The organism is Limnohabitans sp. 2KL-1 (assembly GCF_003063435.1).
GTDB lineage: Bacteria > Pseudomonadota > Gammaproteobacteria > Burkholderiales > Burkholderiaceae_C > Limnohabitans_A.
The window spans coordinates 1-54,528 of record NZ_NESL01000012.1 but is presented as its reverse complement, the minus strand read 5'-3'; the positions used below and the strand labels follow the sequence as shown (position 1 = coordinate 54,528).

Annotated in this window: 56 protein-coding genes and 1 tRNA gene (1 of these 57 only partly in view); 29 read left to right on the top strand and 28 right to left on the bottom strand. The window is 62.9% G+C overall.

Translation table 11 applies throughout. The features are described 5' to 3' along the window. The 4 genes in view from B9Z47_RS16490 to bchF are tightly spaced (at most 16 nt apart) and all read right to left on the bottom strand, a layout consistent with a single transcriptional unit that may run on beyond the window. Window positions 1-86, bottom strand: partial view of a magnesium chelatase subunit H gene (locus tag B9Z47_RS16490; protein WP_108332311.1) — the 5' end (the start) only. It extends 3,742 nt beyond the left edge of the window; the window shows 86 of its 3,828 coding nt (coding positions 1-86); its start codon is at window positions 84-86; its stop codon lies off the left edge, out of view. Then, on the bottom strand, window positions 61-1,734 hold the full coding sequence (bchB, locus tag B9Z47_RS16485) for a ferredoxin:protochlorophyllide reductase (ATP-dependent) subunit B (RefSeq protein WP_108332310.1): 1,674 nt from the start codon (window positions 1,732-1,734) through the stop codon (window positions 61-63). The genes B9Z47_RS16490 and bchB overlap by 26 nt, the downstream gene beginning before the upstream one ends. A 16-nt stretch (window positions 1,735-1,750) precedes the next feature. Next, window positions 1,751-3,031 carry a ferredoxin:protochlorophyllide reductase (ATP-dependent) subunit N gene (locus tag B9Z47_RS16480; RefSeq protein WP_108332309.1) on the bottom strand — a complete coding sequence of 427 codons (1,281 nt, stop codon included), beginning with the start codon at window positions 3,029-3,031 and terminating at the stop codon, window positions 1,751-1,753. Further along, on the bottom strand, window positions 3,028-3,531 hold the full coding sequence (bchF, locus tag B9Z47_RS16475; RefSeq protein WP_108332308.1) for a 2-vinyl bacteriochlorophyllide hydratase: 504 nt from the start codon (window positions 3,529-3,531) through the stop codon (window positions 3,028-3,030). Before bchF ends, B9Z47_RS16480 begins: the two co-directional genes overlap by 4 nt. Window positions 3,532-3,845: 314 nt before the next feature. Between bchF and B9Z47_RS16470 the strand changes: the two genes are divergently transcribed. The 8 genes from B9Z47_RS16470 (at window position 3,846) to B9Z47_RS16440 (ending at window position 11,490) form a co-directional block, all read left to right on the top strand. Continuing rightward, window positions 3,846-4,589 (top strand): B12-binding domain-containing protein, encoded by a 744-nt coding sequence (locus tag B9Z47_RS16470; RefSeq protein ID WP_233253850.1) that lies wholly within the window; start codon window positions 3,846-3,848, stop codon window positions 4,587-4,589. Window positions 4,590-4,720: 131 nt separating this feature from the next. Next, window positions 4,721-6,109, top strand: a complete 1,389-nt coding sequence (gene ppsR, locus B9Z47_RS16465) for a transcriptional regulator PpsR (RefSeq protein WP_108332307.1) — start codon at window positions 4,721-4,723, stop codon at window positions 6,107-6,109. A 73-nt stretch (window positions 6,110-6,182) separates the two neighbouring features. After that, the gene (gene chlG, locus B9Z47_RS16460; protein ID WP_108332306.1) at window positions 6,183-7,106 is read left to right on the top strand and encodes a chlorophyll synthase ChlG; all 924 of its coding nucleotides are present in this window, start codon (window positions 6,183-6,185) and stop codon (window positions 7,104-7,106) included. Then, on the top strand, window positions 7,103-8,470 hold the full coding sequence (locus tag B9Z47_RS16455) for a BCD family MFS transporter (protein ID WP_108332305.1): 1,368 nt from the start codon (window positions 7,103-7,105) through the stop codon (window positions 8,468-8,470). The genes chlG and B9Z47_RS16455 overlap by 4 nt, the downstream gene beginning before the upstream one ends. After that, window positions 8,467-9,675: a geranylgeranyl diphosphate reductase gene (locus tag B9Z47_RS16450; protein WP_108332304.1), complete on the top strand. Its 1,209-nt coding sequence runs from the start codon at window positions 8,467-8,469 to the stop codon at window positions 9,673-9,675. The genes B9Z47_RS16455 and B9Z47_RS16450 overlap by 4 nt, the downstream gene beginning before the upstream one ends. 58 nt (window positions 9,676-9,733) lie before the next feature. After that, window positions 9,734-10,225, top strand: coding sequence for a TspO/MBR family protein (locus B9Z47_RS16445; protein ID WP_233253849.1), 492 nt, complete (start codon window positions 9,734-9,736; stop codon window positions 10,223-10,225). A 28-nt stretch (window positions 10,226-10,253) separates the two neighbouring features. Then, the gene (locus B9Z47_RS18490; protein WP_146185821.1) at window positions 10,254-10,433 is read left to right on the top strand and encodes a hypothetical protein; all 180 of its coding nucleotides are present in this window, start codon (window positions 10,254-10,256) and stop codon (window positions 10,431-10,433) included. 34 nt (window positions 10,434-10,467) lie between these two features. Next, complete coding sequence (locus tag B9Z47_RS16440) at window positions 10,468-11,490, top strand: alpha/beta fold hydrolase (RefSeq protein WP_233253848.1); 1,023 nt, start codon at window positions 10,468-10,470, stop codon at window positions 11,488-11,490. Window positions 11,491-11,518: 28 nt separating this feature from the next. Here the strand turns inward: B9Z47_RS16440 and B9Z47_RS16435 are convergent, their stop codons facing one another. The 6 genes from B9Z47_RS16435 to B9Z47_RS16410 all read right to left on the bottom strand — a co-directional run bounded on the left by B9Z47_RS16435 (window position 11,519) and on the right by B9Z47_RS16410 (window position 19,145). Next, window positions 11,519-12,997 carry a potassium/proton antiporter gene (locus tag B9Z47_RS16435; protein ID WP_108332302.1) on the bottom strand — a complete coding sequence of 493 codons (1,479 nt, stop codon included), beginning with the start codon at window positions 12,995-12,997 and terminating at the stop codon, window positions 11,519-11,521. 50 nt (window positions 12,998-13,047) lie between these two features. After that, a complete protein-coding gene (bchO, locus tag B9Z47_RS16430; RefSeq protein ID WP_108332301.1) occupies window positions 13,048-13,941 on the bottom strand; it encodes an alpha/beta fold hydrolase BchO in 894 nt (297 codons plus the stop codon). 6 nt (window positions 13,942-13,947) lie between these two features. Next, window positions 13,948-15,954, bottom strand: coding sequence for a magnesium chelatase subunit D (locus tag B9Z47_RS16425; protein WP_108332300.1), 2,007 nt, complete (start codon window positions 15,952-15,954; stop codon window positions 13,948-13,950). A gap of 134 nt (window positions 15,955-16,088) precedes the next feature. Further along, on the bottom strand, window positions 16,089-17,114 hold the full coding sequence (gene bchI / locus B9Z47_RS16420) for a magnesium chelatase ATPase subunit I (protein ID WP_108332299.1): 1,026 nt from the start codon (window positions 17,112-17,114) through the stop codon (window positions 16,089-16,091). Window positions 17,115-17,179: 65 nt separating this feature from the next. Continuing rightward, window positions 17,180-18,541: a Coenzyme F420 hydrogenase/dehydrogenase, beta subunit C-terminal domain gene (locus tag B9Z47_RS16415; RefSeq protein WP_233253847.1), complete on the bottom strand. Its 1,362-nt coding sequence runs from the start codon at window positions 18,539-18,541 to the stop codon at window positions 17,180-17,182. 13 nt (window positions 18,542-18,554) lie between these two features. Beyond that, window positions 18,555-19,145, bottom strand: a complete 591-nt coding sequence (locus tag B9Z47_RS16410; protein WP_108332298.1) for an NnrU family protein — start codon at window positions 19,143-19,145, stop codon at window positions 18,555-18,557. Between the two features lie 208 nt (window positions 19,146-19,353). On the opposite strand from B9Z47_RS16410, the gene B9Z47_RS16405 reads away from it, so the two are divergent. The 10 genes from B9Z47_RS16405 to ccmI all read left to right on the top strand — a co-directional run bounded on the left by B9Z47_RS16405 (window position 19,354) and on the right by ccmI (window position 27,291). Continuing rightward, on the top strand, window positions 19,354-19,680 hold the full coding sequence (locus B9Z47_RS16405; RefSeq protein ID WP_199226452.1) for a high-potential iron-sulfur protein: 327 nt from the start codon (window positions 19,354-19,356) through the stop codon (window positions 19,678-19,680). A gap of 347 nt (window positions 19,681-20,027) precedes the next feature. Continuing rightward, complete coding sequence (gene ccmA, locus B9Z47_RS16400) at window positions 20,028-20,684, top strand: cytochrome c biogenesis heme-transporting ATPase CcmA (RefSeq protein ID WP_108332296.1); 657 nt, start codon at window positions 20,028-20,030, stop codon at window positions 20,682-20,684. Next, the gene (gene ccmB, locus B9Z47_RS16395; RefSeq protein ID WP_108332295.1) at window positions 20,681-21,385 is read left to right on the top strand and encodes a heme exporter protein CcmB; all 705 of its coding nucleotides are present in this window, start codon (window positions 20,681-20,683) and stop codon (window positions 21,383-21,385) included. Before ccmA ends, ccmB begins: the two co-directional genes overlap by 4 nt. A gap of 10 nt (window positions 21,386-21,395) precedes the next feature. Beyond that, window positions 21,396-22,154: a heme ABC transporter permease CcmC gene (ccmC, locus tag B9Z47_RS16390; protein WP_233253846.1), complete on the top strand. Its 759-nt coding sequence runs from the start codon at window positions 21,396-21,398 to the stop codon at window positions 22,152-22,154. Next, on the top strand, window positions 22,151-22,348 hold the full coding sequence (ccmD, locus tag B9Z47_RS16385; protein ID WP_108332293.1) for a heme exporter protein CcmD: 198 nt from the start codon (window positions 22,151-22,153) through the stop codon (window positions 22,346-22,348). The genes ccmC and ccmD overlap by 4 nt, the downstream gene beginning before the upstream one ends. Beyond that, window positions 22,345-22,791 carry a cytochrome c maturation protein CcmE gene (gene ccmE, locus B9Z47_RS16380; protein WP_108332292.1) on the top strand — a complete coding sequence of 149 codons (447 nt, stop codon included), beginning with the start codon at window positions 22,345-22,347 and terminating at the stop codon, window positions 22,789-22,791. The genes ccmD and ccmE overlap by 4 nt, the downstream gene beginning before the upstream one ends. A gap of 30 nt (window positions 22,792-22,821) precedes the next feature. Further along, complete coding sequence (locus B9Z47_RS16375) at window positions 22,822-24,879, top strand: heme lyase CcmF/NrfE family subunit (RefSeq protein ID WP_108332291.1); 2,058 nt, start codon at window positions 22,822-22,824, stop codon at window positions 24,877-24,879. Next, entirely contained in the window at window positions 24,876-25,499 is a 624-nt protein-coding gene (locus B9Z47_RS16370; RefSeq protein WP_233253845.1) for a redoxin family protein, read from the top strand. The genes B9Z47_RS16375 and B9Z47_RS16370 overlap by 4 nt, the downstream gene beginning before the upstream one ends. Continuing rightward, window positions 25,496-26,047, top strand: a complete 552-nt coding sequence (locus B9Z47_RS16365) for a cytochrome c-type biogenesis protein (protein ID WP_233253844.1) — start codon at window positions 25,496-25,498, stop codon at window positions 26,045-26,047. Before B9Z47_RS16370 ends, B9Z47_RS16365 begins: the two co-directional genes overlap by 4 nt. After that, window positions 26,047-27,291: a c-type cytochrome biogenesis protein CcmI gene (ccmI, locus tag B9Z47_RS16360; protein WP_108332289.1), complete on the top strand. Its 1,245-nt coding sequence runs from the start codon at window positions 26,047-26,049 to the stop codon at window positions 27,289-27,291. Before B9Z47_RS16365 ends, ccmI begins: the two co-directional genes overlap by 1 nt. A gap of 117 nt (window positions 27,292-27,408) precedes the next feature. On the opposite strand, the gene hemE is transcribed toward ccmI, so the two are convergent. From hemE to B9Z47_RS16335, 5 genes are all read right to left on the bottom strand, one after another. Then, entirely contained in the window at window positions 27,409-28,527 is a 1,119-nt protein-coding gene (gene hemE / locus B9Z47_RS16355; RefSeq protein ID WP_108332288.1) for a uroporphyrinogen decarboxylase, read from the bottom strand. 96 nt (window positions 28,528-28,623) lie between these two features. Then, on the bottom strand, window positions 28,624-29,370 hold the full coding sequence (locus B9Z47_RS19235; protein WP_158271704.1) for a DUF411 domain-containing protein: 747 nt from the start codon (window positions 29,368-29,370) through the stop codon (window positions 28,624-28,626). A 13-nt stretch (window positions 29,371-29,383) separates the two neighbouring features. Further along, a complete protein-coding gene (locus B9Z47_RS16345; RefSeq protein ID WP_108332287.1) occupies window positions 29,384-29,893 on the bottom strand; it encodes a plastocyanin/azurin family copper-binding protein in 510 nt (169 codons plus the stop codon). Window positions 29,894-29,959: 66 nt separating this feature from the next. Further along, window positions 29,960-31,372, bottom strand: a complete 1,413-nt coding sequence (locus B9Z47_RS16340; RefSeq protein ID WP_108332286.1) for a multicopper oxidase family protein — start codon at window positions 31,370-31,372, stop codon at window positions 29,960-29,962. Between the two features lie 2 nt (window positions 31,373-31,374). After that, window positions 31,375-32,802, bottom strand: coding sequence for a TolC family protein (locus tag B9Z47_RS16335; protein WP_146185820.1), 1,428 nt, complete (start codon window positions 32,800-32,802; stop codon window positions 31,375-31,377). Window positions 32,803-33,092: 290 nt separating this feature from the next. Between B9Z47_RS16335 and B9Z47_RS19055 the strand changes: the two genes are divergently transcribed. Next, window positions 33,093-33,287 carry a hypothetical protein gene (locus B9Z47_RS19055; protein ID WP_146185819.1) on the top strand — a complete coding sequence of 65 codons (195 nt, stop codon included), beginning with the start codon at window positions 33,093-33,095 and terminating at the stop codon, window positions 33,285-33,287. 185 nt (window positions 33,288-33,472) lie between these two features. On the opposite strand, the gene B9Z47_RS16325 is transcribed toward B9Z47_RS19055, so the two are convergent. Next, window positions 33,473-34,279 carry an acyl-CoA thioesterase II gene (locus tag B9Z47_RS16325; protein WP_108332283.1) on the bottom strand — a complete coding sequence of 269 codons (807 nt, stop codon included), beginning with the start codon at window positions 34,277-34,279 and terminating at the stop codon, window positions 33,473-33,475. A 119-nt stretch (window positions 34,280-34,398) separates the two neighbouring features. Here B9Z47_RS16325 and rfbA point away from each other — a divergent pair, with 119 nt between their 5' ends. Together rfbA and rfbC are read left to right on the top strand one after the other, a co-directional pair. Beyond that, window positions 34,399-35,268, top strand: a complete 870-nt coding sequence (gene rfbA / locus B9Z47_RS16320; protein WP_108332331.1) for a glucose-1-phosphate thymidylyltransferase RfbA — start codon at window positions 34,399-34,401, stop codon at window positions 35,266-35,268. Window positions 35,269-35,299: 31 nt separating this feature from the next. Beyond that, window positions 35,300-35,851 carry a dTDP-4-dehydrorhamnose 3,5-epimerase gene (gene rfbC, locus B9Z47_RS16315; protein WP_108332282.1) on the top strand — a complete coding sequence of 184 codons (552 nt, stop codon included), beginning with the start codon at window positions 35,300-35,302 and terminating at the stop codon, window positions 35,849-35,851. Between the two features lie 54 nt (window positions 35,852-35,905). On the opposite strand, the gene galE is transcribed toward rfbC, so the two are convergent. The 4 genes from galE to radC are packed head-to-tail and all read right to left on the bottom strand — an operon-like array spanning window position 35,906 to window position 39,770. Beyond that, entirely contained in the window at window positions 35,906-36,916 is a 1,011-nt protein-coding gene (gene galE, locus B9Z47_RS16310) for a UDP-glucose 4-epimerase GalE (RefSeq protein ID WP_108332281.1), read from the bottom strand. A gap of 4 nt (window positions 36,917-36,920) precedes the next feature. Further along, a complete protein-coding gene (gene purT / locus B9Z47_RS16305; RefSeq protein ID WP_108332280.1) occupies window positions 36,921-38,057 on the bottom strand; it encodes a formate-dependent phosphoribosylglycinamide formyltransferase in 1,137 nt (378 codons plus the stop codon). A gap of 2 nt (window positions 38,058-38,059) precedes the next feature. Beyond that, window positions 38,060-39,058 carry an adenosine kinase gene (locus tag B9Z47_RS16300; protein ID WP_108332279.1) on the bottom strand — a complete coding sequence of 333 codons (999 nt, stop codon included), beginning with the start codon at window positions 39,056-39,058 and terminating at the stop codon, window positions 38,060-38,062. 40 nt (window positions 39,059-39,098) lie between these two features. Further along, window positions 39,099-39,770, bottom strand: coding sequence for a DNA repair protein RadC (radC, locus tag B9Z47_RS16295; protein WP_108332278.1), 672 nt, complete (start codon window positions 39,768-39,770; stop codon window positions 39,099-39,101). Between the two features lie 130 nt (window positions 39,771-39,900). On the opposite strand from radC, the gene B9Z47_RS16290 reads away from it, so the two are divergent. The 5 genes from B9Z47_RS16290 (at window position 39,901) to B9Z47_RS18770 (ending at window position 43,239) form a co-directional block, all read left to right on the top strand. Continuing rightward, window positions 39,901-40,344, top strand: a complete 444-nt coding sequence (locus B9Z47_RS16290; RefSeq protein WP_108332277.1) for a peptidylprolyl isomerase — start codon at window positions 39,901-39,903, stop codon at window positions 40,342-40,344. Between the two features lie 35 nt (window positions 40,345-40,379). Then, on the top strand, window positions 40,380-41,366 hold the full coding sequence (gene ispH, locus B9Z47_RS16285) for a 4-hydroxy-3-methylbut-2-enyl diphosphate reductase (protein WP_108332330.1): 987 nt from the start codon (window positions 40,380-40,382) through the stop codon (window positions 41,364-41,366). A 152-nt stretch (window positions 41,367-41,518) separates the two neighbouring features. Next, entirely contained in the window at window positions 41,519-42,826 is a 1,308-nt protein-coding gene (serS, locus tag B9Z47_RS16280) for a serine--tRNA ligase (protein ID WP_108332276.1), read from the top strand. 34 nt (window positions 42,827-42,860) lie between these two features. Then, a tRNA-Ser gene (locus tag B9Z47_RS16275) sits at window positions 42,861-42,950 on the top strand. Window positions 42,951-43,065: 115 nt separating this feature from the next. Next, window positions 43,066-43,239: a hypothetical protein gene (locus B9Z47_RS18770; protein ID WP_199226450.1), complete on the top strand. Its 174-nt coding sequence runs from the start codon at window positions 43,066-43,068 to the stop codon at window positions 43,237-43,239. 33 nt (window positions 43,240-43,272) lie between these two features. On the opposite strand, the gene B9Z47_RS16270 is transcribed toward B9Z47_RS18770, so the two are convergent. The 7 genes from B9Z47_RS16270 to B9Z47_RS16240 form a co-directional block, all read right to left on the bottom strand. Next, entirely contained in the window at window positions 43,273-43,830 is a 558-nt protein-coding gene (locus B9Z47_RS16270) for a DUF4440 domain-containing protein (protein WP_108332275.1), read from the bottom strand. Window positions 43,831-43,852: 22 nt separating this feature from the next. Then, window positions 43,853-44,458, bottom strand: a complete 606-nt coding sequence (locus tag B9Z47_RS16265; RefSeq protein ID WP_108332274.1) for a response regulator transcription factor — start codon at window positions 44,456-44,458, stop codon at window positions 43,853-43,855. Between the two features lie 112 nt (window positions 44,459-44,570). Continuing rightward, entirely contained in the window at window positions 44,571-45,863 is a 1,293-nt protein-coding gene (locus tag B9Z47_RS16260) for a tryptophan--tRNA ligase (protein ID WP_108332273.1), read from the bottom strand. Window positions 45,864-45,900: 37 nt separating this feature from the next. Further along, a complete protein-coding gene (locus B9Z47_RS16255; protein WP_108332329.1) occupies window positions 45,901-46,563 on the bottom strand; it encodes a site-2 protease family protein in 663 nt (220 codons plus the stop codon). Window positions 46,564-46,650: 87 nt separating this feature from the next. After that, on the bottom strand, window positions 46,651-47,862 hold the full coding sequence (locus B9Z47_RS16250) for a M20 aminoacylase family protein (RefSeq protein WP_108332272.1): 1,212 nt from the start codon (window positions 47,860-47,862) through the stop codon (window positions 46,651-46,653). 27 nt (window positions 47,863-47,889) lie between these two features. After that, entirely contained in the window at window positions 47,890-48,867 is a 978-nt protein-coding gene (locus tag B9Z47_RS16245) for a tripartite tricarboxylate transporter substrate binding protein (protein ID WP_108332271.1), read from the bottom strand. 113 nt (window positions 48,868-48,980) lie between these two features. Further along, window positions 48,981-49,973, bottom strand: coding sequence for a tripartite tricarboxylate transporter substrate binding protein (locus B9Z47_RS16240; RefSeq protein WP_108332270.1), 993 nt, complete (start codon window positions 49,971-49,973; stop codon window positions 48,981-48,983). Between the two features lie 114 nt (window positions 49,974-50,087). Here B9Z47_RS16240 and B9Z47_RS16235 point away from each other — a divergent pair, with 114 nt between their 5' ends. Then, the gene (locus B9Z47_RS16235) at window positions 50,088-50,993 is read left to right on the top strand and encodes a LysR family transcriptional regulator (protein ID WP_108332269.1); all 906 of its coding nucleotides are present in this window, start codon (window positions 50,088-50,090) and stop codon (window positions 50,991-50,993) included. Window positions 50,994-51,011: 18 nt separating this feature from the next. Then, window positions 51,012-51,743, top strand: coding sequence for a sulfite exporter TauE/SafE family protein (locus tag B9Z47_RS16230; RefSeq protein ID WP_108332268.1), 732 nt, complete (start codon window positions 51,012-51,014; stop codon window positions 51,741-51,743). A 211-nt stretch (window positions 51,744-51,954) separates the two neighbouring features. Here the strand turns inward: B9Z47_RS16230 and B9Z47_RS16225 are convergent, their stop codons facing one another. Further along, window positions 51,955-52,932 (bottom strand): GMP reductase, encoded by a 978-nt coding sequence (locus tag B9Z47_RS16225; RefSeq protein WP_108332267.1) that lies wholly within the window; start codon window positions 52,930-52,932, stop codon window positions 51,955-51,957. A gap of 522 nt (window positions 52,933-53,454) precedes the next feature. Between B9Z47_RS16225 and B9Z47_RS16220 the strand changes: the two genes are divergently transcribed. Next, window positions 53,455-54,087 (top strand): LysE family translocator, encoded by a 633-nt coding sequence (locus B9Z47_RS16220; protein WP_108332266.1) that lies wholly within the window; start codon window positions 53,455-53,457, stop codon window positions 54,085-54,087. The last annotated feature ends 441 nt before the right edge of the window (window positions 54,088-54,528 follow it).

The following is a 54,528-nucleotide window of genomic DNA, read 5'->3' as shown; positions in this document are numbered from 1 at the left end:
GCCAGGTGGCTGTCCATGGTCAACAGCACCACGCTCATGCGCGGTGTTGAGGTGGCCTGTTTACCGGCTGTAATGGGCTTTGGCATCGTAGAGCGTCTCCACGGTGATCGTCGCCACGCCCAGGTCTTGGGCAAATCGCTCGGTGTTGCGGCGCGCTTTGCCCCGCACAAAGAACGGGATCTTGCCCAGCTCCTTTTCGGCTTCGGGGCTCCAGGTGGCCTGGTTCGAAGCGGCTTGGGCGGGGGCGGCGACGGCTTTGACACCGTCGCTTGTCAAGCCTTTGGCTTGGATGCCGTCGGTAGAAAGTGTGGGGGCGGCGGTGCTGACCGGTGCCTGCGCAACGGCTGTGGGCGCTGGGGTTGCGGCAGCAGGTTCAGTTCTGACGGGTGCCACGTTCTCTGCCGCAGGCCGCGTGCTGCCCAAATGCGAGGGCGCAGCACCGGCGTGGAACTCGAAGTCTTCGCGGAACATGCCGATCAGGTGCTCTTCCAAGCCCATCATCAGCGGGTGCACCCAGGTGTCGAACAGCACGTTCGCGCCTTCAAAACCCATCTGCGGCGCATAGCGGGCGGGGAAGTCCTGCACATGCACCGGGGCCGAAATCACCGCGCACGGAATGCCCTGGCGCTTGGCGATGTGGCGCTCCATCTGCGTGCCCAAGATCAGCTCGGGCTGCAGCGCGTTGATCTGGGTTTCGACTTCCAGGTAGTCGTCGGTGATCAGGGCTTCGACGCCGTAGCGTTTGGCGCAGTCGCGCACTTCGCGTGCAAATTCACGGCTGTAAGTGCCCAGGCCCACCACCTCAAAACCCATCTCTTGGCTGGCGATGCGGGCCGCGGCCACCACATGCGTGGCGTCGCCAAAAATATAGACCCGCTTGCCGGTCAGGTAGGTCGAGTCGACCGACTTGGCGTACCAGTGGGCGTGGGCGTTGCTCGGGTCTTGTGCGGGCTGGGGCAGGCCAGTCAGCGTGCAGACTTCGGCGATGAAGTCGCGTGTGGCGTGGCTGCCCAAGGGCACGGTCTTGGTGTAGGGCTGGTCGAACTGGCGTTGCAACCACTGCGCGGCGGCCATGCCAATTTCGGGGTAGAGCACCACGTTGAAGTCGGCTTCGGCCAGCTTTTGCACGTCGGCCACGCTGGCGCTCAAAGGTGCGACCACCGCGACATCGACACCGAGTTGGTTCAGCAGTTGCGTGATTTCCTTGACGTCGTCGCGGTGGCGAAAGCCCAGGGCGCTGGGGCCCAAGATGTTGCAAGTGGGTCTGACCTTCGCGGGCTTATCGGCGGCGGGTTTGTGCATCAGGTGGCGGCACAGTTGGTAAAAGGTTTCGCTCGCGCCCCAGTTTTCCTTGCGCTGGTAAGAGGGCAACTCCAAGGCTACCACGGGGATGGTCAGTTGCAGGGCTTGGGCCAAACCGCCCGGGTCATCCTGAATCAACTCCGCCGTGCAGGACGAGCCCACCAACATGGCAGCGGGGTTGAAGCGCGCCATGGCTTGGCGGGCAGCGTCTTTGAACAGCTCGGCCGTGTCGCCGCCCAGATCGCGCGCCTGGAAGGTGGTGTAGGTGACGGGTGGGCGGCGCGGCAGGCGCTCGATCATGGTGAACAGCAGGTCGGCGTAGGTGTCGCCTTGGGGGGCGTGCAGCACGTAGTGCACGTCCGTCATGGCGGTGGCCACGCGCATCGCGCCCACATGGGGCGGTCCTTCGTAAGTCCAGAGCGTCAGTTGCATGGGGTGTTCCTGCGCCTTATGCCGCCAGCTTCAGGCGGCGTTTGAGGGGGCGGCTGAACAGTCCGGCCAAATCGGCCGCTTGTTCGTAGCCTTGAATGGGTGTGAAGACCAACTCAATCGCCCACTTGGTGGTGATGCCCTGGGCTTCGAGCGGGTTGGCCAAACCGAGCCCGCAGACCACGAGGTCGGGCGCATCGGCGATGCAGCGGTCGAGCTGCAGGTCCACGTCCTGGCCTTCGCTGATGCGTGTGCCTGCGGGCATGAGCGCGAGTTCGGCGGCCATGTGCTGACGATGCAAATAGGGCGTGCCCACTTCCACCAAATCCATGCCCAGTTCGCGGTGCACAAAACGCGCCAGCGGAATTTCGAGCTGCGAGTCGGGGAAGAAAAAGATGCGCTGGCCTTGCAGCATTTGGCGTTGCACGGCCAGGGCTTTTTCGGCGCGCTGGCGTGGGGCAGCGGTGGCTTGCTCAAACACCTCGGGGGCCACACCGAACTCGGTCGCGGCCGCTTGCAGCCAGGCGGTCGTGCCTTCTACGCCCAGCGGGAAGGGCGCTGGCAAATGCTGCGCACCGCGTGACTGCAGGGCGCGTGCCGTGTCGGCCAAAAAAGGCTGGGCCAACAAATAGCGGGTGTTCGGGCCAACCACCGGCATGGCCTGGCTGTTGCGCGGTGGGAAGAAGCTGACTTGCAAACCCATGCGATCGAACAGGCTGCGCATCTGGTCTTCCACCACATCGGCCAGGGTGCCGACCACCATCAGGGCGGGGGCGGTTTCAGCGCTTGTCGGCAAACCAGGGACCATGGCGGCAAGACAAGCGTCTTCGCCTTGGGTGAAGGTGGTTTCGATGCCGCTGCCCGAGTAGTTGAGCACGCGCACGGCGGGGTGGTGGATCTGGTTTTGGCGCTCGGCGGCGCGCGACAGATCGAGCTTGATGACTTCTGATGGGCAAGAGCCCACCAAGAACAGCAAGCGGATGTCGGGGCGGCGGGCCAGCAACTGGCCGACCACGCGGTCGAGTTCTTCGTGCACATCGGCCAGGCCCGCGAGGTCGCGCTCGTCGATGATGGCGGTGCCAAAGCGGGGTTCGGCAAAGATCATCACGCCCGCGGCCGACTGGATCAGGTGTGCGCAGGTGCGTGAGCCCACCACCAGAAAAAAGGCGTCTTGAATCTTGCGGTGTAGCCAGATGATGCCGGTCAAGCCGCAAAACACCTCGCGCTGGCCGCGTTCGACCAAAGGTACGACGTCGGTGCAACCAGAAGTTTCTGCGCGGATCGGGATGACAGTGCTCATGTGCTGGCCTGTGCGCCCGTGTCGGGCAGTGATAGGGAGGGTTTTTGCAGCCGCGCCATGCGCAGCTTGCGGATGTATTGCGCGGCGTTGATGGCGTAGCTGCCGTACGCGGCCAGGGCCAGAAGCAACAAGTCGTTGGCGCTCCAGACGCCTTGCCACCAAGCCCAGACATAGGCGGTGTGCAGGGCCATCACCCCCATGCTGACCACGTCTTCCCAATAGAAGGCGGGAGCGAACAGGTACTGGCCGAAGACCACTTTTTCCCAGATCGCGCCGGTGACCATGATGGCGTAGAGCACCACGGTTTTCAGCACCACCGAGGCCAGGGCCCAGTCGGTGTGCTCGCCGGTGTGCAGGCTGTTGAGCACCAAATACAGGCTGATGCCAAAAATCAGGAACTGCACCGGGGCCAGGATGCCTTGCACCAGCGTCCAGGCGGTCGCGTCACGCCGGGCGCGTTGCGCTGGCGTGTACAAAACCTGGGGGGAGGAAGCGGGCATGGAGGACCTGATTGGGTGGGTGGGTGGGCTTGTGATGAATGTAAGTCTGGACATACAGTGTGTCAACATAAATTGACAATATTTGCGAATGCTAGGGTTTACACTAAATACAAGTACTCCCGACACACTCACACTCAAGCCTGTGTTGTGCAGGGGCATTCCGGTGCCCGGCCCAACGCAACTCTTGCGACGAGCACTCCGATCCCCAGGAGCCTGCCGCTGGTGTATCCCTCTGATGATCGGTGCTTGTCATGGCTCAATACAGTTTTGAAAATTCGCAGTCACCGCCGTTGGAGTCGGGACTGGCGAGTCACATGCCTGAAGCGCTCAGGCGCGGTGCGCCCGTTGGCCCACGTCTGGTGGGTGGTACCTCGTTCACCGGCAAGTCCGCGCTGGACACGGCGCAGGTTCAGATCCTGGCGCAGGCCTGTCTGCAAGGGCTGGACGCGGCGCGGCAGGTGGTCTTTGGTTGGCAACGCCAGGGGCAGTCGCTCGAAGACATCTATATCCAAGGCATCACACCTTGTGCCCGTTTGCTGGGTGAGTGGTGGAGCGCCGACCGCCTCGATTTCGCGATGACCACCATCGCCTCCACGCATTTGCAGCAGTTGCTGCACGACTTCAGCGCCGAATTTTTGCAAGAAGCGCCACAGGCTCGCAACGGCTGGAGCCTGCTTTTGCTGACCGAGCCCGGGGCCCAGCACAGCATGGGTTTGTTCATGCTCAGCGAATTCTTCAAGCGTGCGGGCTGGATGGTGACCTTGGGTGTGCCGCAGGACGTGGCCGAATTCAAGCGACTGTTCCAGTCGGACTGGTTTGATGCGGTCGGCATCTCGGTGAGCACCGACCGGCACCTGGACACCTTGGCCAACTTGTTGCCGCAGCTCAAGGCGGGCGCGGATAACCTGAGTTTGCGCCTGTTTCTGGGGGGGGCGATGGCCCTGCGCGAACCTGCCTGCCTGAAAGGCATCGCTGCCCAAGTGGTGGCCGAGGACGCCCCGGCCACGGTGGCCTGGGTCCAACAATGCATGCCTTTGGGGCACACCAGAGCCTCATGACATGCTGCCCATGTGCGTTTCATTACATTCAAAATGCAAGGGCATAGGCCTGAGCACTGTCTATAAGACTATACTTGTATGACAAATTCAAGTGTCAACTTCCTGATGCTCAAACCCGTTTGGTTTACAACATGAAGCTTCCCTCTCTGGACCCATCCACCTTCTCCCAGTTGCTGGGGGTGGTGTCGGATGTGACCTTGGTCATGGACCCGCTGGGGGTGATCGAGGACGTCTCTACCGGGCGTGACACCCTGGCGGCTTTGGGTTGCCAGGCCTGGATGGGCCGCCGTTGGATCGATACCGTCACCAGCGAGAGCCGCATAAAGATCCAGGAAATGCTGCAGTCCCAAGGGGCCCCCGAGTTGATGCGTTGGCGGCATGTCAACCACACCTCGCCCATGGGCAATGAGGTGGCCTTGCAATATGTGGTGTTGCCCCTGGGTGGCGGCAAACTGCTGGCCATGGGCCGTGACCTGGAAAGCCTGGCCGAGTTGCAGCGCCGCCTAGTGGAAACCCAGCAGTCCATGGAGCGCGATTATTTGCGCCTGCGCCACATCGAGGCGCGCTACCGCGTGCTGTTTGACACCTCGTCCGAGGCGGTGTTGATGGTGGACGCCAACACCCAGCGCGTGCTGGAGGCCAATGTGGGCGCGCAGTCCCTGCTGAAAGATGCGGGCAAGCGCCTGGTGGGCCGCGATGTGCGCGAATGTTTTGAAGCCGACAGCCAGGGCGAGGTGCAGTCGCTGCTGCGCATGGCGCTGGCCACGGGCCGCATCGAGATGTGCTCGGCCCGGGTGGCCGGTTTGCCATCGGCCTGGACCGTGTCGGCCACGGTGTTCCGTCAGGAGGGCGGGGCGCAGTTTCTGGTGCGCCTGGTGACCCGCGAGACCGCGGCTGAGCCACGCCACGACCCCCATTCTTCCTTGGTGCTCAGTGAGGCCATGGCGCATTTCCCGGACGGCTGGTTGCTGACCGATACCTCGGGTGTCATCAAAAGTGTCAACGAAGAAGGCATGGCCTTGCTGGGCCTGACGGCCTCTTCGCAGGTGGTGGGCCAGAACATGGAGCGCTGGCTGTTGCGCGGCGCAGTCGACTGGGGCGTGCTGAACACCAGCTTGCGCCAGCAGCTGCCGGTGCGCAATTTCGCCACCGAAGTGCGCACCCTGTCGGGCATGACCTTGCCGGTCGAGGTGTCGGCGGTGTGCCTGGCCCGGCCCGAGCCGATGTACGCCTTTTTTGTGCGCGACATGGACCGCAGGCTGCAAGGCGGTGCGTCCCTGGCGCAAAGTCAGGTGAACCCGTTTGCCGAGTTGTCGCAACTGGTCGGGCGTCGCCCGATCAAGGACATCGTGGGCGAGACGGTGGACACCATTGAGCGCCTGTGCATCGAAGCGGCGCTGGAGCTGACCCACAACAACCGCGCTTCGGCGGCGGAAATGCTGGGTTTGTCGCGGCAAAGCCTGTACGTCAAACTGCGCCGCTTTGGCATGGTGGCCGAAGCCGAGGTCGACAGCCACTGAGGTTTGTCTGATTTGATTGACACTAAGTGTCAATCCCGGTTGACATTTTAAAAACGCTCTCCACAATGGGGGCATGGACACGCCGCCCCTCGCCCTGACACCGCCTCGCACCCGGCCTGCGCTGGGCACGGTGGCGGAGCTCCTCAAACCCATCACCTGGTTCCCACCCATGTGGGCTTTTGCCTGCGGGGTGGTGGCTTCGGGCCAGGACTTGGGCGCGAATTGGGCTTTGTTGCTGCTGGGCCTGGTGCTCACGGGTCCGCTGGTGTGTGCCAGCAGCCAGGCCGTGAACGACTGGTTTGACCGGCATGTGGACGCCATCAACGAACCGAACCGACCCATTCCTTCGGGGCGCATGCCCGGTCGCTGGGGTTTGGGCATTGCCATCGCCTGGACAGGGCTGTCGCTGGTCTGGGCCACGCTCATGGGGCCCTGGGGCTTTGCGGCCTGCGGCCTGGCGATTGCGCTGTCGTGGGCGTACAGCGCACCCCCTGTGCGCCTGAAAAACAACGGCTGGTGGGGCAATGCCGCCTGCGCCCTGAGCTACGAAGGGCTGGCCTGGCTGACCGGCACCGCTGTCATGTTGGGCGGTGCCTGGCCGGGGCCGCATTCGCTGACGCTGGCGCTGCTGTACAGCGTGGGGGCGCACGGCATCATGACGCTCAACGATTTCAAGGCCATCGAAGGCGACCGCCGCATGGGCGTGGCCTCACTGCCGGTGCAACTGGGTGCTTTGGGCGCGGCGCGCGCCGCCTGCCTGTTCATGTTTTTGCCGCAAGTGGCGGTGGCGGCTTTGCTACTGAATTGGCAACTGCCCTGGCACGCTGCGGCGGTGCTGGCGTTGGGCTTGGCACAGTGGCCCCTGATGGCCCGATTTTTACGGCAGCCGGTCGAGCGTGCCTTGCACGTCAGCGCCTTTGGCGTGCCGCTGTTTGTCAGCGGCATGATGGTCAGCGCCTGGGGCCTGCGCCAATTGCATCTACAGGGGTTGGCATGAGCACACCGTTGAATACGTCCATGTTTGGCTGGTTCCAAATCATCCGTCTGGGTTTGATCCAGGCCTGCCTGGGGGCGGTGGTGGTGGTGACCACGTCCACCCTCAACCGCATCATGGTGGTCGAGCTGGCGCTGCCCGCCTTGCTGCCGGGCTTTTTGGTGGCCTGGCATTACGCGGTGCAAATGGTGCGTCCGCGCATGGGTTTCGGGTCTGACAAGGGGCGGCGCAGCACGCCCTGGATGATGGGCGGCATGCTGGTGCTGGGCGTGGGGGGCGTGATGGCAGCCTCAGCCACGGTGTGGATGGCGACCGAGCCTGTCTATGGCGCTTTGCTGGCTTGGCTGTCTTTCAGCCTGATCGGTTTGGGCGTGAGCGCTTGCGGCACCTCGCTCCTGGCCCTGATGGCCAAGCGCGTGCCCGACGAGCGGCGGGCACCTGCGGCCACCACCGTGTGGCTGATGATGATCGTGGGTTTTGCCGTCACGGCCGGTGTGGTGGGCAAACTGATCGACCCCTACAGCCCGCAGGTCTTGCTGCAGGTTTCGGCGGGCCTGAGTGTGATCACGGCGCTCATCACGGCGCTGTGTTTGTGGGGCCTTGAAAAACCGGTGGATGCTGGTGCCATGCCTGTTCAAAACGCCGCCAGCGAACACCTGCAAAAACAGAACTTCAAAGAGGCTTTTCAAGAGGTCTGGACCGAACCTGCCGCGCGCACCTTCACCGTGTTCGTGTTCATGTCCATGCTGGCCTACAGCGCGCAGGATTTGATTTTGGAGCCCTTTGCGGGCGCGGTGCACGGCTTCACGCCGGGGCAGACCACACAACTCTCGGGCTGGCACCACATGGGCGTGCTGATCGGCATGCTGGCGGTGGCGGGCGCAGGGTCTCGCTGGGTGGCCGGACGCCTGGGTTCGGTACAGGCCTGGATGGTGGGCGGCTGCCTGGTGTCGGCGCTGGCCACGCTGGGCTTGGTCAGCTCGGCCATGGCCGAGGTCTGGCCGCTCAAGGCCAATGTGGTGTTTTTGGGTGTGGCCAATGGCGCGTTTTCCATCGCCGCCATTGCCACCATGATGCGCCTGGCCGGTGAAGGCGGGCCGGGCCGTGAAGGCACGCGCATGGGTTTGTGGGGCGCGGCGCAAGCGGCGGCCTTTGGTCTGGGTGGTTTGCTGGGCACGGCTGCCAGCGACCTGGCCCATGCCCTGTTGGGTGAACAACGCACGGCCTATGCGGCCGTGTTTGGCATGCAAGCGCTCATGTTTGCGGTGTCGGCAGCGGTGGCTTCGCGCCTGCGCGCCGGGCCTGCACAGCGTCAGCGCTTGCGTTTTGAGGGTCCCGTATTGCTGAAAGGTGGGTCAAGCTCATGAACCAGACCGATTACGACGTGGTCGTGGTGGGGGGCGGGCCTTCCGGGGCCACCGCCGCACACGATTTGGTGCGCCAGGGATGGCGCGTGTTGTTGCTCGACCGCCAGGGCCGCACCAAGCCCTGCGGGGGCGCGATCCCGCCGCGCCTGATCCAGGACTTCGACATCCCTGACCACCTGCTGGTGGCCAAGGTGCGTTGCGCCCGAATGATTTCGCCGTCCGACAACAAGGTGGACATCCCCATCGACAACGGCTTTGTCGGCATGGTGGACCGCGATGAATTTGACGAATATTTGCGCGAACGTGCTGCCGGGTCGGGCGCGGTGCGCTGCCAAGCCGTTTTTGACAAGCTGCAGCACGACGACAGCGGTCAGTTGTGGGTGCACTACACCCCGGTCACACCCAAAGAGCACGCGGCCGCCGAGCACGCACTGCCCGTCAAAGTGTCCACCCGCATGGTGGTGGGGGCTGACGGTGCACGCTCGGAAGTGGCGCGCCAGGCCATTCCCAACGCGCACAAGACCAAATACGTCTTCGCGTACCACGAGATCATCGCGTCGCCCGTGGGCCAGCCGGGTTATGACGCAGCGCGCTGCGACGTCTACTACCAGGGCGAGGTCTCGCCCGACTTTTACGGCTGGGTCTTCCCGCACGGCAAGACCATGAGCGTGGGCATGGGCAGCGCCGACAAGGGTTACTCGTTGCGCAGCGCCACGGCGCGCTTGCGTGAAATTGCGGGTCTGACCCATGCGCCCACTTTGCGCCGCGAAGGCGCGCCGATTCCGCTCAAACCCTTGCCACAATGGGACAACGGCCGAGACGTGGTGGTGATTGGCGACGCCGCTGGTGTGGTGGCCCCGTCGTCGGGTGAAGGCATTTACTACGCCATGGACTGCGCCCGGCGCGTGGCGCAGGCCACCCATCAAGCCCTCAAAACCGGCGACAGCGCCTGCCTGAAACAGGGCCGCAAGAGTTTCATGAAGCAGCACGGTCGGGTGTTCTGGATCTTGGGCGTGATGCAGTACTTCTGGTACCAGAGCGACCGCCGCCGCGAGAAATTCGTCAAGATCTGCGAAGACCGTGATGTGCAGCGCCTGACGTTTGAGTCCTACATGAACAAGGAGCTGGCGCGCAAGGACCCGATGGCCCATGTGCGCATCTTCCTCAAGGACATGGCCCACCTGCTGGGTCTGGCGCGAACGTGATGCCTGGGGTGCGCTGGGACACAGGGCCTGCGGCTTGGGTCCGATGACAATGCTGCCCATGAACAAACAAGCTTTCACCCGTTTGGCGGTGGCCTTTGCGCTGAGCTATGCCACGGCGGGCATTGGCGGTGCCCTGACCGATCTGGGGCCGTGGTACTTCGCGCTCAAGCACCCGACCTGGAAACCACCTGACGCCGCGTTTGGTGTGATCTGGACCACGATTTTCACCTTGTGCGCCATCAGCGGTTGGCTGGCCTGGCAGGCGGCCGACACCCCCGCTTTGCGTCGGCGCGTGGCGTGGCTGTTTGGTGCGAATGCGCTGCTCAACATCTTGTGGAGCGCGCTGTACTTCAAGCTGCAGCGCCCCGATTGGGCGCTGTTTGAGGTGGTGTTTCTGTGGCTGTCCATCCTGGCCCTGATTTTGGGCCTGTGGCGGCTGTCGCGCTGGGCCAGTTTGCTGCTCATCACCTATTGGGTCTGGGTCAGCATCGCCACCGTGCTGAACGTGCAAACCGTGATGCTCAATGGGCCTTTCGGCGCGCAGCCCTAAAGCGCCCAACCCCACCAGGAGAGTCCCCATGCCCGCCTCCCTCATGGCCACGATTTTTTTGTTGATGACCGGTCTGTGCGGCGCAGCCTACTGGTGGCTGGACCGCCGGATGCAGCGCCTGTCGGACACTTTGCGTGACACCTACAAACTGGGTCTGATGATCATCTACGGCCTGCAGATGGTGCTGCTGCTCATGTTCGCCATCTAGCCATGGCCGATTTCACGCGAGCGGCTTGCGCCGCATGCACACGCGCGGCCTGCGCCGCATGAAGAGGCCCGGGCTCGTGCTGGCGCTGACCGCTTTGACGCTGCTGTCCCTGTGGTTGTGGACACCCGATGTGCCGCGCGCCACGTTGGAAGCGCGCTACCTCGCGGCCCCTGCCGACATCCACCAGGTGGGGCTGTGGCAGCTCCATGTGCGCGACAGCGGCCCGCCCGGTGCCCAGCAAAGGACTGCGCAAAGAACCGCCCAAAGTGCTCCATCTGGTGCCCCATCTGATGTCCCACCGGATGCCTCACCGGATGCCCCAGCGGTGGTTTTGTTGCACGGCTTTGGTTCGAGTTTGCAGACCTGGGACGCCTGGGCCGAGGGTCTGGCCGCCACGCACCGAGTGGTGCGCATCGACTTGCCCGGCAGCGGCCTGAGCCCGCCCGACCCGGCGCACGACTACCGCGACGAGCGCAGCTTGCAACTGCTGATCGCCTTGCTGGACGACTTGGGTCTGCCCCGTGCCAGCCTGGTGGGCCACTCCATGGGTGGGCGCATCGCCTGGACCTTTGCGGCCAAGTTCCCCGAGCGCACCGACAAACTGGTGCTGGTGGCCCCGGATGGTTTTGCCAGTTTTGGCTTTGAATACGGCCAACCCATGGCCGTGCCCGCCACGCTGGGCCTGATGCGCCATGTGCTGCCCAAGCCTTTGTTACGCATGAACTTGCAAGCGGCCTATGCCCAGCCCGAGTCGCTCAGCGATGCCTTGACCACGCGCTACCACGACTTGATTTTGGCCCCCGGGGCGCGCCAGGCCATGCTCGACCGTTTGGCGCAAACCGTGCTGCAAGAGCCCGGGCCACTGCTGCGCCAAATCCGAGCGCCCACCTTGCTGGTCTGGGGCGAGGCCGATGCCATGATCCCCGTGAGCAATGCCAGCGATTACCTGCAAGCCATCACCGGCAGCCGTTTGGTGTCCTGGCCCAAAGTCGGTCATTTGCCGCAGGAAGAAGCGGCACAGCTGTCGTTGAAGGCGGTGGCCGAGTTTCTGCGCTGAACGGCAGACCGGACGTTTGGAAACCGCCTCAGGTGATGCGGATGCCCACCTGCGTGATGCGGTTGCCTTGGATGGTGCGCACGCTGATCTCGGCTTGACCCAGGTGCGCCGTGTCGCCGTGCACGGGCGGTCGGTGCAAACTGTCGGCCAGCCATTGGCCCACGGTTTTGTCGGCATCGCAGGGCAGGTCCAAACCGTAAAACGCGCACAACTCGCCCATGGATGTGGTGGCCACCAAGACAAAGTCGCCAAACACCAAACGGGCGTGTTCGGTGTCGTCCAGATCGGGCACCACCACGTTCAATCGGCGCGCGCTCCAGGCGATGGTGGAGCCTTGCAGCACCAGCGAGGTCAGCACCACGGTGAAGGCCACATTGAAGTAAATGCTGCCCCCTTCTACCCCGGCCATGACCGGAAACACCGCCAGCACAATTGGCACCGCGCCGCGCAGGCCCACCCAGGAGATGAAGGTGATTTCTCCCCCCGAAAAGTGCAGGGGCTTGAGGCACAGCCAGACCGAGATCGGGCGGGCCACCAACATCAGCACCAGCGAGACCCCCAGCGCTGGCCACAGCGTGCGCAGCAACTCGGAGGGCGTGACCAGCAACCCCAGCAACAAGAACATGCCCGCCTGCGACAGCCACGCATACCCGTCCATGGCCGACAAAGACGCGCGCACTTGGCGACGCGCCCGGTTGCCGACCACCACGCCCATCAGGTAAACCGCCAAAAAGCCCGAGCCACCCAACCAGGTGGTGAAAGCAAATACCGAGAGCCCGCCCGACACAATCAGCAGCGCGCGGATACCGCCGCCGCCGTCTTCGCCCCGGCCCAGTCGTTTGAGCAATTCGGCCAGCGCCCAGCCGCAACCCAGGCCCAGCACGCTGCCCCAGCCCAGTTGCTGCAGCAGCGACAGCAGCACCTCGGACAAGGCGAGTGACGCGCTGCCGGGTCCGCCCACCGCCAGCGCCATGGCAATGAAGGTGAGCGTGAGGTAGACCGCCATCGGGTCGTTCATGCCCGACTCGATCTCCAGCGTGGCGGCCACGCGTTCGTTGAGTTGCACGCCGGAGGACTTGAGCAGCGAAAACACCGCCGCCGCATCGGTCGAGCCGACAATGGCTCCCACCAGCAAGGCCAGCGGCCAGGGCAAATCGAGCAGCCAATACGCTGCCGCACCCGTGATGGCGGTGCACAGCACCACGCCCAGCGTGGCCAGCAAAAGCGCGGGCCGCAAGCCCGTTCGGAAAGTACCCATCTGGGTGCGCAAACCGCCGTCCAGCAAAATCACGGCCAGGGCCACGTTGCCGACCCAAAAGCTCAAACGGAAATCGTCAAAGGCCAGACCGCCCGGGCCATCGACCCCGGCCAAAATGCCCACCACCAAAAAAATCAGCAGGAAAGAAAAGCCGATGCGGGCCGAAAACACCCCGGCCAGCACGCTGATGAACACCAGCGCCGCAGCCGCCAACAAAGGCAAAGACAAAAAATCGAGCGACAACACCATGCATTGAAACTACCACAGACTCAGCGCCGCAAAGCGCGTGTGGATTTGCGTCAAATGCCGCAGCTGCGCAGGATGAATGAAGCCGTGCCCGCCGGGTCCTGTTCGTGGGCCAGATGACCCAGGCCCGCTTGGACGTGCAGACGCGCTTGTGGCAAGCGCTGGCAGGCCTCGTCGGCCAAGGCGGGGGGCACGGTTTGGTCTTGTGCGCCGATGTGCATGAACACCGGGTTGCGGATCTCGTGCAGGCGTGCGGCCAAGGGCTTGAGCCGCCAGGCCGCCATCATCGACAACACGCCGTGCACATGGCCCGAGTCGCTCAGCACGCGGGTGTACAGATCGATCCCTTGCGCGTCGAGCGAAGAGCCAGTGCGTGCGATCCATTCGGCCACCGCACCGGGTTTGGCCGCCAGCTTGGCGGTGGCCCAGGCTGAGAGCGGGTTGAGCGCCGCTAATTTTGCGGCAGGGCCGAACAGCCAAGAGGCCACGCCTGGCAAGGGCAACCAGGCCGGGTTCAGACCGATCAGGGTGCTGCGCGAGACGCTGTCAAAGTGCAGCGCCATGTGTGCGGCAATCGCCGCACCTGCCGAATGGCCCACGATGACCTGCGGCGTGAGATTGAGTTGCAGCATCAATGCGCGCAAGCCCTCGGCCATGCCGGGCAGCGACAGCGCGCCCTCGGGGCCCCGGCTGGTGAAGGCATGTCCGGGCAGGTCGGGCGCGACCACGGTGAAGTGCTGGGCCAAAGTGGGCAGCAAGCCACGCCAGCTGAAGCTGCCCGAGCCTGTGCCGTGCAAAAGCAGCATGCAGGGGCCTTGGCCCAGCTGCTGCACATGCCACTGGATACCGCCCGCTTGCACCAAGCGGCTGTGCTGCGCGTGCGGCCAAATGCTGGGGTTGGCTTGGTGCGCGGCCCAGGACATGCCGGGGTAAAAACTTTCAAACATGGCGGTTCATGCGCCGGGGCTGCGCACGCGCTCGATGGCGTGTGCCATGCGTTGCGACTGCACCTGTGGCATGGGCAGGTAGCTCGCGCCCATGGTGGCGGCCAGTTGCTGCGCTTGCGCGTCGGGCTGCATGGACGTGTCGATCCACAAGGCGCGGTGGCCACTCAGACGCCACTGCTGGCCCCAGCTCTGGGCGTCGGTTTGCGCTTGGGCGCGGCCGCCCAGGCCTTGCAGGGTCACGTTGGCGCGACCATCGCTCAGCACCACCAGGATGGGCGTGACGCCCTGGCGCTGCAGCTGCGCCGCTTGCTCGTGCGCCATTTTGAGGGCCAGGGCCAGCGGGGTACCACCGCCGCCAGGCAGGCCGGTCATGGCGCGTTTGGCGCGCACCAGCGAGCGCGTCATGGGCAGCAGCAGCTGCGCCTGCGCGCCCCGAAACGCCACGATGCACACGCTGTCACGCCGCGCATAGGACTGCTGCAGCAGCAACTCGACCGCGCCTTTGGCTTCGGCCAGACGCTGCAGCGCGGCAGAGCCCGAAGCGTCGAGCGCGAGGATCAGGCAGCTGGAGGCGCGTTGTTGGTAGCGCTGGATGTGGAAGTCTTCGGCGCGGATGGCCACGCGGCCACGCGGCAGGATGGCGTGGTTTTGATCCGCAGAGCTTGGGTTGTGCTTGCTCGCTGCAGGGCTCGTTTGTCGAGCGGCTTTCGTGCCCGGGCTGGGTGTGTTCGATGGGGGCAGCGCATGCAGCGGCGCGGCCTGCCGCAAGCGTTGCTTGGGCGCGGCGGCGCGCAAGGTGGCCAGCACATGCAAGCGCGCTTGACCGCCGGGGCGGCCCGGGCGCGGGGGCAGGGGGCGACCTCGCTGTGAGCCTGCGCGGGTTTGGCCGCTGCGCCCGGACGTGTTGTGGCTGGCCGCACCCTGGCGCGTCATCAGCGCGTCGAGCATGTGCGGCGGCAAACTGGCCAGGGCGGCGGCGACCATCATTTCCTGTAAATCTTCGGCGCTGGGTTCGGTGTTTTGTTCGGGTGGTGGGTCAGGGTCTTGGGCGTCGTCAGTGTTTTGTCCAGCGTCCTTGTCCGGGGCTTCGCCCGGGTCTTGGGGCGGCGGCGTGTTGTCTTCGGGCTGCTCGGTTTCAGAGGCCGCTGGTTCGGCAGACGGCTCGGCCGGCCATTGCGTGGCGCGTGGCGCGAGCACGCAGCGTGCGGCAAAGCCCAGATCATCGGCGTCCAGTGCGCTACGCCCGTTCAGCGCCGCATGGCCGCAGGCCACGCGCAGCGCCAGGCTGGGCACGCGCAAGGAGCCGATGCCCAGGCCCAAAGCCGCTGCGCACAGGGCCTGCATGTGCTCGTCGGTGGCTTGCACTTGCGGCAGGTGCTCGCGGGCGCGGGCCAGGGTGCCAGGGCTGAGCCGGATGTGCAGGCCTTCGCTGTCCGCATCCGTCTGTGCATCGCTCCCCGTATTTGAATCGGCCCACCCCACATGCATGTCGCTGGGCGAGAGGTCGTGCAGGTCCAGCCACACGCCCAGGCGCTCTGCCAAAGCCGCGCCCACGCCGGGCTCGTCAGGCAAGGATTCGTCGAGCGCGACCACGCCAAAGCGGGTGATCGTTGGTTCAGCGCTGTGGCGCGTGGGGGGCACCTGGCCTTGTTCGAGGGCTTGCACCAAAGGGGCCAACAGGGCGGGGGACAGGCGTTCGGCCATCGGCAGGCACACCAGCCCTTGGTCGGCTTGTTGCAGCAAGCCCGCTTGGCTGTGCAGCTGCCCGGTTTGCAGGGTGTGGGCCAGGTCGATGCCGCCCAGCAGCCGCTCGCTGTCCACCGATCCGGGCACTTTGACCAAGCCGATACCGAGGCCCATCAAAGCTTGCAGCCAGCGCTCGCGCACCGGGCCGTGCGGTGCGCGCAGGCACACGCCGCCAAAACCGTGCGGGTCGATTTGCAGCAGCTGCAGCGTGGTGAGCGCGTCGTTCCAGCGCTCCAGCGGGTCAGGGGATGAGGCTTCGCGGGTCATGCGGTGGCTGAACAGCGGCTGTGCAGGCGCGTTGCCTGTGGTGCAACGGGGCGGTGTCCACGAGCACCCATCGCGGCGAGGGCGCTGCTCCTACAGGGGAGAGTCAGTGCAAACATGGGTGCCTGATCAAGCGCTCAGGCGGCCAGCACTTCTTGCAGGCTGCGCTGCACGCGCGCGCCTGAGTCGGTGTCGTCCAGCGGGTTGCGGCGCAGGCGGTGGCGCAGGGCCAGCGGGGCCATGCTTTGCAGATGTTCGGCCTTCACCGCTTTGTGGCCTTGCAGCGCGGCATAGGCGCGGGTGGCGCGCAGCAGCGTGAGCTCGGCGCGCAGGCCGTCGGTGCCCAGTTGCTGGCACAGGCGGGCGCACAGCATCAGCATGTCGTCGCTGACCTGCACCTGGTCCAGCAAGTCACGCGCCTTGAGGATGCGCTTTTGCAGCTTCAGGTTGTCCTTGTGCCACAGCGCCTTGAAGGCCTCTGGGTCTTTGTCGAAGGCGTCGCGGCGCTTGATGATGCTCACGCGCAGCGCCAGGTCTTGCGGCGTGCGCACCTGCACCGACAGGCCAAAGCGGTCGAGCAATTGCGGGCGTAGCTCGCCTTCTTCGGGGTTGCCGCTGCCCACCAGCACAAAGCGGGCGGGGTGGCGCACGCTCAGGCCTTCGCGTTCGACCAGGTTCTCGCCCGAGGCGGCCACGTCAATCAGCAGGTCCACCAAGTGGTCGTCCAGCAGATTGACTTCGTCGATGTACAAAAAGCCCCGGTGCGCTTGCGCCAACAGGCCGGGCGCGAATTCTTTGACGCCCTGCGACAGGGCTTTTTCGAGGTCGAGCGCGCCGACCACGCGGTCTTCGGTCGCGCCCAAGGGCAGGTCAACTACCGCTACGGGTTGGCGCTCGGTGGCGATTTTGCTTTTCGGGTCCCGGGCTTTGCAGACCGGGCAGGCCCCTGCGGGTTTGGCCGGGTCGCAGCGGTAAGGGCAGCCCTTGACCACCTGGATGGGTGGCAACAGGTCGGCAAGCGCCCGCACGGCAGTCGATTTGCCGGTGCCACGGTCACCCAGCACCAGCACGCCGCCGATCGACGGGTCCACCGCCACCACTTGGATGGCGAGGGTCATTTCATCTTGACCAACGATGGCCGCGAAAGGGAAGGTCAATGCCATGGGGCGTCCCGCAAAACTGTTCTCAAGCCATCATCTAAAAGACACGGCAAAGTGTCAAGTTAAATTTACAGTTTGTGATTGGGGTTGTCCACGGAATCGGACAGCCGGGAGATTTGGGGCGCAATGGCCTCGGGTTTCGCCTCGGGTTTCAGGCCATAACGGGCCGCCAAATCCCACACATGCTGCGGCAGCATGTTCTTGATGCGCGCCGGGGCTTCGCGGCGCAGGTGCAGGATGGACTCGATGGCCTTCATCTCGACCCGGGCGCGGGCAAACTCCAGGCCGCGTGGGCCGACCCGGGGCATGAGCCAGTTGACCAGCGGCTTGATCCAGGCCGGCATGCGCCGCAGCGGCAGGCCGCCGGCGGCGCGTTCGGTGTTGGCCATGAAGCCGCGCACCGGGCCTTCTCTTTTGCCCCGGCTGATGGGGTCGCTGGTGACCAATTGGCCGCGAATGCCGTCCAACACCGCTTGCCCCCGTGCGTTGCGCACCAGCAACCATTGCTGGCCATGTCCGCCCATGTAACCCACGGTGATGTCTGCCAGCACATTGGTGTAGTCCACGCAGGTGCGGCAGGTCAGTGGGAAAAAGTCCGGTGGCAAGGTCGAGAGCGGCAGGTTCAAAAACGGGATCAGGCGCTTGCTGCCCTGGTCGGTGCGCACTTCCACCTTGTAGTCGGCGCGAAACTCCACATAGCTGATGTCCTGCGGCCGGTCCGAGATCAGGCCCAGGAACTGGTGAAAGTTTTCGGTCGTGGTGTTGTCAGAACACGGCGTGCCGATCACGTAGAGCTGCGCCAGGCCTTGCTCGCGTTCAAGCTGCGGCTGGATGGCGCGCAGGGCGTAAATTTGGCAGGGGATGCCGATCACGGCCAGGCGCTTGTGGCCTTGGGCGAGTGCCGGCTCCACCAGGCTCAGCAGCGGCGCGTAGCCCATGCGCATGCCCCGGCACTGCGCCATGTCCTCAGCGCGGGTGACCAGCAATGGGCGTGGCCGCCAGCGGTCATGCGGGTCGGCGGCCATGGCGATGACGGCATCGACCAGGCCTTTTTCGAGCAGCACTTCGGCCAGCCGGGTGGTGATGCCGGTCCACTGCGCGCCGCTGGTGGGCGGGTCCAGGCGGGCGCTCAGGATTTGTTGGTAAGGCCCGAAAAACAGCTCGTCAGGTTGAGCGGTTTGGGCTTGGTGCCCGGCCGTGTCTTGTTGGCGCGCCCGGCCGTGTACCCGGCGCTCCAGCCCCGGGTAGTCGGGCTGGATGAACTGGCAGGCTTGGCCGCAGCGTTTGGGATCCTGGGTGCGCGAGAGGCCGCAGTCGGTGCACAGCTTGCGGCTTGGGGCCGTTGGGCTGGCGCGACGGGTGTCGGATGCGTCCAGCGCCTGGCTGTCCCGCCCGAGAGCAGATGCAACTGAAGAGGGCTTGTCCTGCACCGTGCGCCTGCGTTCAGCCTGCGCGTGTGAGCGGCATCACGCCGACCAGCCAAAGGTGCAGGCCGCCCATCACGAAGGCGGCCCAGACACCTGTGCCCAGCACCACCGCGAGCAAGGTGCCCAGCAACGTGCCTTCGGGGGCGGAGTGCAGGCTCATCCGGTCGCGCTGGCGGGCGGCGCGGAACACCCACACCGACCAAACCAGAAAGCCGCCAAACAGCATGACATCGGCCAGGTTGCCATTCGACAACAAATGGCCCAGTGCCCAGACCTTGACCGACAGCGTCATCGGGTGACGCAATCGGGTTTTGATCTGGTTGCGCGGCACATAGGTGGCCACCAGCAAGACCATGGCGAACCACATCAGCAGGGCGGTGGCGTGCTGCATGCCACGCGGGGGCGTCCAGAGCACCACCGGTGCCAGGCGAGCCAGGCCGTAGCCTTGCACGATCAGGTACAAGCCCGCCAAGGAGATGAGGGTGTACAGCCCCTTGAAACCCATCGGACCCCAGCGGTTGATCACGCTTTTGCGCCATTGCGGGGCCAAGCTTTGCGTGGAGTGGATGCCCAAAAAGAGCGTCAAACCGATCAACAGTTGCAGCATTGAAAACCTTTGTTTCTGGCCATGAGCCTGTGAAGCCAAGATCGCATTCTGACATGGACCTGTCCATCGTGGTTGACATGGGCGACGCGGCGTCTTTCCTGTGTGAATTGCTCAGGTATCGCAGGGACAGTGACAAAGTGACTCATCTGGCGCACAATGAACTGTCCAGTATCTTCTGGCTGTCCCTTTCTTTCTCAGGAGGCCCTCGATGTCCCGTTTTTCTTCTATTTCCCCGAATCGCCGCGTGTTCATGATGCAAGTGGCCACTGCTGCCACTGCCGTGATGGCCGTGAGCGAGGCTTCGGCTCAGGCCATGGTCGATGAAAAAGACCCTCAAGCTGCGGGCTTGGCCTACAAAGCCGACGCCAGCAAAGTGGACAAGGCCAAGAACCCCAAGTTCGCTGCCGGTGCCAATTGCGCCAACTGCGCCTTGTACCAAGGCAAGGCCGGTGCTGCTTCGGGTGGTTGCCCCCTGTTTGCCGGTAAACAAGTGGCTGCCAAGGGTTGGTGCTCGGCTTGGGCCAAAAAGGCCTGATGTCCAGCGCATCCTGACCGGGCTTTGCCCTGATGAAAAAACCGCCTTCGGGCGGTTTTTTCATGGGCAGTCAGGGGCCTGCAATCAAGTCGCAGGACGCCCCTGGGCTTGTGAGGCCATGTCCACGGTAAGCCCCATGCCGCCGTCAGGCCGGGCTCGTTTTGCGCTGGGCCGCAGCACTGAATGCCCACACAGGCGGGGTTTCTGCCCCCTGAAATTCGACTTTTACAGCCCCTCAAACCACGGGCTTACCCTGATTTCCGGGCTTTAACCGGGACATTGAATACACAAAGTGTCAATCCAGCATTACACTTTGCTTTGTCTTCAACCGACCGGAAAGCCCCGCGATGGCGTCTTGGGTACTGAAAGCGATGGATCTGGCCTGCCAAAAGGCCCAGAGGACCTTGTTCGAGGGCGTGAGCTTTTCCGTCGCTGCAGGCAGTTGGTTGCACATCGAGGGCGACAACGGTTGCGGCAAAACCAGCCTGTTGCGCATCGTATGCGGACTGGCCCCAGCGGCCCAAGGCCAGGTGCATTGGCCCAAGGCCCCGGTGGGCAGTTCGCCAGACGCGTCCTTTTGCCGCCCGGACCGCTCGGTGCTGCATTACATCGGCCACGCGCTGGGCCTCAAACCCGATTTGACCGCTTGTGAAAACCTGTGCCTGGATGCCCAAGTCAGCGGCCTGTCGCTCAGCCGGGCGCAGGCCCTGCAGGCTTTGCAGGCACAAGGCCTGACCAGCCGCGCCCATTTGCCGGTGCGTGTGTTGTCGCAAGGCCAGCGCCAGGGTGTGGCCTTGGCGCGTTTGCGCACCAGCCCGGCGCCCCTGTGGGTGCTGGACGAGCCCTTGGTGGGCCTGGATGCGCAAGCCACTGCCACTGCGCGTGCTTTGCTGCAAGAACATGTGAACCAGGGCGGGGCCATTGTCATGACCAGCCACCACGATGTGCAGCTGCAAGGCCCGGGAGCACGCTTGCGCTTGGGCGGCGGGACGCGGTCGGCATGAACGCGCAGACCGCTTTGCCCCTGCCGTTCGGCCCCTGGCACGCCCTGCGCGGCTTGTTGCGGCGCGATGTGCGGCTGGCGTTTCGCCGCAAGTCCGAGTGGCTCGGCGGTGTGTTTTTCTTTGTGCTGGTGGCGGCCCTGTTTCCGCTGGCCATCGGCCCCGAGCCGGCCATGTTGCGGGCCATTGGACCGGGGGTGTTGTGGGTGGCGGCCTTGCTGGCGAGCATGCTGAGCCTGGGCCGCTTGTTCGAGTCGGACCATCAGGACGGCAGCCTGGAACAGATGGCCTTGTCCGCTGCGCCTTTGTCCTGGCTGGTGTCGGCCAAGGTGGTGGCGCACTGGTTGATCTCGGGCTTGCCCCTGGTGCTGTTGTCGCCTTTGCTGGGTTTGCAGTTTGCGCTGGACAGCCAGGCCTTGGGCATGCTGGCCTTGACGCTGTTGATCGGCACACCGGTGCTGTCCTTGCTGGGGGCGATCGGTGCCGCGCTCACCTTGGGCGTGCGCGGAGGGGGCGTGCTGCAGTCTTTGTTGCTGTTGCCTTTGTATGTGCCGGTGCTGGTGTTTGGCACGGGCGCGGTCGATGCGCAGATGCGCGGCCTGGGCGCTGAGGCGCATGTTTCGGTTTTGTTGGCGTTGTTGCTGGGGGCGGCCGCTTTCAGCCCCTGGGCCTGCACCGCCGCTTTGCGCCTGGCGCTGGAATGAAGGATTGACCATGAAGCTCTTTCATTACGCCGCGCCGCAAAACTTTTACCCCCTGGCCGGACGCTTGTGGCCGTGGTGTGCGGCCGTGGCCAGCGTGCTGGCGCTGGCGGGCTTGTGGGTGGGCTTCATGCTGGCACCCGCCGATGCGCAGCAGGGGCAGGCGTACCGCATCATTTACATCCATGTGCCGGTGTCCTGGATGGCCATGGTGATTTACCTGGCGATGGCGTTCTGGAGTGTGCTGACGCTGGCCTTCCAGACGCGCCTGTCGGCCCTGATGACCCATGCGCTCGCCCCGACCGGGGCTTTGCTGGCTTTCCTGTCGCTGTGGACCGGGGCCTTGTGGGGCAAGCCGATGTGGGGCACCTATTGGGTCTGGGACGCGCGGCTGACCTCGATGCTGATCTTGCTGTTTTTGTACCTGGGATACATCGCCTTGACCTCGGCGATCGAAGACCCGCGCCGCGCAGACCGCGCAGGCGCGCTGGTGGCCCTGGTCGGCGTGGTCAATGTGCCCATCATTTATTTTTCGGTGAAGTGGTGGAACACCTTGCACCAAGGGGCCTCGGTGTCACTGACGCAATCGCCCCGCATGGCCAGCGTGATGCTGACCGGCATGCTGCTCATGACGCTGGCTTTGTGGCTGTATGCAGTGGCCGTGGCGTTGTGGCGTGTGCGCAGCGGCATTTTGCTGCGCGAAAGCCATGCGGCCTGGGTGCAGCAGTTGCCCGAAGTGCGCGCCCGTCTGGCGCTGAGAGGCATCGCATGATTTGGCACAACGCAGCCGACTTTTGGGCCATGGGCGGCTACGCCGTCTACGTCTGGGGCAGTGTGGGCGTGAGCGTGGCCTTGTTGGCGCTGGAAGTGCTGCTGACCCGCTGGGGCCGACAGCAGGCACTGGACAGGGTGTGCGAAGCGCTGCAGGCCGGTGCCCTGGTCCAATCGGCTGGAGATGCTTCATGAAAAGCCGTCACCAGCGACTGCTGGGCATGGGTTTGGGCTTGCTGCTGTTGGCGGGTGCGGCTTATTTTGTGTTGAACGCGTTTCAGAGCAACCTGGTTTTTTTCTTCACGCCCACCCAGGTGGCGGCGGGCGAAGCGCCCAAGGACGGCAGCTTTCGCGTGGGTGGCCTGGTCAAACCGGGCAGTGTGCAAAGGCAAGACCTGGCGGTCGAATTTGTCGTGACCGACACGCAACGCGAAGTGCCGGTGCGCTATGTGGGCTTGTTGCCCGACTTGTTCAAGGAAGGCAAGGGCGTGGTGGCGCAAGGCCGTCTGGACGGCGGTCGCCTGTTCGTGGCCAGCGAGGTGCTGGCCAAGCACGATGAAAACTACATGCCGCCCGAGGCCCAGCACGCGCTGGACGAGGCGGCCAGAGCCCGCGTGGGCGCGGCGGTGTCGCGATGACGCGCACCGTCACAGAAACAGGAGCCGTGCATGTGGCCTGAAGTGGGCCATCTGGCCTTGACCATGGCGGCCTGGGTGGCCTTGCTGCAGGCGGTGCTGCCGCTGTGGGGCAGCCTGTCGGTGCGTCGCGCGGGTTGGCAGGCGCTGGCGAGGCCCTTGGCGCTGCTGCAGCTGGGCTTGATCGCCCTGGCCTTTGGCGCTTTGTGGCACGCGTTTGTGGTGCACGACTTCAGCGTCAAGTATGTGGCGCAGCACTCCAACACCTTGCTGCCCACGCCCTACCGTTTGTCGGCCATCTGGGCGGGACACGAAGGCTCGCTGTTGTTGTGGGTCTTCATGCTGGCCTTGTGGTCGGTGGCGGTGGGCACCTTTTCGCGCCGTTTGCCGCAGGTGCTGGTGGCGCAGGTGCTGGGGGTGATGGGCGCCGTTTCGGTGGGCTTTCTGGCCTTCATCTTGACCTTGTCCAACCCGTTTGCCCGGCAGTTTCCGCCGCCCCTTGAAGGCCGTGACCTCAGCCCGCTGTTGCAGGACCCGGGTTTGGTGATCCACCCGCCCATGCTCTACATGGGCTATGTCGGCATGTCGGTGGCCTTTGCCTTTGCCATGGCGGCGCTGTTGTCGGGACGGCTTGATGCGGCTTGGGCGCGTTGGGCGCGGCCCTGGACGGTGGCGGCCTGGGGCTTTTTGACGCTGGGCATCGCTTTGGGTTCATGGTGGGCTTATTACGAACTGGGTTGGGGCGGCTGGTGGTTTTGGGACCCGGTGGAAAACGCCTCGCTCATGCCCTGGCTGGTGGCCACGGCGCTGATCCATTCGCTCATGGTCACCGACAAGCGCGGCCAGTTCAAGGCCTGGACGGTGCTCTTGGCCATTGGTGCGTTTTCGCTCAGCTTGCTGGGCACCTTCCTTGTGCGTTCTGGCGTGTTGACTTCGGTGCATGCGTTTGCCACCGACCCGGGCCGGGGCATTTTCATCTTGTTGTTTTTGGCCGTGGTGGTGGGGGTGTCGCTGGCGCTGTTTGCCTGGCGCGCGCCGCAGTGGGCCCATGCCTCGCAGCCGGTGGTGGGTTCGCGTGAGTCATTTTTGCTGCTCAACAGCGTGCTGTTGGTGGTGGCCATGGCGGCGGTGCTGTTGGGCACTTTGTACCCATTGATCATCGACGCGCTCAACCTGGGCAAGCTGTCGGTAGGCCCGCCTTATTTTGACCGCGTGTTCGTGCCGCTGATGGTGCCGCTGCTGCTGGCCATGGTGCCGGGCACGGTGGTGCCCTGGCATGTGGCGCGCTGGGCGGCGGTGCGTTCGGTGTGGGTGCCGGGTGCACTCGCGCTGGGGCTGGCCAGTGCCTGGGCCAGTTGGGGCGGTGCGCCTGCGACCGATGCAGGCACTGCAGTGGGCACCACGGCCGGAGGCTGGATCACGGTGATGGGGGGCACGCTGGGCGGCTGGATCGCGTTGTCGGGGGCGTGGCAAATCGGCCAGCGCTGGCGTTTGCCGGGCTCGCCAGGGCTGGCCTGGTGGGGCATGCATGTGGCGCATGTGGGCGTGGCGGTGCTGGTGCTGGGCATCACGGGCGTCAAGTCGTTTCAGGTCGAGCGCGATGTGCGCATGGGTCTGGGCGACGAAGTCACCGTGGCCGGCTACCGCTACCGCTTGCTGGAAGTGGGCAACCAACTGGGCCCGAACTATCTGGCGCTGCGCGGGCAATTGGCGGTGTTTGAAGGCGACCAGCGCGTGCGCACGCTCACGCCTGAAAAGCGCCGCTATGTGTCCAGCGCCATGCCCATGACCGAAGCCGCGATCGACAGCTCCTTGTGGCGCGATCTGTACGTGTCTTTGGGCGAACCTCTGGCAGGCGAGCCGCCGCAGTGGAGTTTTCGGATTTACCACAAGCCTTTCGTGTCCTGGATCTGGCTGGGTGCGGTGTTCATGGTGCTGGGCGGGGGCCTGGCGGCGTTCGACCGGCGTTACCGTCAGAAAGCCGCCGTGCCCAGGCTTTCGGGCATGCCCATGCCGACAAGCGCTGGGCACAGGCCGATTGGGGGCCAGCCAGTCGCCGTGTCCCCGGTCGCGTCGGGGGCTGCACCATGAGCGCGCACAACACGGGCAGGGCGGTCACACCCAAGCGCATGCGCCCTTGGGTGCTCATGCCCTTGCTTGTTTTCATGGGCTTGGTGGCGTTTTTGGCGGTGGGTCTGAACCGCAACCCCAAGGAAATTCCTTCACCGTTGATCGGTCAGCCCGCACCGGTGTTTGCGTTGCCCGTGCTGGGTTCACCTCAGGTGTTCAGTTCAGCGCAGTTCAAAGGTCGGGTGAGTCTGGTCAATCTGTGGGCCACCTGGTGCGCGGGTTGCCGTGAAGAGCATCCGCTGCTGCTGGCCTTGTCGCAACAGCCGGGGGTGCAGATGGTGGGTCTCAATTACAAAGAGCTGCAGGCCTCGGAGCTGGCGGGGAAAAGCCCCTTGGGGCCCGAGGCGGTGCAGCAAGCCACAGCCCGCAGCCAGGCCTGGTTGCAAAAGCATGGCCAGGCTTTTCATGTGAATCTGCTCGATCTGGATGGCCGTGTGGGCATGGATTGGGGCGTGTATGGTTTGCCCGAAACCTATCTGGTGGACCGTGAGGGCGTGGTGCGGTTCAAGCACGCCGGGGCTTTGACGCCCGAGGTCTTGCAGCAACAACTGCTGCCCTTGCTGCGGAGTTTGCAGCCATGAAGCGGGCTCAGTCATCTCTTGTGCGGGCCTTGGCCTGTGTGCGGACGATGTGCCGTACGGCTGGCTTGGTCGGCGCTATCGGTTTGGGGTTGGGGCTGCTGGGGGTGGGGGTGGGCGCGTGGGCACAAGCGGGCTTGCCTGCGGTGCAGCCCAGTGCCCCGCAGCAGGCCGAGGCGCCGTTGCCTGCGCAGGCCCAGGCGCGCTGGAACCACATCGCGTCCGAGCTGCGTTGCCTGGTCTGCCAGAACGAATCGCTGGCGTCTTCCAACGCCGAGTTGGCGGTCGATCTGCGGCGTGAAGTGCGCAGCCTGATCGACAAAGGCCAAAGCGATGCCGAGATTCGCGCTTTTCTGGTCAGCCGTTACGGTGACTTTGTGCTGTACCGACCCGAGCTCAAGCCTGTCACCTGGCTGCTGTGGTTCGGGCCGTTTGCCTTGCTGCTGCTGGCGCTGGCGGTGGCGCTGCGCCTGATGCGCCGCCAGCCTGCAACGCCGCCGCCCTTGACCGACCGCGAGCGCGAAGGCGTTCGCCAACTTCTGGAGCCTTGATGTCGTCCATGCCGCCCGGGTGGGTCTTGTTGCTGGTGCTGGTGTTGCTGAGTGCACTGGCTGGCGGGGTGTTGCAACGCGCCCTGAAAAAACAGCTTGCACCCGAGGCGCAGGCAGATCGGCAAGCCCAGACCCACCATCGCATCTTGCGCCAGCATCTGGCCGATCTGGACCAGGCCCTGGCCGATGGCCAGTTGAGCCCGGTGCAGCACGCGGCAGCACGCGACGATGTCATGCGCCAAGTGCTCAGCGACACCGCCATGGGGCAGGGCAGCGGTGGTGTGGCGTCTTTGGCAAGGGTTGCGCATGCACCTGTTCGCGTGGCCTGGATCGTGCTGAGTTTGGCGCTGCTCAGTGGCTTGACTTACCTGCAATTGGGCGCTTCCCACACCTGGTGGCCAGTGCCTTTGAGCCAGCGTGTGCAGATCACCGCCGACACACCCGAGCAGCTGGCCGAGCAGACCGCGCAGTGGACGCAGAATGTGGCGTCCCATCCGGACGATGCCCAAGCCTGGTTGACCCTGGCCCGTTTGCACGCCGCCCGCCATGCACCGGCGCTGGCCGAACAAGCGTTGGCGAGGGTGCTGGCCTTGTCGCCTGAGCATGACCTGTGGATTGAGCGTGCGCAAATGAAAGCGCAAAGCGCAGGCGGCGTCTATGCAGGCGAGCCCTGGCAGTGGATAGACAGCGTGTTGAAAGCGCAGCCGCTGCACCTGAATGCGCTGGTGTTGGCGGGCAGTGCCGCCTTGTCCGAAAAACGCCCCGATGCGGCCTTGGCTTATTGGCAAAAAGCCTTGGGCCAGGTGCCTCCCGACAGCGACGCCGCACAGGGCCTGGCGCAAGCGGTGGCACAAGCGAGCGAGATGGCGCAGGCCACACCGGCTGCGCGCCCGGCGGCTGCCGGCCAGCCCCTCATTCAGGGCGAGGTGCGCGTGTCCCCCGAAGTGCAACGCCAGATCGTGGCGGGTGCGAGTTTGCTGGTGTATGCCCTGGCCGAAGACGGCGCGCGCCGCCCCGTGGCCATCTGGCGCACCCAGCCCACCCGTTGGCCGGTGCAGTTTGCCCTGAGCGACAACATGGGCATGGGTGCGCCACCGGTTTTGTCGGATTTGCCGCAGGTGCGGCTGGTGGCGCGGATTTCAAAAACCGCATCCGCTCAAAAGCAGGACGATGATTTTCAGGTGGAGCTGTCGGGCGTGAAGACTGGCGTGCAGGGCGTGGTGCTGAACATCACCGGACGCTGAGCCGTTGGGCCTGAAAGTGTGCCCTGCATCCAAACGGGCACAGGGCTGAAAGCTGATCTCCAGCAGGTCGGAGCCTGCGACTCCGACTCCGACGCCGACTCAGACGAAGAGGACTGCTCAACTTTGTCGCAACTTCCGCGAATGGCTGTGCACCGCCTCGACCAACGCCGTCACATGCTCTGGCGGGGTGTATTGGCTGATGCCGTGACCCAGGTTGAAGATGTGCGTAGGGCCGGTTTGCGTGGTGTCGGTGTGCGGCGTACCAAAGCTGTCGAGCACGCGGTGCACCTCGGTGGCGATCTGCTCGGGCGGTGCAAACAAAATGTTGGGGTCGATGTTGCCTTGCAACGCCTTGCCGGGGCCGCCCACTTGCCCGCCCACCAAGGCACGGGCGCGGCCCAGGTTCATGGTCCAGTCCAGGCCCAGCACGTCGCAGTTCAGGCCCGCCATCTCGGGCAACCACAAGCCGCCGCCTTTGGTGAACACGATGCTGGGGATGCGCTGACCGTTGTGCTCGGTTTTCAATTGCGAGAGGACGCGGGCCGTGTAGGCCAGGCTGAATTGTTGAAAGGCGCCATCGGCCAGCACGCCGCCCCAGCTGTCAAAGACCATGGCCGCTTGCGCACCGGCTTCGATCTGGGTGTTCAGGTACAGGGCCACGGCATCGGCATTGATTTCCAGAATGCGGTGCATCAAATCGGGGCGGCTGTACATCAAGGTCTTGACGTGGCGGTAGTCGTCCGAGCCTGCGCCCTCGACCATGTAGCAAGCCAGCGTCCAGGGGCTGCCGGAAAAGCCGATCAGCGGCACACGGCCGTTGAGTGCTTTGCGAATCGACGTCACCGCATCGAACACGTAGCGCAGCTTGTTCATGTCGGGCACGGCGAGTTCTGCCACAGCCGCTTCGTCGCGCACATTCTTGGCAAAGCGCGGGCCTTCGCCCTGGGCAAAAGACAGGCCCAGGCCCATGGCGTCGGGCACGGTGAGGATGTCGCTGAACAAAATCGAGGCGTCGAGCGGGTAACGATCGAGGGGCTGCAGCGTCACTTCGGTGGCGTAATCCACATTGGTGGCCAGGCCCATGAAGCTGCCGGCCTTGGCGCGGGTGGCGCAGTATTCGGGCAGGTAGCGCCCGGCCTGTCGCATGAGCCAGACGGGGGTGTGGTCGGTGGCCTGGCGCAGGCATGCGCGCAGGAAGGTGTCGTTTTGCAGGGGGGCGAAGGAAGATGAGTTCATGCTCTGGATTGTCGCAGGGTGTTTGGCCAGGGTCTAGCCAACAGATGACAAGCTATGGGTTCTCGACCGCCAACAAAAGACACCCGATACCTGCGCTCACATGGCCACCGCTTCGATCCTCACCACCCAATAAGCGCCGTTTTCCTGCACCGCCTGAAAGCGCACCTTCTGGCCAACCTGCAAGGCGTCGAGCTGCTCGGGATTTTTCACCTGAAACACCATGCTCATGGGCGGCATGTCTAGGTTTTTGATCTCGCCATGCTTGAGCGCCACCTTGCCTGCCGCCTTGTCGATGCGCCGCACTTCGGCCGTGGCCCAGGGCAAGGTCACTGCAGCATCGCTCACCCGTTGCACACCGCCGCGCTGCGCCATTCGGGCCTGGCCCGGGTAGCGCTGGAAGCTTTGCGTGCTGCCGTCTTTTTGCACCAGCAGCACGTCGTAGGCGTCTTTACGACCCTTGTACTCGGGGCCGTCCATGCCCGGGCTGCCAATGGGCATGCCCGGCACCGACAGGCCCAAAGCAACAGGCCGCGCCTTGAGCAGGCGGTGGATGTCGGCGGCGGGCACATGGCCCTCGATGACATAGCCGCCCACCGTGGCGGTGTGGCAAGAGCCCAGTTTTTCAGGCATGCCCAAGCGCTTGCGGGCGGCGGTGTTGCCCACATCGCGCACCGCAACCTTGAAGCCATGGGCCTGCAGGTGCTCTACCCACAGGTGGCAGCAGCCGCAGTTGGGGTCTTTCCAGACTTCGACCTGGGTGGCCTGCGCCAGCGCGCTGCGGTGGAAACCGGTGGCCGTGAGCCCCACGAAGGCTGCGGCATGGAGCCATTGGCGTCTTTGCATGGCATTTCTCCTGTTACTTGACGGTGATGCGGCCGATCATGCCCGCTTCAAAATGGCCCGGAATCAGGCAAGCAAATTCAAAGCTACCCGCCCGGTTGAAAGTCCAGACGATGCTGCCTTTCTGTCCCGCATTCACATGCGCCATGTAGGGTTCGTCGTGCTCCATGCCGGGGTGCTTTTTCATCATCTCGGCATGCGCCTTGAGCTCTTGGGGTGTGCCGATCACGATCTCGTGCAGCGTCTTGCCCGCGTTCACCGCGACCAAGCGCACGGTCTCGCCCAGTTTGACGTTGATCGCCTTGGGCGCGAAACGCATGTCGTCGGTCATGCGGATCTCAATGGTGCGCGTGACCTTTTTCGGGTCTCCGGCAATGCCCCAGTCTTTTTGCTCGGCGGGTGCAGCCTCTTGGGCTTTGCCGTGGTGGCCTGGGTGGGCCGTGGGTGAATGCGCGTGGGCCATGGGCAGTGCCAGCAGGGTCAGCAGGCCCGTGCTCAACAGCAAAGCGGTCAGTGGTTTGTTCATACAAAGTCCTTGAATGTGAATATGAAGGGCCAAGCCCCGACTCGGCGGGGACGATCAGCCGCGTGCTCAGTGGTGTTTGTGGCTTTCGGGTTTGCGTGCGTTGGCGGCAGGTGCCGCAGACGTTGAGGGCTCATCCGGTGGACGTGGTGCGGATACCGCCGGACCGGTGTACTCATAGGCTTGCGTGCCCGCCGGTTGTTTGTAATGGCCCGGGTCGCTGTAGTCGCCCGGTTTTTGATCGGCCCGCACCTTGAGCGTGGTGAACATGCCACCCATCTCGATGGGGCCATAAGGCCCGGTGCCGGTCATCATCGGGAAGGTGTTCTCGGGCAACTCCATTTCCATCTCGCCCATGTCGGCCATGCCGCGCTCACCCATGACCATGTAGTCCGGGATGAGTTTCTGGATTTTCTGCACCAGACCGCGGTGGTCGACACCGATCATGGTGGGCACGCCGTGGCCCATGGCACCCATGGTGTGGTGGCTCTTGTGGCAGTGCATGGCCCAGTCGCCGGGCTCGTCGGCGATGAATTCCAGCTGGCGCATCTGGCCCACGGCCACGTCGGTCGTCACCTCGGGCCAGCGCGCCGTTTTGGGCACGGGGCCACCGTCGGTGCCGGTCACCTCGAACTCGATGCCATGGATGTGCACTGGGTGGTTGGTCATGGTCAGGTTGCCCACGCGCACCCGCACCCGGTCGTTCAGGCGCGCCACCAGCGGGCTGATGCCGGGAAAAACCCGGCTGTTCCAGCTCCAGATGTTCTGGTCCAACATGGTGTTCACGTTGGGGGTTTTGGCGCCCGGGGTCACGTCGAACGAATTGAGCAAGAAGGCGTAATCGCGGTCCACCTCGGCGATCAGCGGGTGCTTGCCCTTGGGGTGGGTGATCCACAGGCCCATCATGCCCATGGCCATTTGGGTCATCTCGTCGGCGTGCGGGTGGTACATGAAAGTGCCGGGCCTGCGCGCCACAAATTCGTGGACAAAGGTCTTGCCCACCGGGATCTGCCTCTGGTTCAGCCCGCCCACGCCGTCCATGCCGTTGGGCAGGCGCTGGCCATGCCAATGCACGGTGGTGTGCTCGGGCAATTGGTTGGTCACAAAAATGCGCACCCGGTCGCCCTCAACCACCTCGATGGTCGGGCCGGGGCTTTGCCCGTTGTAACCCCACATGTTGACCACAAAGCCCGGTGCCATTTCGCGCACCACCGGCTCGGCCACCAGGTGGAACTCTTTCACGCCGTTTTTCATGCGAAAGGGCAAGGTCCAGCCGTTCAAGGTCACGACCGGGTTGTAAGGGCGTCCGGCACCGGTCACACCCGGCGGTGTCCAGGGCGGCGCAGTGTCGGGGCGGGTCTGGATAACGGGTTCGGGCAAGGCGGCCAGCGCGCTGCGGCTGACGGCTGTGGTGGCCACCGCTGCACCAGCGATGGAGCCTGCAGCGGCCAGGGTTTTCTGGAAAAAATCTCGGCGTTGCATGCTCAGTGTCCTGCAGAAGAGGGGGCTGTGGAGTCTGTGCCGCTGGCGGAGCCAGAGCGACCGGTGTAGGGCAGGCCGCTGATGACGGCTTGCAGGTCGGCCCAGGCCAGCCAGGCCTGGCGCTGAGCCCGGTGGGCTGCGTCTACGCTTTGAATGCGCTGGCGGGCGCTGGCCAGCAGGTCCCAGGTGCTGTGCAGCATGCCGTTGTAGCGCAGCTGGCTTTCTTGCTGCAGCGCGGTGTGCAGGCGCAGCACCTCGTTGCGGCTGTGTGCCGCTTGTGTGCGTGCACTGTCGTACGCCGCATGCGCCACGCGCACATCGGCGCGGATGCGCCGCTGCAGGGCATCGGCATCGGCTTGGGCTTGCAGGGCGGTTTCGGTGCTGTGGCTCCAGGGGGTACGGCCAGGCAACAGGGGTGTCGAGTGGCTGGACAGACCAGGTGGCGCAGAGGCCAGAGCCTGGGCCATCGCCTGGCGTGCCTGGGTCAGGCTGTTGGCGTGTTGTCCGGCCAGCAGGCGCGCGGCATCGGCCTGGGCCAAAGTCCACTGTGCGTTCGCGGCCAGAGCGCGTTCCTCCAGCAGTGCCAAAGCCTGCCGTTCAGGCATGGGCAAGTCCGGCAATGGGGGCAATTGCAGCCAAGCGGGCAGCACCGTTTTCGGGGCTGACTGGGCTGACTGGGCTGCGTCGCTGGGGGCGTGTTGCTCAGGCTCTGTCTGCGCCAGTGGGTGCGGTGACATGGGCGTTGCAAGCGGTGCCCGTGCACCAGCCCCATTGTTGGGGTGTACTGTCACTTTATCGGCCTGGGGGTCACCGGTCAGTTGCCACAAGGCGAGTGCACTTTGCACAGCCTCGAGCTCGGCGTTGTGCAAACGTGTGCGGGCGTCCCACAGCAGCAGTTCTTCCTGCATTTGGCGTGCTCGGCTCCAGTTGCCAACGCGGGCCATGCGCTCGGCCAGTTCGGTCCCGGCTTCGGCCGCTTGCAAGATTTGTTGGCTGTAGTGTGCCGATTGCCGTGCGGCCACTGCCTCGATCCAGGCCCGGCGCACCTGCAAAACACGCGCCTGGCCTTCGGTGTTCAGACGTGCAAGCTCTGCTGCGCTCATGCCCGTGCGGCCCAGCCATCGGGGCTGGTTGTGCATGGCCATGTGCAGTGCCTGCGCCAGGCTGAGTGGTGCTGCGGCATGAACCGCCGGGTTGTCTGGGGAGACTGACGGGATGTTGCTTTGTTCCCAGCGCAAGAGATCGATGTGTCCACGCGGGAATTGCCCCACGCTTTCGTTGGCGCGGGTCCAGGATTCGGACGCGGGCGCGGTTGTGCTGGGCGTGACCACAGGGCTGCTGTGGTTGTGGGTTTGGGCTTGGGTGAGGGTCACGCAAGTGGCCAAGGCCATGGACAAAGCCAAGCCGGGACCCGTTGGATGGGGTGACATGAAAACTCCTGAAACACATGGAACAGCGTCGCGCAGGCCCGGTATGGGCGCAAGCGGACGCACGAGGGCCAGCGGTGTCAGGAAATGGGTGGTTTGATCAAAGGGGGCCAGGCGTGGTCGTGCAAGACCCATGGCCCCTGGACGGGAACTGTGTGCACCGCATAGCCCATGCTGCAGCAGGCCGAGCCGGGCAGGCTGGCGCTGAGGTGGCATACCGCGCAGGCGGAACAGCCCGGGCCTTCGTGGCAACCTTCAGCCTTTGAAGTGTCCGATGCTTCGGCCGCGCTGTGGTGGCCCATCTGCAGGCCATGGGTAACGTCATGCTCTGCCACATGGGGTGGGCCTTGTTCGGCGGCATGGCCCGGGTGTTGGGCATGGGTGTCTGGATGGACCGCAGGTGCGAAGTGGCTGGCGTGCGCAGGCTCGATGCGGTCATCCTGGATGCTGCCAATGACTACGGCCAGGAGCGCATGCTCAGGCAGTGAAAGTGAAAGTGAAAGTGGCAGTGGCATGGGCAGTGGCATGAGCGTGCCGGCCCACAGCCGCAAGGGCAGCAGCACGAGCATCAGCCAAATCCAGGTTTTACGCATCGCCTCATCATACCCATGGCGGTGCAAGCGCTGGCTTGAAGTCCGGTTTTCCCCCAATTCGAATGGGGCTGCCTGTTGGCTCAGTCCTTGAAGTAAACCGTCTGATGCGTGGTGGCCAGCAGTTGCCCATCATGGCTCCAGAGTTCGCCGCTTTGGTCAAAAAAGCCATTGTGGAATTTGTGCGCACGCGCGCTGCCCATCAAAAAACGGTCGCCTTGCGCCGCCAGGGCCTGTGCATCGGCATGGAAATAAGTGGTGATGGACACGGTGCCAATGGGCGAGAGCCGGCGGCGTCGAATGAAGATGCGCGGGAAAAAGCTGTCGCTGATGGCCAAAAGCGCCGGGAAGTCCAGGGGCCGGGGCGGGTCGTCACGCAACCACAAACGCGATTGGGAGTGGATTTGTTCCTGTCCGTCAAAGGCCTGTGGAAACTCGCCTTCGGCAAAGCGCATGTCGTAGCGCTGAACCCAGGCAGGCCGCTGCTGTGTGCCCATGCGCGGCAGGCTGTCCGGGGCGGGCATGTCTTGCGGCGCACGCGCTTCGGTGTCGGACCAGGTGGGGCGGCGCAGGGCCAGCACCGCTGTGGCCAAGGCCACCACGCCATCGTCCTGCGAGGCCTCGATCACCCAGTGTTGGGTGGACCGGTTGGTGCGCGCCGCACGGGCCGAAATGCGAAAAGGCCCGTCGGCCACCGGCGCGGTGAAGTTGAGCGTGAACGCCACGGGATCGCCCAGGCGGTCAGGGTGCTGCAACACCGCATTCAGCAGCACGGCGCAGGTGGCACCGCCAAACGGTCCGATCATGTTGGCATAGGCCGCGCTGGTGTGGGCCAGGCAGCCGCCATCGGGCGTCGGCGTCAGGGCGATGACTTGGTCAAATTCATGCATGAAAGGGCAACTCCGCAATGCAAAAGCACCATTGGACCCTTTTGCGCGGCGGGCTGTCCAAGCCTTGGTGACACAGGGCTGCGGTTTTGAAGGTATGGGGTGTTCTAGAATGAAGCATGATTAATCGAAAAGGCATCATCCTCGCAGGCGGCTCCGGCACCCGTCTGTACCCCGTGACCCAGGCTGTGAGCAAGCAACTCATGCCGGTGTACGACAAGCCCATGGTGTATTACCCGCTGACCACCTTGATGCTGGCGGGCATCCGCGATGTGCTCTTGATCAGCACGCCGCAGGACACGCCGCGTTTCACCGAGCTGTTGGGCGATGGCAGCCAGTGGGGCATGAACATCCAGTACGCGGTGCAACCCAGTCCCGATGGCTTGGCACAGGCCTTCATCATCGGCAAGGACTTTGTGGGCCAGGACCCGAGCGCTTTGGTGCTGGGCGACAACATTTATTACGGCCACGACCTGGTCAAGCTGCTGGCCAGCGCCCACGCCCGCACCCAGGGGGCCAGCGTGTTTGCCTACCATGTGCACGACCCCGAGCGCTATGGCGTGGTCGATTTCGATGGGTCCATGCGGGCTTTGTCGATCGAAGAAAAACCCAAGGCACCCAAGAGCAACTACGCTGTCACGGGCCTGTATTTTTACGACCAGCAGGTGTGCGACATTGCCGCCGACATCCAGCCTTCGCCCCGTGGCGAACTGGAAATCACCGATGTGAACAAGCGCTACCTGGAAATGGGGCAGCTCAATGTGGAAATCATGGGCCGCGGTTATGCCTGGCTGGACACGGGCACGCACGACAGCTTGCTGGAAGCGGCGGGTTTCATCGCCACGCTGCAAAAGCGCCAGGGCCTGATGGTGGCCTGCCCGGAAGAAATCGCGTTTGCACAAAAGTGGATCGATGCCGCCGCTGTGCAAAAGTTGGCAGCACCTTTGGCCAAGAACGGCTATGGTCAGTATTTGCTCAACTTGATCCAGTGAATTTTTGTTTCGCACCTGCGCCTTGTCTGTCATGCCCTATACCGTTATCCCCACCGCCATTCCCGAAGTCCTGATCCTGGAGCCCCAGGTGTTCGGCGATGCGCGGGGCTTTTTCTTCGAGTCCTTCAACCAGCGCGACTTTGCCGACAAAACCGGCGTGGACCTGTCCTTTGTGCAGGACAACCACAGCAAATCGGCCCAGGGCGTGTTGCGTGGCTTGCACTACCAGATCCAGCACCCTCAGGGCAAGTTGGTGCGCGTGGTGCAAGGCCAGGTGTTCGATGTGGCGGTGGATTTGCGCCAAAGCTCGGCCACCTTTGGTCAATGGGTGGGCGTTTATCTGGACGCGCAAAAACACCAGCAACTGTGGGTGCCACCGGGCTTTGCCCACGGCTTCGTGGTGCTCAGCGAAACCGCCGAGTTTTTGTACAAGACCACCGATTACTGGTACCCCGCCCATGAGCGCAGCTTGCGCTGGGACGATCCTACGGTGGGCATCGACTGGCCCATGCAGGGCCAGCCCCTGCTGGCCGCCAAAGACGCGGCAGGGCAGCTCTGGGCCGAAGCCGACAAATTTGCCTGAAAACATCGAACGGGGGGGCGCGGCCTGTGATGGGGGCAGCCGCCGTCCTTGCCCTCAATACCCCTTGGGATTTTGCGATTGCCAACGCCAGGCGTCGGCACACATGCGTTCCACCCCCAACTGCGCCTGCCAGCCCAGGGCTTCACGGGCCAGGCGGGTGTCGGCGTAGCAGGCCGCCACATCGCCGGGGCGGCGATCCACAAAGCGGTAAGGCACCGGCACACCGGTCACGCGGGCAAAGGTGTCGGCCAACTCCTGCACGCTCACGCCACGCCCGGTGCCCAGGTTGACGGTGATGCTGGTTTGTTGCTGCTGCAGGTAACTGAGCGCAGCCAGATGCCCTTGGGCCAGATCGACCACATGGATGTAGTCGCGCACGCCCGTGCCGTCGGGTGTGGGGTAGTCCCGGCCAAAGATGCTCAGAAACTCGCGTTGGCCCACCGCCACTTGCGTGATGAAGGGCATGAGGTTGTTGGGAATACCGTTCGGGTGCTCGCCGATGGTGCCGCTTTCGTGTGCACCCACCGGGTTGAAGTAGCGCAAGATGGCCACCTGCCAGCGCGCATCGGCTTGCTGCAGGTCGCGCAGAATGTCCTCGCACATGAGCTTGGTGCGACCGTAGGGGTTGGTCACCTGCAGGCGGCTGTCCTCGGTGATCGGCACCTGCTCGGGATCGCCATACACGGTGGCCGATGAACTGAACACGATGCGCCGCACGTCTGCACGGTCCATGGCCTGCAGTAAAGCCAGGGTGCTGCCGATGTTGTTGTCAAAGTAGCGCAGAGGCTGCGCCACCGATTCGCCCACGGCTTTGAGGCCCGCAAAGTGGATCACGCCGTCGACGGGGTGTTCGGCAAAGATGCGGTCAAGTGCCGCGCCATCGCGCACATCGGCCTGTACAAAACGAAAATTGCGCCCGGCCAGCGGTTCAATGCGGTCGAGCACCGCGATGCTGCTGTTGCACAGGTTGTCCACGATCAGCACCTGGTGCCCTGCGTTCAACAGTTCTACCACCGTGTGCGAGCCGATGTAGCCCGCGCCGCCCGTGACAAGGATGGTACCCATGGCGTTAGACCACGATCTGGATCTTGGCTGCCGCCTCGCGTGCGCGTTGCAGGGCGTTCGGGCCCTTGGCCAAGGCCACGGCCATGCGGCGGTAGGGCCGTGTGGTGGGCTTGCCGAAAATCCGCACGTCCACCCCGGGCTCGCTCAGGGCTTCGGCCACGCCTGTAAAGCTGGGGTTGGCACCTTCTTTGTCGGCCAGCACCACGGCGCTGGCACCTTCCACGCATTCGATGACGGGAATTGGCAAACCGAGAATCGCGCGGGCGTGCAGGTCGAACTCGCTCAGGTTTTGGCTGATCAGCGTGACCATGCCCGTATCGTGCGGGCGGGGGCTCAGTTCGCTGAAGATGACCTCGTCTTTCGTCACGAAAAACTCCACGCCAAACAGGCCCGCACCGCCCAGGTCGGTGGTGACTTTTTCCGCCATGTGTTGCGCCGCGATCAGGTGTTCAGGCTTCATGCCTTGGGGTTGCCAGCTGTATTGGTAGTCGCCGCGATCTTGCACATGGCCAATGGGCGGGCAAAACAGGGTGGGGCCTTTGCGCTGGCGCACGGTGAGCAGGGTGATTTCAAACTCGAAATGGATGAACTCTTCGACGATGACCTTCTGGCGGTCGCCGCGCATGCCTGCGCAGGCGAAGTCCCAGCTGGCTTGCACATCGGCCGCTGTTTTTGCCACGCTCTGGCCTTTGCCTGATGAACTCATGACCGGTTTGATGACCACCGGGAAACCGATCTCGGTGGCTTTGGCCAGCAGCTCGGCGGCCGAGTCGGCGTAGCTGAATTGGGCGGTGCGCACACCCAGGCCCACGGCCACGTCGCGGATGCGGTCGCGGTTCATGGTCAGGTTGGCCGCGCGGGCGCTGGGGATGACTTCAAAGCCTTGTTTCTCCACGTCGAGCAACACCTCGGTGCGGATGGCTTCGATCTCGGGGACGATCAGGTCGGGCTGGTGCCGGGCGATGGCGGCGCGCAGTGCCACTTCGTCGAGCATGCTGAACACTTCAGATTCATCGGCCACTTGCATGGCGGGCGCGCCCGCATAGCTGTCGCAGGCGATGACATGGCAGCCCAGGCGCTTGGCGCTGATGACGAATTCTTTGCCCAGCTCACCAGAGCCGAGGAGGAGGATTTTTTTCATGGTCAGGCCTTTTGGAAGTCGGTGTGAATCGCTTGCATTTGCGCTGCTGTCAAGCGGTTGCCGTGTTGGCTGACCACCGCCGCCGCTGTGCGGTTGGCCAGTTCGGCGGCTTGTGCGGGCGTGTGGCCGTGGGTGATGCCATACAAAAAGGTGCCGGCAAACATGTCGCCTGCGCCATTGGTGTCCACCGCTTTGGTGGGCACGGCTGGTACTTCGGTGCGCTGGCCGCCTTGCACCACGATGCAGCCTTGTGGGCCGCGGGTCAGGCACACGGTTTGGGCCAAGGGGGACAGCTGTTGGAGGATGGCGTCCAGGTCGGTGGTGCCGCACCAGGTTTGCGCTTCTTCTTCGTTGGCAAACAAATAGTCCAGGCCGTCGCCGATCATGGCTTCCAGGCCCGCTTTGCAGAAGTTGATCATGCTCACATCGCTGAGCGTCAGAGCCGTGGCCACTTTGTGTTCCATGGCGATCTGACGGCCTTTGACAGCGGCTTCGAGGCCCGTGGGCGAGGCGGCCAGGTAGCCTTCCATGTAATAAATTTTGGATTTGGCGATGTCTTGCGGGTGCAGTGCATGGGTGTCCAGTTGCGAGGTGGCACCCAAAAATGTGCACATGCTGCGCTCGGCGTCGGGCGTGACCAGCACCATGCAGCTGCCGGTTTGGCCTTCGGTGGGGCGGGTGTGGGTGAGGTTGGTGGCCACGCCATTGGTTTGCAGGTCTTGCGTGTAAAAAGCGCCCAGCTCGTCGTCGGCCACGCGGCACGAATAAAACGCTTGGCCACCCAATTGCGCCAGCGCCACCACGGTGTTGCCCGCCGAGCCGCCGCCCGTGCGCCGGGCATGCAGGCCCTGCACATGCGTGAACAGTTCGGCGCGCTGCGCGGTGTCGATCAGCGTCATGTGGCGCTTGCTCACGCCCATGGCGGCCAGCAGCTCGTCGGAAACTTCGTATTCGGTATCGACCAAGGCGTTGCCAATGGCGTAGAGGTGGTGGTGGGACATGCGGGGTCTTGGCGATGGAAAACCCCTGAGTTTACCGGGCTCACATCAGGCCTTCTTCGGCCATTGACAGTGCCATGCCTTGCCCAACGATGATGTGGTCCAGCACGCGCACATCCACCAGCGCCAGTGACGCCTTCAGGGTCTGAGTCAGATGCTCGTCGGCCCGGCTGGGTTGCACCGATCCGCTGGGGTGGTTGTGCGAGAGCACCACGGCAGCCGCCTGGTGGTGCAGGGCGCGCATGACGACTTCTCGCGGGTACACGCTGGTCTGGCTGAGGGTCCCCCGAAAAAGTTCCTCCATGGCCAGCATGCGGTTTTGGTTGTCCAAAAACAGCACGGCAAAGACCTCGTGGTTTTTGTGGGCCAGTTGCAGCTGCAAATACTGCTTGACGGCGCCTGGCGTGTGAAAGGCCTCGCGTTCTTTGAGCCGTTGGCTCAGGGCTCGGCGTGCCAGCTCGAACACCGCCAGCAGCTCCGCCTGTTTGGCGGGTCCCAGTCCCTTGACCAATTGGAGCGACTGCACCGAGGCCCTCAGCAAGCCCGCGATGCCGTCGGGCCCCAGCAGTTCCTCGGACAATTGAAAGACGTTTTTGCCCGCCATGCCGGTGCGCAGCAAGATGGCCAGCAACTCCACATCGCTGAGGGCTTGTGGGCCTCGGGCGAGCAATTTTTCACGCGGCCGCGCGTCCACTGGCAAGTCCTTGATGCTCATGTGAAAGCCCCTCCCTGGAGCAGCCTTCGGTCACGCTTGCCCCTTTGTTGGGACAGGTTGGCCGGGCTTTTTACAATAGTGGCTTCTTTATGCCTGTTTGGCCGCGTTTGCGGCATTCCAGAAAACCCTTATGTCCATTGTCGAACCCGCTTCTTTCTTGACGCTTCACTACCGCCTTGCAGGGCCGCAGGGCGACATCATCAACACCTTCAACGAAAAACCGGCCACTTTGTCGCTGGGCTCGGGCACCTTGTCGCCCGCCGTGGAGCAGCGACTGCTGGGCCTGGCCGAGGGCACACGGGTGACGATGGAGATTCCCGCGGGCGAGGCTTTTGGCGAGCACATTGCGGACATGCAGCAGTGGGTGGCGCGCAAGCTGCTCAACGAGCTGGGCGACCCGAGTGAAAAATACGTGGCGGGCGATGTGGTGCAGTTCCCCACGCCCGATGGCTTGGGCTCTTATGCGGGCACGGTGCTCGAGGTGGGTGAGGGCGGTGCGGTGTTGTTTGATTTCAACCACCCGCTGGCCGGTCAGCCTGTGACCTTTGAAGTTGAACTGATTGGAGTGCTGTGATGACGTCTGAAATGAGCCATGCCGGGCCGCCCCAAATGGCGAAGGCCCCCTTGGGGGGCAGCGAAGTACACGCAGTGACGAGCGTGGGGGCAGAAATCTTTTTGGCAGAACCCCGCGGCTTTTGTGCGGGGGTGGACCGTGCGATCGACATCGTGGAGCACGCGCTGACCAAGTTTGGCCGGCCGATTTATGTGCGCCATGAGATTGTGCACAACACCTATGTGGTGAATGACCTGAAGGAAAAAGGCGCGATTTTCATTGAAGAGCTGGCCGATGTGCCGCCTGGTGCCACGCTGATTTTCAGCGCCCATGGGGTGAGCCGGGCCATTCAGGACGAAGCCGAGCGACGCGGTTTCCGGATTTTTGACGCCACCTGTCCGCTGGTGAGCAAGGTGCATGTGGAGCTGGCCAAGCTGCACAAAGAGGGCTACGAGTTCATCATGATCGGCCACAAGGGCCACCCCGAGGTGGAAGGCACCATGGGCCAGCTCGACAGCGGCATCCATTTGGTGGAAGACGTGGAAGACGTGGTCAAGGTGCAACCCGGCCAGACCGAGTTGCTGGCGGTGGTGACACAAACCACCTTGAGCGTCGACGACGCGGCCGAGATCGTGGCGGCCGTGAAAGCACGCTTTCCGCAGGTGCGCGAGCCCAAACAACAAGACATTTGCTACGCCACCCAGAACCGCCAGGACGCCGTCAAGCTGATGAGCCCCTTGGTGGACGTGGTGATCGTGGTGGGCAGCCCCACCAGCTCCAACAGCAACCGCCTGCGCGAGTTGGCCGACCGCCTGGGCACGCCCGCTTACATGGTGGACAGCGCGACTGACCTGGACCCCGCCTGGTTCGAAGGGGCCCAAAAAGTGGGCTTGACGGCCGGTGCTTCGGCCCCGGATGTACTGGTGCAAGAGGTGATTGCCCGTCTGCGCGCTTTGGGCGCGGTGTCGGTGCGCACCTTGGACGGTATTCAGGAAACCATTAAGTTCCCGCTGCCCAAGGGCTTGAAGCTCGATACTTTGTAGGCGCAAGCCCCTGCCCTCGAAGGGTCGCCACTGCGCGCATGCGGGCGCGGGGGCGCGGGCGTGGAGGGGCGCTGGGGGCGACCGCCCACAGGGCCACGGTGTGTCCGCCCACAGCGAATCAGCAGGCCCGTTCACGTCACTACAATGGCGGCATGCTTGATATTGTTCTTCTCCGCAAAGATCTGGACGCCGTTGTCGCGCGTTTGCAGACCCGTAAAAATCCCCAGCTCTTCCTGAATGTGGAGGCTTTTCGTGCTTTGGAGGGCGAGCGCAAAACGCTGCAGACCCGCACCGAAGAGCTGCAAAGCCAGCGCAACAGCTTGTCCAAACAAATTGGCATGCTCAAGGGCAAGGGCCAGCACGCCGAGGCCGATGCCGTGATGGCGCAGGTGGGCGCGATCAAGGACGAACTGGACGCTTCGGCCCAGCGTCTGGAGGTGATCCAGGCCGAACTGCAAGACTTGTTGCTGGCTGTGCCCAACTTGCCGCACGAGTCGGTGCCTCTGGGCGCGGGCGAAGAAGGCAACGTCGAGGTGCGCCGTTGGGGCACGGTGCGCAGCTTTGACTTCGAGCTCAAGGACCATGTGGACATCGGCGAAAAGCTGGGCCTGGACTTTGCCACCGGCACCAAGTTGACCGGTTCACGCTTCACTTTCATGCGCGGCCCAGTGGCGCGTTTGCACCGTGCGCTGGCGCAATTCATGCTGGATGTGCAGACCGCAGAGCACGGTTACACCGAGTGCTACACCCCCTACATCGTGAACGCCGACACGCTGCGCGGCACGGGCCAGCTGCCCAAGTTCGAAGCCGATCTGTTTGCAGCCAACAAGGGTGGGCAAGAGGGCGAAGAAAGCCAGGCGCTGTATTTGATTCCCACTTCTGAAGTGACGCTCACCAACGTCGTGCGCGACGAGGTGTTGGCCGAGGGCGATTTGCCGATCAAGCTGACGGCGCACACCCCGTGCTTCCGGTCGGAGGCCGGCAGTGGCGGGCGCGATGTGCGCGGCCTGATTCGCCAGCACCAGTTTGACAAGGTCGAGATGGTGCAGATCGTGCATCCCGAGCACAGCTACGAAGCGCTGGAGGCCATGACGCGCCACGCCGAAGCCATTTTGCAAAAGCTGGGCCTGCCGTACCGCGTGATGAGCCTGTGCACCGGCGACATGGGCTTTGGTGCCAGCAAGACCTATGACCTGGAAGTCTGGGTGCCCGCGCAAAATACCTACCGCGAGATCAGCTCGGTGTCCAACTGCGAGGCCTTCCAGGCGCGTCGTCTGCAGGCGCGCTTTAAAAACGCGCAAGGCAAGAACGAGTTGGTGCACACCTTGAACGGCTCTGGCCTGGCTGTAGGCCGTGCGCTGGTGGCCGTTTTGGAAAATTACCAGAACGCCGACGGCTCGGTCACGGTGCCTGAGGCGCTGCGTTCTTACCTGGGCGGTTTGGAGACGCTCAGAGCCTGATAGAATATCGGCTTCGACAAACGACACCGAATCAGGAGAGGTGGCAGAGTGGTCGAATGTACCTGACTCGAAATCAGGCGTAGTGGCAACACTACCGAGGGTTCGAATCCCTCCCTCTCCGCCAAAGATACCCCGCATGGAATTTTTTCATTGCGGGGTTTTTTTCGGGGATCCGTTGTCTCAAGGGACGTTTCAAGGTGGACTTGCCCCAGGCAGTTGCGCCGATCTGAAAGCAAAAAATGAAAAAAATCTCGATGTTGGCCGTCTCATTGGCCGCGGTGTTGTGCCTGCAGGGTTGCACAGTTTTGGCCATTGCCGATGTGGCCGCTTCGACCGTGGTCTATGGGGTCAAGACGGTGGTCAATGTGGTCGATGCGGTGACCCCGGACATCATCAACAAGAAAAAAGACTGAGCCCGGGCTTGGTTCAGCTGGGCATGACGCCCATCAAGCATTGCGTTGCTCTGCCAGATCGTTCCACACGTCCTGGCGGGTGATCAATCCGCCTTGGACGACCAGACGGTCCATGAAACGGATGCCCTCAAAGGTTTCGCCATTCAGCCAGGTGCCTTGCAGGGTGCCGTGGCAAAACACCACGGTGGCATCGCCTTGCCAGCTTTCTTCAAATGACTCGAAGTGCTTGCGGATGCCGCTGTAGCGCTGCTGCGCCCAGCTGTTCAGTTCTTCCAGTGTGTGCAGAACGATGCCGCCAGGAAAGCACATCCTGAAATCGGGGTGCAGACATTTTTGTGCAGTGGCCATGTCCCGGTTTTGAACCGCTTGCAAAAAAGACCTGACCACTTCGCCAGCCACCGGGTGTGCAGCACGCCCTGCCGAAAAGACTTTGCCGTCTCGCCGATAGGCGCTGGCTTCATGGACGAAAACCGTGGTGCCCGCCTCGGGTGAGTCGATCACGGATCTGACCGCATCGGCCACCCGGTTGACCATGCGGTGCTGGGTGTCTGGGTCGTAGCCTGGCAGCAAGGTGATCGAAACAACGGGCATGGGGCGTGGACGGTGTTTGGTATCAGATGCCGAGCCAACCGTTGGTGCGTGCAAAGTGCAGCGCTTGGGTGCGGCTGTTGACACCCAAACGCCGGAACAGGCGCCAGAAGTGCACCTTGACCGTGTGCTCGCTGATTTCGAGTTTGTCGGCGATGTCACGGTTGGACAAGCCTTGGTCGAGCATCAGGATGAGCTGTTTCTGGCGCTTGGACAACTTGGTCGGTCCTGAGGGTGTCGCGGCATCCTCGGTGGCGGCATCTTCTTCACTGACCAGCAAGGTGCGCAGGGCCGCGATGATTTGTGCAGGGCTGTTGGATTTTTCGATGAACGCGTCAGCTCCCGCCTCCATGCAGCGGTCTTCAAACTCGCTGGCGCTGGAACTGGTGATGACGGCCAAGGGCACGTTGGGGAATTTGGCTTTGAGCACCTGAACACCGGAAATGCCCAGCGTGTCGGGTAACTGCAAATCCAGACAAAAGAGTTCGGCAGGCCCGTTTTTCTCGACCGTGGATTCCACCACATTGAGCTTTGGAATCGGGATGATTTTCAGACCTGGCTTGACGCGATGAACCAGCATGGTGAGCGCGTCGCGCATCAATGGGTGATCGTCGATGACGTAAACGGTCATGATTTAACTAACTCCACGGAAAACTGAAAACATAAGCGTATCAGTTTTTTGTGATTTTTTGCGACTTTCTGTTGAAAACAATAAAATCAACATGAAAATTATAGTTTTTATTTCACAAAAGACGTAATTGTTCATCAATTTGAGACGCGGCTTCAGGCGTGGGGTTGATCAGGAGGGGGCTCAATGCGGACAGGCATGCGACGCCTTCTTGTTGCAAGCGGGCAATGGTTTGGGCGGCTTCTTTGGGCGATGTGAAGCCCAGGCTTTGCAGCACAACCTGGCCTTGTGCATCCACGAGTTTGAAGTAGAAAAGGCCGTCTTTCTCCCGGTATTGTTTGAAACTCGGCCGAGCCACTTTGCTTTCTTTGGTGTTGGGTTCGGACTTGCCGGAGGCCAGGGCGCGCAGGCCCACGGCATGGCGAAGTTCGCGCATGAATGGCGTGGCCAATTGGCGGGCTTTGTCGGCACCGGCCAGCAAGATCTTGTCCATTTGGGCCGGGTTGCCGATCAGCGCCTGGTATTGCTCGCGCATGGGCGCAATTTCGCGGTCGATGCGCTCGAACAGCATTTGCTTGGCATCTCCCCAGCCGATGCCCTGTGCATAAGCCTTGGCCAGTGCGGCGGTTTCTTCGGTGCTGGCGAAGGCCTGGTAAATCTGGAACAGGGCCGAGCCTTCTGTGGTTTTGGGCTCACCCGGGACTTTGGAGTCGGTCACGATGGCAGCGATTTGTTTGCGCATCTGGGCTGCAGGGGCAAACAAGGGGATGGTGTTGTCGTAGCTTTTGCTCATTTTGCGGCCGTCCAGCCCTGGCAAGAGCGCCACCGACTCTTCAATCACGGCTTCGGGCAGCACGAAGTGTTCGCCATACAAATGGTTGAAGCTGGACGCCATGTCGCGTGCCATTTCGATGTGCTGGATCTGGTCGCGGCCCACAGGTACTTTGTGCGCCTTGAACATCAGGATGTCAGCGCCCATGAGCACCGGGTACATGAACAGGCCCGCTGTCACATCGCTGTCGGGGTCGTGGCCTGCGGCGTTGTTCTTGTCGACGGCCGCCTTGTAGGCGTGGGCGCGGTTGAGCAGGCCTTTGCCTGTTACGCAGGTCAATAGCCAAGTCAGCTCGGGGATTTCCGGGATGTCCGACTGACGGTAAAAGGTGACTTTTTCAGGGTCCAGACCGGAGGCGATCCAGCTGGCCGCGATTTCGAGTGTGGAGCGCTGTATCCGGGCTGGCTCGTCGCACTTGATGAGCGCGTGGTAGTCGGCCAGAAAGTAAAACCCATCGGTGCCAGCGTCACGGCTGGCTTGTACGGTGGGGCGTATGGCCCCCACGTAATTGCCCAGGTGGGGGGTGCCTGTGGTGGTGATGCCGGTGAGAACGCGTGTGCGGGTCTGGGAAGTCATGGAGGTCAAAACCAAAAAGCCAAAAACAAAAAATAAATCAGGGCATCAAGGCGGCCAAAGGGCTCAGCGCGAGTTTCAGAAGGTCAAAGGTCAGGCCCATCAGTGGCTGCATCCACCAAGCGCTGATGACGCCGGTCAGCACCAAGGCCATAACAATGAAAAACCCCCAGGGCTCGATGCGGGACACCATCACCGCCTGCCGCCAAGGCAGCAGGCCGACCAGAATACGCCCGCCGTCCAGTGGGGGCAGTGGAAACAGGTTGAAGGCGAACATGACCACGTTGGTCAGCATGCCGGCTTTGCACATGTCCAGAAAAAAGCGCTCGGTCAAGCCACTGCCTGCCAGTATGTAGAGCAACACACCCCACAGCAGGGCCTGGACCAGGTTGGCCCCTGGCCCTGCCAGTGCCACCCAGACCATGTCGCGCTTGGGGTGTCTCAGACGGTCAAAGCGCACCGGCACCGGTTTGGCATAGCCGAATAAAAAAGCGCCACTGGTGCTGAAGTACAGCAGCAAAGGCAGCAAGATGGTGCCCAGCGGGTCGATGTGCACCATCGGGTTGAGCGTGACGCGGCCCAGCATAAAGGCGGTGTTGTCACCCAGGCGCATCGCGGCATAGCCGTGGGCCGCCTCGTGCAGGGTGATGGCAAAGATCACCGGGAGGGCATAGATCAAGACAGTTTGGATAAGGTCGGAGATGTGGTTCACCCCTTGATTGTCTCAGACCTGCGCAGTGGCCTTGAGCACAGCAGGTGAATGGCGCTGGGCCATCACCGCTTGTCACTTTCAGTGGTTCAAGGGCAAAAACCGCTCGACCAGCAGGGACCAGAAGGCCGAGCCAATCGCCACGTTCTTGTCATTGAAGTCATAGCCCGGGTTGTGCACCATGCAGGCACCATGCCCATCGCCTTCGCCATCGCCGTTGCCGATCAGCAAATAGCTGCCCGGCACCTCTTCGAGCATGAAGGCAAAGTCTTCGCTGCCGTTCAGGGCGCGGCCTTGGCGCACCACTTTGTCGGCACCTACCAGCTCTTCGGCCACCGCACGGGCAAAGACGGTCTCGGCCAAGTGGTTGACCAGCACGGGATAGCCACGTTGGTAGTCGATCTCGGCGGTGACGCCGTAGCTTTGCGCTTGCGCATGGACCAATTCGGTGATGCGCTTTTCGAGCAGGATGCGCACATCGCGGTCGAGCGAGCGCACGCTCAAGCGCAGCGTGGCGGTCTGCGGGATCACGTTGTTGGCCACCCCGGCGTTGAACGCCCCGACGGTGATGATCGCCATCTGCTGCGGGTCGACGTTGCGCGCCACGATGCTTTGCAAGCCCATGACGATGGCCGATCCGGCCACCACCGGGTCAGCCGCCACATGCGGCATGGCACCGTGCCCGCCCTTGCCGTGCAAAGTGATGGTCACGTTGTCTGACGACGCCATGGCCGGGCCATCGCGCAAGACCAGATGACCTTGAGCTTGCCCCGGCATGTTGTGCATCGCAAAGATGGCGTCACACGGGAACTGCTTGAACAGACCGTCTTCCATCATCTTCTTGGCTCCGCCCAGGCCTTCTTCGGCGGGCTGGAAAATCAGGTTCACCGTGCCCGAGAACGCGCCTTGCTGTGCAATGTGCTTGGCCGCAGCCAGCAGCATGGCGGTGTGACCATCGTGGCCGCAGGCGTGCATGATGCCCACGTTGCAGCTGGCGTAAGGCAGGCCCGTGGCTTCGTCGATGGGCAGGGCGTCCATGTCGGCACGGATGCCGATGCTTTTGTTGCCCGTGCCCTTTTTGATCTGCCCCACCAAGCCCGTGCCGCCGAGGCCGCGCGTGACCTGATAGCCCCAGGAGCTCAGTTGCTCGGCCACCAGGTCGCTGGTCCGGTACTCCTTGTAGCCCATCTCCGGGTGCTTGTGGATGTCGCGGCGCACCGCGATGAACTCATCCGCTTGCGCTTGCAGGGATTGGAGCTTGTCGTGCAAAAAAGCGTCACTGGGTGCATTCATGGGCTGACCTCTTGCGGTGTGAAAGGTTTATTGAGGTTGCAGGTTAATCGATTTGGCGATCGCACGGTAGCGCTCGATCTCGCCTTGGTACACACGGGCCAGCTCGGCGGGGGTGCGTGAAGGCAGGATCACGTTGCCGTTGGCCTCAAAGGCTTTGCGGGTCTCGGGCACTTCAACCGCGGCATAAAAAGCCTTGTTCAAAGCGGAGACCACATGGTCCGGGGTGTTTTTGTGCACTTGAATGCCGGCCCAGATGTCAAATTCCATGGCTTCCAGGCCCTTCATGGCGGCCATTGGGGGGAATTGCTTGAACAGGGGGTGTGGTGTTTTGGAGGTCACGGCCAGGCCCTGAATTTTGCCTTCCATGATGGTGGCAGGGATGGAGCCACCCATGGGCAGAAAAGCCATGTCGATCTGGCCACCCATCAGGTCGGACAACAAGGGCGCGATGCCTTTGTAGGGCACGTGCAACATCGGGACTTTGGTCACCTGGGAGAATTTTTCACCGATCAGGTGGTACAGGGAACCAGGCCCCACGCTGCCAAAGCTCATCGGTTTGTCCGGATTTTTACGGGCTGTCGCCAGCAGGGCGTCCACCGTCTTGACGTTGAGCGAGTTGCGCACCACCAGGATGGTGTTGGTGGTGGTGAATTGCGCGACCAATTTGAAGTCTTCGGATTTGTATTTCACGCCTTGGATTGCCATCGGTGCCAGCACCAGTTCCATGGGGCTGCCCGCACTCAGGGTGTGGCCATCAGCGGGTGCATTGATCAGACGGCTCATGCCGATCACACCACCGGCACCACCCACGTTCTCGATGATCATGGTCGCCCCCAGCTTGGCAGATGCGTCAGGTTGCACCCTGCGGGCAAAAAAGTCAGAAGGCCCCCCGGCCGGGTAGGGCACGATCAGGCTGATGGTTTTGGCGGGGTAGGTTTGCGCCCATGCCGCACTGAAACTGCTGGCGACCAGAACAAGTCCGCTGAGAAGGGTTTTGACTTTCATGATGTTTTCTGTTGAAGGCTCAAAAGAGCGCTGGGGTTTAAAAACCAGATGCGGCGTGCAGTTGCTCACGCCTGTAAGCGTCAAGGGGGGCGTACTGGGACGCCCCCATTCGATCACTGCGGTTGCAGGTTGATCGATTTGGCAATGGCTCGGAACTGGGCGGTGCCGTCGCTGTAGACCTTGCTCAGCTCGGACAAAGGCAATGGCTTGGCGACCAGCAGGCTGTTCGCGTCTAGACCTGTGCGCACGCCTGCGTCGTTGAGGGTTTCCGTCAGCGCTTTGTGCAGAGACTGAACGACGGCTTCTGGTGTGTCTTTCTTCACGAAATAGCCAGTCCAGATGTTGAAGTCAAAATTCTTGAGCTGCTTGCTTTCGGTGATGGCCGGGTACTGCTTGACGCCCTCCAGGCGCTCCTTGTTGAGCATGGCCAGAATCTTGATGCGGCCGTCTTTGGCCAGATCGCTGTAGGCTTTGCCAAAGGGGGCCAGGAAAATGTCCACTTGACCGCCGATCAGGTCCTGGTTGGCAGGCGCTCCGCCCTTGTAAGGAATGTGCGTCATCGGGATGCCTGTCACTTTGGACAATTGCTCGCCCAGCAAGTGGTAGAAGGAACCCGGGCCGACCGAGGCGTAAGTGACAGGCTTGCCTTCCTTGGCCATTTTGCGGGCGTAATCGAGGAATTCATCCACCGAGTTGGCCGGGATGTCTTTGCGCGCCAAAAAGGCGATCTGGGCGGCACCGACGATTTGCACCAGGCGGAAGTCCTCGCTCTTGAACTTGACCGCTGCGTTGGCCAGTGGTGACAAAATCAGCTCATTGGGTGAACCCTGGAACAGGTAGTAGCCGTCCGAGGGGGCACTGAGCACCTTTTGTGCGGCAATCGCACCGCTCACGCCGCCCAGGTTTTCAACGATCACAGGCTGATTCAATTGCTTGCCCAGCGGCACGTTGACCATGCGAGCGATCACGTCCGACAGGCCGCCTGCAGGGTAGGGCACCATCAGGCTCACAGGTTTGTTGGGGAAAGTCTGGGCTTGGGCGCCCAGCACGGTCAAGCCAGCCAGTGAAGCCAGCAGCAGGCGGCGAAAAGATGAAGTCTTGTGCATGTTTTGTCTCCGTTGGGTTATGGATATGAAAAATAACGCAGGATGGATACTAGAAACACAGTATTTATGTGTCAAATGACTTATATTTCTGGTTTACATTCTTAAAATGAATACATGAACCTCAAGCACCTTGCGCATTGGCTGGCCTTGGCCGAGACCGGTTCTTTCAGCCGTGCGGCCGAGAAGCTGCACATCACCCAATCGGCATTGAGTCGCAGCATCCAGGTGCTGGAAGACGACTTGGGCGGTCCTTTGGTCGACAGGGTGGGCAAAAAGAATGAACTGACGCCGCTGGGCCGATCGGTGCTGGAGCGGGCGCGGCGCATCGTGCACGAAGCACAAGAGCTCAAACAGGGTGCTGCGCTGTTGCAGCAAGGGGGCATGGGCAGCTTGCGGGTGGGGCTGGGTTCGGGGCCGGGGGCCATGTTGATGACGCCTTGGTTGAAATACATGGCCGAGCACCACCCGAGCGTGCAGGTGGCAGTGTCCCGTGGTTCCACCGAATTGCAGCTCATGCAACTGCGCGAGCGGCAACTGGATGCCTTGGTCGTGGACGTGCGGCGGGTGGCGACCGCACCCGATCTGAACATGGCGCACATCGTTGAACTGCGGGCCGGCTTTGTGTGTCGCCGGGGGCATCCGATCCTGGCTCAATTCCCTGACCAGGTGCCTTTTGACGCTTTGTTGGCGTATCCGATGGCGTCTACCCCTTTGTCGCAAGAGGTGGCCCGCATCATGGTGGATCATTACGGTCCACGCGCCAATCCGGCCCACATGACCACCTTGCAGTGCGAGGAAATTCCCAGCTTGATCGATGTGGTGCAGCAGACCGATGCCATTTATCTGGGGATTTTGGGGGCCGCGCGGCAGGGACTGGCCAGCGGTTCGCTGGTGGAGCTGACCATGGACCCGCCTTTCCGCGCAGGGGCACTTCTGGCGCTGATCACCTTGGCGGGCCGCACCGAATTGCCCATCATGTCGGTCTTCAGGGAGTTTGTGGCCCGTCAGCTCACCGATTGAGAACAACAAGGATTTCACATGCAAGAGTGGTTGCTGCCCATCGCGGTGGTTTTGGGTGGGTACACCGTGCTGGGCCTGACTGGCTTTGGCTCGGCCTTGGTGGTGGTGCCTTTGCTGGCCTGGAACTGGCCCTTGCCCGAGGTGGTGGCCTTGACCCTGCTGATGGATGTGCCCGCATCGGCGTTTCACAGCGGCCTCAATTGGCGACGGGTGCAGTGGCGTGAGCTGCGCCGTTTGTTGCCGGGCATGGTGGTGGGTACGCTGGTCGGCTTGTGGCTCATGCAGCACATGAGTGCCCGGTGGCCCCTGCTGTTGCTGGGTTTGTATGTGGCGGCTGCTGGGTTGAATGCTTTGCGACCCCGTACAACTCTTCAAGGGACGGTGGCCATGGGGTGGGCCTACCCGGTGGGCACAGCGATCGGGCTGGTGGAGATGCTGTTTGGCACAGCAGGGCCTTTGGTGGTGGCCTGGCTCAACCGGCGCTTGAGTGACGTGCAGCAGATGCGGGCCAGCACACCCATGATCATCACGGCCGCAGCCGCCACGGTGCTGCTCGGCATGGCTTGGGAGGGGCGTTTGTCGAGTGGGCTGCTCTGGCAACGTTGGACCGTGCTGATGGGGGTGGCCCTGGTCGGTGTGTGGCTGGGTCACCGCGTGGCACACCGGGTGCCCGCAGCACGCTTGCGACAAATCATCTGCGGTCTGCTGGTCATCAGCGGCCTGATGCTGGCGCTGGGGGCCTTGCGCTGAATGGCCAAAGCAATTTGGTCATCCCGAAATGATCGGGGGGCATTTTTTGAAGTCGTCACCCCCGACTTGATCGGGGGCCCATGGCTTCGGCTGTCCTGGATACCCGTGTGCACGGGTATGACAAAGAAGTGTTGTCGCCCCCGACTGGATCGGGAGCCCATGGCTTTGGCTCCGATGGATGCCCGCGCATGCGGGCATGACCCAAGTCGACTCACATCAACAGGTGTTCACCCGCGTTGTCACCGCCCAGGATCACGTAGTTGACTTTGCGGATGTCCATCAGCTTGGTGCCACCGGCGTAGCTGATCGAGCTTTGCACGTCTTGCTCCATCTCAATCAGCGTGTTGGCCAGCTTGCCTTTGATCGGCTCCAAAATGCGCTTGCCTTCCACGTGCTTGTACTCGCCCTTGTTGAAGTCCGAAGCTGAGCCGTAGTACTCCTTGAACATCTCGCCATCGACCTCAACGGTCTTGCCGGGCGACTCTTCGTGGCCGGCAAACAGCGAGCCGATCATGACCATGCTCGCGCCAAAGCGGATGCTCTTGGCAATGTCGCCGTGGCTGCGGATACCGCCGTCGGCAATGATCGGCTTGGTCGCCACGCGGGCGCACCACTTGAGCGCCGACAACTGCCAGCCGCCCGTGCCAAAACCGGTCTTGAGCTTGGTGATGCACACCTTGCCGGGGCCCACACCCACTTTGGTCGCGTCTGCGCCCCAGTTTTCCAGATCGATCACGGCTTCGGGCGTGGCCACGTTGCCTGCGATCACGAAGCTGCTGGGCAGCTTGCCTTTGATGTACGCGATCATGTCGCGCACGCTGTCGGCGTGGCCGTGGGCGATGTCGATGGTGATGTACTCGGGCACCAGTTTTTCAGCGGCCAGTTGGTCCACCGTGGCGCGGTCGGGGGCTTTCACGCCCAGCGAGATCGAGGCGTAAACGCCCTGGGCGTGCATGTCGCGCACAAACTGGACGTTGTCCAGGTCAAAGCGGTGCATGACATAAAAGTAGTTGTTTTGCGCCATCCACAGGCAGATGTTTTCATCCACCACCGTCTTCATGTTGGCAGGCACCACCGGCAAGCGGAAGGTGCGGCTGCCCAGCGTGACACTCGCGTCGCACTCTGAACGGCTTTCCACGCGGCACTTGCGTGGCAAAAGCAGGATGTTGTCGTAATCAAAAATTTCCATGAGAAAACCAAGCTCCAAAAAAGGATTCGTTGAAAGAACGAGTGAGCGCTTGGCCTGGCCGGTTTTTTGGCCCCTGTGGTGAACCCATTGCAGGTTCAGGGCAAAAAAAACCGGGCGCAAGAATCTTGGGCCCGGTGTCTGATTCTACCCGCATTGTCTGACGGTTCTTTTGGGGGCCGCTCCATCGTTGCGCATACACACGCCGCCCTGGGGCAGTGACTGGGCGCTGGCTCAGGGCCAGTGCAAATGACAACAGGAAGTATTTGCTGGCGAGATTGGCTGAGCAGAGGGTTGGCGGGAAAATTTTGGATGGGTAAGCCCGAAATATGGCTTTTTGTGGTCTATAGTTTTTATTTAAGGGGCTTCGGGGTTTTTCGGGTTGTTTTGCCTGAGTGTTTGAACAGCGCTGCGCCAACAAGCCACGCTAAGAGCCAATTTCAGGAGAAAACCATGTCCAGAATATCCCGCACCGTCCAGCCTATCCCGCAGGGTCTGCGGGATAAATTACGTTAGGTTGCACAAATGCTCCCAGCCCTACTTTCCATCGCACTTCTCCACTGGCTAGTGCTCGTTTCTCCAGGTGCGAATGTGCTGCTTGTAACCCAACTCGCCGCCAGTGGTCACCGCAGCAGCGCTGTCTATGCCAGCCTCGGCATCAGCTTCGTGGCAGTCACCTGGGCTTTGCTTGCGATCCTCGGCGTCAATGCGCTTTTCTCAGCGCACCCCACGATCCGCCTGGCACTGCAGGTCGCCGGAGCACTGTATCTGTGCTACGTGGCAGTCAGGCTGTGGCGCTCGGGAGCATCACCCTCCGAACCACGAGCAGTGCACCTAAGGGCCTGGCCTGCGTTCCGCCTCGGTGTCATCACAAACCTTCTAAATCCTAAGTCCGCCTTGTTCTTCGGCAGCGTCTTTACCACGGCCCTACCCGCGCAACATTCGCCTAGCCTACTTGTTGCCAGCATCGCGGTCGTTTTCGCCAACGTGCTGACCTGGCATACCCTCCTTGCGCTCGCGTTCTCTCGCCCCGAGGTTCAGTCCGCCTACTCACGCAATCGTCAACTCCTCAATCGCGTGGCCGGCTCAGTTGTGGGTGCATTTGGCCTGCGCCTTCTGGCTTCTACTGCGGCAGAGGTTCGGTCACGCCATCCATAGCGCCGCAAGTGCAACCTAACCACTCGGTCAAGGCGAGGCCCAACGGCAAGCCACCAGGCCCGTGCTGGCGGTACGCGGTACATTGTCGCCAGCCCGGGCTAACCATTTTTTCAATCGGAGAAATATCGGGATGCTTCGCCTATCAAACGTTAGGCCTTTAAGCATGCACCGCAAATTTCCGTTGGTTTGCTAGTCAATATTCATGAGAAACGTAGACACATGAACCAATTCAGTATTTGGCAATCCGAGAACTTCGTCATTTCTCAGGCACGCGATTTCCCGTTGCTAGGTTATTTGTTCGTGGAGTGCATTACTGAAGTGGACCCCAAAGTCAGGACAGACTTGATGGCAGTTTAAGTTGCACTCAACTTCTCGCAGCTGGACGGCGCTGCCCCGGTTTTTGCCTTTTGTATTGCAGGCTCAATCTCAATCCTGACTTCC

Bases quoted from the DNA above. Each gene is read 5' to 3' on its own strand.
- bchB (WP_108332310.1), bottom strand. From the start codon at position 1,734: ATGCAACTGACGCTCTGGACTTACGAAGGACCGCCCCATGTGGGCGCG.
- B9Z47_RS16480 (WP_108332309.1), bottom strand. From the start codon at position 3,031: ATGAGCACTGTCATCCCGATCCGCGCAGAAACTTCTGGTTGCACCGAC.
- bchF (WP_108332308.1), bottom strand. From the start codon at position 3,531: ATGCCCGCTTCCTCCCCCCAGGTTTTGTACACGCCAGCGCAACGCGCC.
- B9Z47_RS16470 (WP_233253850.1), top strand. From the start codon at position 3,846: ATGCCTGAAGCGCTCAGGCGCGGTGCGCCCGTTGGCCCACGTCTGGTG.
- ppsR (WP_108332307.1), top strand. From the start codon at position 4,721: ATGAAGCTTCCCTCTCTGGACCCATCCACCTTCTCCCAGTTGCTGGGG.
- chlG (WP_108332306.1), top strand. From the start codon at position 6,183: ATGGACACGCCGCCCCTCGCCCTGACACCGCCTCGCACCCGGCCTGCG.
- B9Z47_RS16455 (WP_108332305.1), top strand. From the start codon at position 7,103: ATGAGCACACCGTTGAATACGTCCATGTTTGGCTGGTTCCAAATCATC.
- B9Z47_RS16450 (WP_108332304.1), top strand. From the start codon at position 8,467: ATGAACCAGACCGATTACGACGTGGTCGTGGTGGGGGGCGGGCCTTCC.
- B9Z47_RS16445 (WP_233253849.1), top strand. From the start codon at position 9,734: ATGAACAAACAAGCTTTCACCCGTTTGGCGGTGGCCTTTGCGCTGAGC.
- B9Z47_RS18490 (WP_146185821.1), top strand. From the start codon at position 10,254: ATGCCCGCCTCCCTCATGGCCACGATTTTTTTGTTGATGACCGGTCTG.
- B9Z47_RS16440 (WP_233253848.1), top strand. From the start codon at position 10,468: ATGCACACGCGCGGCCTGCGCCGCATGAAGAGGCCCGGGCTCGTGCTG.
- B9Z47_RS16435 (WP_108332302.1), bottom strand. From the start codon at position 12,997: ATGGTGTTGTCGCTCGATTTTTTGTCTTTGCCTTTGTTGGCGGCTGCG.
- bchO (WP_108332301.1), bottom strand. From the start codon at position 13,941: ATGTTTGAAAGTTTTTACCCCGGCATGTCCTGGGCCGCGCACCAAGCC.
- B9Z47_RS16425 (WP_108332300.1), bottom strand. From the start codon at position 15,954: ATGACCCGCGAAGCCTCATCCCCTGACCCGCTGGAGCGCTGGAACGAC.
- bchI (WP_108332299.1), bottom strand. From the start codon at position 17,114: ATGGCATTGACCTTCCCTTTCGCGGCCATCGTTGGTCAAGATGAAATG.
- B9Z47_RS16410 (WP_108332298.1), bottom strand. From the start codon at position 19,145: ATGCTGCAACTGTTGATCGGTTTGACGCTCTTTTTGGGCATCCACTCC.
- B9Z47_RS16405 (WP_199226452.1), top strand. From the start codon at position 19,354: ATGTCCCGTTTTTCTTCTATTTCCCCGAATCGCCGCGTGTTCATGATG.
- ccmA (WP_108332296.1), top strand. From the start codon at position 20,028: ATGGCGTCTTGGGTACTGAAAGCGATGGATCTGGCCTGCCAAAAGGCC.
- ccmB (WP_108332295.1), top strand. From the start codon at position 20,681: ATGAACGCGCAGACCGCTTTGCCCCTGCCGTTCGGCCCCTGGCACGCC.
- ccmC (WP_233253846.1), top strand. From the start codon at position 21,396: ATGAAGCTCTTTCATTACGCCGCGCCGCAAAACTTTTACCCCCTGGCC.
- ccmD (WP_108332293.1), top strand. From the start codon at position 22,151: ATGATTTGGCACAACGCAGCCGACTTTTGGGCCATGGGCGGCTACGCC.
- ccmE (WP_108332292.1), top strand. From the start codon at position 22,345: ATGAAAAGCCGTCACCAGCGACTGCTGGGCATGGGTTTGGGCTTGCTG.
- B9Z47_RS16375 (WP_108332291.1), top strand. From the start codon at position 22,822: ATGTGGCCTGAAGTGGGCCATCTGGCCTTGACCATGGCGGCCTGGGTG.
- B9Z47_RS16370 (WP_233253845.1), top strand. From the start codon at position 24,876: ATGAGCGCGCACAACACGGGCAGGGCGGTCACACCCAAGCGCATGCGC.
- B9Z47_RS16365 (WP_233253844.1), top strand. From the start codon at position 25,496: ATGAAGCGGGCTCAGTCATCTCTTGTGCGGGCCTTGGCCTGTGTGCGG.
- ccmI (WP_108332289.1), top strand. From the start codon at position 26,047: ATGTCGTCCATGCCGCCCGGGTGGGTCTTGTTGCTGGTGCTGGTGTTG.
- hemE (WP_108332288.1), bottom strand. From the start codon at position 28,527: ATGAACTCATCTTCCTTCGCCCCCCTGCAAAACGACACCTTCCTGCGC.
- B9Z47_RS19235 (WP_158271704.1), bottom strand. From the start codon at position 29,370: ATGCAAAGACGCCAATGGCTCCATGCCGCAGCCTTCGTGGGGCTCACG.
- B9Z47_RS16345 (WP_108332287.1), bottom strand. From the start codon at position 29,893: ATGAACAAACCACTGACCGCTTTGCTGTTGAGCACGGGCCTGCTGACC.
- B9Z47_RS16340 (WP_108332286.1), bottom strand. From the start codon at position 31,372: ATGCAACGCCGAGATTTTTTCCAGAAAACCCTGGCCGCTGCAGGCTCC.
- B9Z47_RS16335 (WP_146185820.1), bottom strand. From the start codon at position 32,802: ATGTCACCCCATCCAACGGGTCCCGGCTTGGCTTTGTCCATGGCCTTG.
- B9Z47_RS16325 (WP_108332283.1), bottom strand. From the start codon at position 34,279: ATGCATGAATTTGACCAAGTCATCGCCCTGACGCCGACGCCCGATGGC.
- rfbC (WP_108332282.1), top strand. From the start codon at position 35,300: ATGCCCTATACCGTTATCCCCACCGCCATTCCCGAAGTCCTGATCCTG.
- galE (WP_108332281.1), bottom strand. From the start codon at position 36,916: ATGGGTACCATCCTTGTCACGGGCGGCGCGGGCTACATCGGCTCGCAC.
- purT (WP_108332280.1), bottom strand. From the start codon at position 38,057: ATGAAAAAAATCCTCCTCCTCGGCTCTGGTGAGCTGGGCAAAGAATTC.
- B9Z47_RS16300 (WP_108332279.1), bottom strand. From the start codon at position 39,058: ATGTCCCACCACCACCTCTACGCCATTGGCAACGCCTTGGTCGATACC.
- radC (WP_108332278.1), bottom strand. From the start codon at position 39,770: ATGAGCATCAAGGACTTGCCAGTGGACGCGCGGCCGCGTGAAAAATTG.
- B9Z47_RS16290 (WP_108332277.1), top strand. From the start codon at position 39,901: ATGTCCATTGTCGAACCCGCTTCTTTCTTGACGCTTCACTACCGCCTT.
- ispH (WP_108332330.1), top strand. From the start codon at position 40,380: ATGGCGAAGGCCCCCTTGGGGGGCAGCGAAGTACACGCAGTGACGAGC.
- serS (WP_108332276.1), top strand. From the start codon at position 41,519: ATGCTTGATATTGTTCTTCTCCGCAAAGATCTGGACGCCGTTGTCGCG.
- B9Z47_RS18770 (WP_199226450.1), top strand. From the start codon at position 43,066: ATGAAAAAAATCTCGATGTTGGCCGTCTCATTGGCCGCGGTGTTGTGC.
- B9Z47_RS16270 (WP_108332275.1), bottom strand. From the start codon at position 43,830: ATGCCCGTTGTTTCGATCACCTTGCTGCCAGGCTACGACCCAGACACC.
- B9Z47_RS16265 (WP_108332274.1), bottom strand. From the start codon at position 44,458: ATGACCGTTTACGTCATCGACGATCACCCATTGATGCGCGACGCGCTC.
- B9Z47_RS16260 (WP_108332273.1), bottom strand. From the start codon at position 45,863: ATGACTTCCCAGACCCGCACACGCGTTCTCACCGGCATCACCACCACA.
- B9Z47_RS16250 (WP_108332272.1), bottom strand. From the start codon at position 47,862: ATGAATGCACCCAGTGACGCTTTTTTGCACGACAAGCTCCAATCCCTG.
- B9Z47_RS16245 (WP_108332271.1), bottom strand. From the start codon at position 48,867: ATGAAAGTCAAAACCCTTCTCAGCGGACTTGTTCTGGTCGCCAGCAGT.
- B9Z47_RS16240 (WP_108332270.1), bottom strand. From the start codon at position 49,973: ATGCACAAGACTTCATCTTTTCGCCGCCTGCTGCTGGCTTCACTGGCT.
- B9Z47_RS16235 (WP_108332269.1), top strand. From the start codon at position 50,088: ATGAACCTCAAGCACCTTGCGCATTGGCTGGCCTTGGCCGAGACCGGT.
- B9Z47_RS16230 (WP_108332268.1), top strand. From the start codon at position 51,012: ATGCAAGAGTGGTTGCTGCCCATCGCGGTGGTTTTGGGTGGGTACACC.
- B9Z47_RS16225 (WP_108332267.1), bottom strand. From the start codon at position 52,932: ATGGAAATTTTTGATTACGACAACATCCTGCTTTTGCCACGCAAGTGC.
- B9Z47_RS16220 (WP_108332266.1), top strand. From the start codon at position 53,455: ATGCTCCCAGCCCTACTTTCCATCGCACTTCTCCACTGGCTAGTGCTC.